The 57,671-nt window shown below is 36.0% G+C and carries 36 protein-coding genes and 1 tRNA gene (2 of these 37 cut by a window edge); 35 read left to right on the top strand and 2 right to left on the bottom strand.

Going from position 1 to position 57,671, the window contains the following annotated elements:
- Positions 1 to 659 carry the 5' portion of a sensor histidine kinase gene (locus QWY92_RS07160; protein ID WP_290269750.1) on the bottom strand. The gene continues 430 nt to the left of window position 1, outside the view, so 659 of the gene's 1,089 nt are visible here — the first part of the coding sequence; the start codon lies at positions 657 to 659; the stop codon falls past the left edge of the window.
- 126 nt (positions 660 to 785) lie between these two features.
- Between QWY92_RS07160 and QWY92_RS07155 the strand changes: the two genes are divergently transcribed.
- The 32 genes from QWY92_RS07155 (at position 786) to QWY92_RS07000 (ending at position 55,446) form a co-directional block, all read left to right on the top strand.
- Positions 786 to 3,041 carry a GH92 family glycosyl hydrolase gene (locus QWY92_RS07155; protein ID WP_290269748.1) on the top strand — a complete coding sequence of 752 codons (2,256 nt, stop codon included), beginning with the start codon at positions 786 to 788 and terminating at the stop codon, positions 3,039 to 3,041.
- Positions 3,041 to 4,939: a sodium:solute symporter family protein gene (locus tag QWY92_RS07150; protein ID WP_290269746.1), complete on the top strand. Its 1,899-nt coding sequence runs from the start codon at positions 3,041 to 3,043 to the stop codon at positions 4,937 to 4,939. Before QWY92_RS07155 ends, QWY92_RS07150 begins: the two co-directional genes overlap by 1 nt.
- Positions 4,940 to 4,963: 24 nt before the next feature.
- A complete protein-coding gene (locus QWY92_RS07145; RefSeq protein ID WP_042506104.1) occupies positions 4,964 to 5,929 on the top strand; it encodes a glycoside hydrolase family 130 protein in 966 nt (321 codons plus the stop codon).
- Positions 5,930 to 5,939: 10 nt separating this feature from the next.
- Positions 5,940 to 7,010, top strand: coding sequence for a carbohydrate-binding family 9-like protein (locus tag QWY92_RS07140; protein ID WP_290269740.1), 1,071 nt, complete (start codon positions 5,940 to 5,942; stop codon positions 7,008 to 7,010).
- Between the two features lie 6 nt (positions 7,011 to 7,016).
- Positions 7,017 to 8,126, top strand: a complete 1,110-nt coding sequence (locus tag QWY92_RS07135) for a family 10 glycosylhydrolase (protein WP_290269738.1) — start codon at positions 7,017 to 7,019, stop codon at positions 8,124 to 8,126.
- A 6-nt stretch (positions 8,127 to 8,132) separates the two neighbouring features.
- Positions 8,133 to 10,379, top strand: a complete 2,247-nt coding sequence (locus QWY92_RS07130) for a GH92 family glycosyl hydrolase (protein ID WP_290269736.1) — start codon at positions 8,133 to 8,135, stop codon at positions 10,377 to 10,379.
- A gap of 10 nt (positions 10,380 to 10,389) precedes the next feature.
- Entirely contained in the window at positions 10,390 to 11,412 is a 1,023-nt protein-coding gene (locus tag QWY92_RS07125; protein ID WP_290269734.1) for a glycosylasparaginase, read from the top strand.
- An 8-nt stretch (positions 11,413 to 11,420) separates the two neighbouring features.
- Positions 11,421 to 13,757, top strand: a complete 2,337-nt coding sequence (locus tag QWY92_RS07120) for a glycoside hydrolase family 20 protein (protein WP_290269733.1) — start codon at positions 11,421 to 11,423, stop codon at positions 13,755 to 13,757.
- An 83-nt stretch (positions 13,758 to 13,840) separates the two neighbouring features.
- Positions 13,841 to 16,060, top strand: coding sequence for a GH92 family glycosyl hydrolase (locus QWY92_RS07115; RefSeq protein ID WP_290269731.1), 2,220 nt, complete (start codon positions 13,841 to 13,843; stop codon positions 16,058 to 16,060).
- The gene (locus QWY92_RS07110; protein WP_290269729.1) at positions 16,057 to 17,238 is read left to right on the top strand and encodes a PNGase F N-terminal domain-containing protein; all 1,182 of its coding nucleotides are present in this window, start codon (positions 16,057 to 16,059) and stop codon (positions 17,236 to 17,238) included. The genes QWY92_RS07115 and QWY92_RS07110 overlap by 4 nt, the downstream gene beginning before the upstream one ends.
- A gap of 368 nt (positions 17,239 to 17,606) precedes the next feature.
- Entirely contained in the window at positions 17,607 to 18,917 is a 1,311-nt protein-coding gene (locus QWY92_RS07105) for a sugar MFS transporter (protein ID WP_290269727.1), read from the top strand.
- Positions 18,918 to 18,991: 74 nt separating this feature from the next.
- Positions 18,992 to 20,593, top strand: coding sequence for a sulfatase family protein (locus tag QWY92_RS07100; RefSeq protein WP_290269726.1), 1,602 nt, complete (start codon positions 18,992 to 18,994; stop codon positions 20,591 to 20,593).
- An 11-nt stretch (positions 20,594 to 20,604) separates the two neighbouring features.
- Positions 20,605 to 21,663 (top strand): alpha-L-fucosidase, encoded by a 1,059-nt coding sequence (locus tag QWY92_RS07095; protein WP_290269724.1) that lies wholly within the window; start codon positions 20,605 to 20,607, stop codon positions 21,661 to 21,663.
- A 22-nt stretch (positions 21,664 to 21,685) separates the two neighbouring features.
- Positions 21,686 to 23,212: a sulfatase family protein gene (locus QWY92_RS07090; protein WP_290269722.1), complete on the top strand. Its 1,527-nt coding sequence runs from the start codon at positions 21,686 to 21,688 to the stop codon at positions 23,210 to 23,212.
- The gene (locus QWY92_RS07085) at positions 23,213 to 24,874 is read left to right on the top strand and encodes an alpha-L-fucosidase (RefSeq protein WP_290269720.1); all 1,662 of its coding nucleotides are present in this window, start codon (positions 23,213 to 23,215) and stop codon (positions 24,872 to 24,874) included.
- Positions 24,875 to 24,925: 51 nt separating this feature from the next.
- A complete protein-coding gene (locus QWY92_RS07080; protein WP_290269718.1) occupies positions 24,926 to 26,521 on the top strand; it encodes a sulfatase family protein in 1,596 nt (531 codons plus the stop codon).
- Positions 26,522 to 26,565: 44 nt separating this feature from the next.
- Complete coding sequence (locus tag QWY92_RS07075) at positions 26,566 to 28,869, top strand: glycoside hydrolase family 95 protein (RefSeq protein WP_290269716.1); 2,304 nt, start codon at positions 26,566 to 26,568, stop codon at positions 28,867 to 28,869.
- An 8-nt stretch (positions 28,870 to 28,877) separates the two neighbouring features.
- Complete coding sequence (locus QWY92_RS07070; protein WP_290269714.1) at positions 28,878 to 30,248, top strand: sulfatase family protein; 1,371 nt, start codon at positions 28,878 to 28,880, stop codon at positions 30,246 to 30,248.
- 13 nt (positions 30,249 to 30,261) lie between these two features.
- Positions 30,262 to 32,943, top strand: a complete 2,682-nt coding sequence (locus tag QWY92_RS07065) for a glycoside hydrolase family 3 protein (RefSeq protein ID WP_290269712.1) — start codon at positions 30,262 to 30,264, stop codon at positions 32,941 to 32,943.
- A gap of 7 nt (positions 32,944 to 32,950) precedes the next feature.
- The gene (locus QWY92_RS07060; RefSeq protein WP_290269710.1) at positions 32,951 to 34,390 is read left to right on the top strand and encodes a glycoside hydrolase family 30 protein; all 1,440 of its coding nucleotides are present in this window, start codon (positions 32,951 to 32,953) and stop codon (positions 34,388 to 34,390) included.
- Positions 34,391 to 34,397: 7 nt separating this feature from the next.
- Entirely contained in the window at positions 34,398 to 36,290 is a 1,893-nt protein-coding gene (locus QWY92_RS07055; protein ID WP_290269709.1) for a beta-N-acetylhexosaminidase, read from the top strand.
- Positions 36,291 to 36,294: 4 nt separating this feature from the next.
- A complete protein-coding gene (locus tag QWY92_RS07050) occupies positions 36,295 to 37,782 on the top strand; it encodes a sulfatase family protein (protein WP_290269707.1) in 1,488 nt (495 codons plus the stop codon).
- Between the two features lie 22 nt (positions 37,783 to 37,804).
- Positions 37,805 to 40,138, top strand: a complete 2,334-nt coding sequence (locus tag QWY92_RS07045) for a GH92 family glycosyl hydrolase (RefSeq protein WP_290269705.1) — start codon at positions 37,805 to 37,807, stop codon at positions 40,136 to 40,138.
- A gap of 34 nt (positions 40,139 to 40,172) precedes the next feature.
- Positions 40,173 to 41,474 (top strand): alpha-L-fucosidase, encoded by a 1,302-nt coding sequence (locus QWY92_RS07040; RefSeq protein WP_290269703.1) that lies wholly within the window; start codon positions 40,173 to 40,175, stop codon positions 41,472 to 41,474.
- Positions 41,475 to 41,487: 13 nt separating this feature from the next.
- Complete coding sequence (locus QWY92_RS07035; RefSeq protein ID WP_290269701.1) at positions 41,488 to 43,596, top strand: right-handed parallel beta-helix repeat-containing protein; 2,109 nt, start codon at positions 41,488 to 41,490, stop codon at positions 43,594 to 43,596.
- Positions 43,597 to 44,022: 426 nt separating this feature from the next.
- On the top strand, positions 44,023 to 44,571 hold the full coding sequence (locus QWY92_RS07030) for an RNA polymerase sigma-70 factor (RefSeq protein WP_290269700.1): 549 nt from the start codon (positions 44,023 to 44,025) through the stop codon (positions 44,569 to 44,571).
- A 138-nt stretch (positions 44,572 to 44,709) separates the two neighbouring features.
- A complete protein-coding gene (locus QWY92_RS07025; RefSeq protein WP_290269698.1) occupies positions 44,710 to 45,885 on the top strand; it encodes a FecR family protein in 1,176 nt (391 codons plus the stop codon).
- Between the two features lie 246 nt (positions 45,886 to 46,131).
- Positions 46,132 to 49,476, top strand: coding sequence for a SusC/RagA family TonB-linked outer membrane protein (locus QWY92_RS07020; protein ID WP_290269696.1), 3,345 nt, complete (start codon positions 46,132 to 46,134; stop codon positions 49,474 to 49,476).
- A 27-nt stretch (positions 49,477 to 49,503) separates the two neighbouring features.
- The gene (locus QWY92_RS07015) at positions 49,504 to 51,414 is read left to right on the top strand and encodes a RagB/SusD family nutrient uptake outer membrane protein (protein ID WP_290269694.1); all 1,911 of its coding nucleotides are present in this window, start codon (positions 49,504 to 49,506) and stop codon (positions 51,412 to 51,414) included.
- A gap of 27 nt (positions 51,415 to 51,441) precedes the next feature.
- Positions 51,442 to 52,614: a DUF5000 domain-containing lipoprotein gene (locus QWY92_RS07010; RefSeq protein ID WP_290269693.1), complete on the top strand. Its 1,173-nt coding sequence runs from the start codon at positions 51,442 to 51,444 to the stop codon at positions 52,612 to 52,614.
- A 22-nt stretch (positions 52,615 to 52,636) separates the two neighbouring features.
- Positions 52,637 to 53,755 carry a DUF4998 domain-containing protein gene (locus tag QWY92_RS07005; protein ID WP_290269692.1) on the top strand — a complete coding sequence of 373 codons (1,119 nt, stop codon included), beginning with the start codon at positions 52,637 to 52,639 and terminating at the stop codon, positions 53,753 to 53,755.
- 227 nt (positions 53,756 to 53,982) lie between these two features.
- A complete protein-coding gene (locus tag QWY92_RS07000) occupies positions 53,983 to 55,446 on the top strand; it encodes a sulfatase family protein (RefSeq protein ID WP_290269690.1) in 1,464 nt (487 codons plus the stop codon).
- A gap of 65 nt (positions 55,447 to 55,511) precedes the next feature.
- On the opposite strand, the gene QWY92_RS06995 is transcribed toward QWY92_RS07000, so the two are convergent.
- Positions 55,512 to 55,594, bottom strand: a tRNA-Leu gene (locus QWY92_RS06995).
- A gap of 145 nt (positions 55,595 to 55,739) precedes the next feature.
- On the opposite strand from QWY92_RS06995, the gene QWY92_RS06990 reads away from it, so the two are divergent.
- The 3 genes from QWY92_RS06990 to pth all read left to right on the top strand — a co-directional run.
- Positions 55,740 to 56,681, top strand: a complete 942-nt coding sequence (locus QWY92_RS06990) for a ribose-phosphate pyrophosphokinase (RefSeq protein ID WP_290269689.1) — start codon at positions 55,740 to 55,742, stop codon at positions 56,679 to 56,681.
- 56 nt (positions 56,682 to 56,737) lie between these two features.
- Positions 56,738 to 57,352: a 50S ribosomal protein L25/general stress protein Ctc gene (locus tag QWY92_RS06985; RefSeq protein ID WP_290269687.1), complete on the top strand. Its 615-nt coding sequence runs from the start codon at positions 56,738 to 56,740 to the stop codon at positions 57,350 to 57,352.
- A 252-nt stretch (positions 57,353 to 57,604) separates the two neighbouring features.
- Positions 57,605 to 57,671 carry the 5' end (the start) of an aminoacyl-tRNA hydrolase gene (gene pth, locus QWY92_RS06980; RefSeq protein WP_290269686.1) on the top strand. 560 nt of this gene lie beyond the right edge of the window, so the window shows 67 of its 627 coding nt (coding positions 1–67); it begins with the start codon at positions 57,605 to 57,607; its stop codon lies beyond the right edge, outside the window.

Here is a 57,671-nt window from a genome sequence, read left to right as displayed (position 1 = left end):
TTTGTTTCATAAAGTAAATAACGCATCAACTCGGCCAACTTCAGAATAATTTTAGGCGTTTTTTTCGATTTCTCAACCGATAATGAGTAGATATTATTCAAAGTATTAAAGAAAAAATGCGGCGAAATTTGCGTTTTCAGAAACAATAATTCGGTTTCTAGTTGTGTTTTTTCTAAATCGGCAACACGTTTATGTTCTTCTAAAAAATCTAAGGTAACTTTAATAGCCGTTACAAAAGTAACCACGTACAATTCGCCAAACATCATATCAATAATATAATTTAACGACAACTCATTGATGGTCTCCGGGCCTTCTGGCCAAACACTTTGACTTACCAGAAAATAGGTTAAATTAAACTTTACAAACACCATGGTAAAAATGGCGGTTAGCATTAAAAATATATATAAAACATACTTCTTCTTAAAGGCAAACAGCGGCATTAATACATAAATATTGAGATAACACAATATCATATGAATTGGAAAACCTAAAGTATTTGTTTTTATTGAATACCAGTACGGAAATTCTAAAACGCCTTCAAAAGAGACATCGCTAAAGTAACTCCCCCATCTTAAAGTGTTTAACGAAAAATAAACCAGCCAAAAAAGAATATGATGTCTGAGAGATACTTTGTAGGGATGATTTGATATAAATTTCACGTGCGCGTTAGAGAATTAATGGTTTTTTTTTGATGTTTACCTGAGTTAATACGTTGTCCGTCTAAATTACTTTTAATATTCGCTAAATTTATGAAAATTTAATAATTAAACTGCTTAAATCGTTTTATGAAAAACTTTACCCTCCTTTTTTCAGCGCTACTTTTTATTACAAGTTGCAATCAAAATTTAGAAAAAAAGTCTCCTAAAAAAGATTCTATAATTAAACATGTAGACCCTTTTATTGGCACAGGCGGTCACGGTCACACTTACCCAGGCGCCACGGTACCTTTCGGCATGTTACAAGTGAGCCCCGTAAACGGAAAAAGCAGCTGGGACTGGTGTTCTGGTTATCATTACTCCGATTCTATCGCTGTTGGTTTTAGCCATTTAAGCTTAAGCGGTACAGGCATTGGCGATTTAGCCGATATTTTATTTATGCCCGTAAATAAAACCGTAGACATCACTAACACACCACAATCGCGCGATTCGTTAAGTTATAAGTCGACTTACAGCCATAACAACGAAAAAGCAACGCCAGGTTATTATCAAGTTTTTCTTGAAGACCACGATATTAATGTAGAATTAACAACATCGCTACGTACAGCGTACCACAAATACACCTTTAAACCTGACGATACACAAACCGTAGTTGTAAATCTAGGGTTTGCTATCAACTGGGACAAAGCCACAGAAACCTCTATAAACATTGAAGACAAATATACCATAAGCGGTTACCGTTACAGTACAGGTTGGGCTAGAAACCAAAAAGTGTTTTTTGTTGCTAAATTCTCTAAACCCATTACAAAACAGACTTTAGTTTCAGATAAAGAAACTATTGAAAACAACGTTGTCACAGGAACACAAACCGCAACACAACTATTCTTTAAAGCAGATGACAACAATGAATTACTTGCTAAAGTAGCTTTATCATCGGTAAGTATAGACAATGCAAAAGATAATTTAGAAGCTGATGGTTTTAATTTTGAAACCGTTAAAAAACAGGCAGAATCTACCTGGGAAACTGCACTTTCTAAAATAGAAGTAGATACCGAAATAGATTCTTTAAAAACTATTTTCTATACCGCGATGTATCATGCACAATTAGCGCCTGTTACCTTCAGCGATAAAAATGGTCAATTTAGAAAAGAGAACGATAGTGTTGAAACTGCCTCAAATTACACAGCGTATTCCACGCTCTCACTTTGGGATACGTTTAGGGCAGAACATCCTTTACTGACTTTAATTGCACCAGATAAAGTTTCAGATATCACAAACACCATGTTAGCGTATTACGAAACTAAACAGATTCTTCCGGTTTGGACGCTTTACGGCAACGAAACTAATACCATGACGGGCTACCACTCTATTCCTGTTATTGTTGAAGCATACTTAAAAGGCATTCGAGGTTTTGATGCTGAAAAAGCATACGACGCCATGAAAACCACCATGATGCAAGATGAACGTGGTTTGAAATTCTATAAAGAATATGGCTACATTCCTTATAACTTATTAGATGAATCGGTTACTATAACGCTTGAATATGCTTATGATGATTGGTGCGTGGCACAAATGGCAAAAGCTTTAGGAAAAACAGAAGATTACAATTATTTCTCAAAGCGCTCAGAAGCTTACAAATTTTTATTTGATAATGAATCGGGCTTTATGAGAGGAAAATCTGAAAATGGAAAATCTTGGAATACCCCTTTCGACCCTAAATATTCTAATCACAGAGAACATACCGATTATACCGAAGGTAATGCTTGGCAACACAGTTGGTTTGTACCACACAACGTAGAAAACTTTATCGAACTACACGGTAGTAATGATATATTCACCGATCGTTTAGAACAATTATTTACCGAAAGTTCTGAAATAACAGGAAGCAATACTTCTGCTGATATCTCTGGTTTAATTGGGCAATATGCTCATGGAAACGAACCAAGCCATCATATCGCTTACATGTTTAATCACGCCGATAAACCTTGGCGTACACAATATTGGTCGCGCTATATTTTAGACACCCAATACAACACCACACCTAACGGATTAAGTGGTAATGAAGATTGCGGACAAATGAGTGCTTGGTATGCTTTAAGTTCTATTGGCTTATACCCAATGAATCCAGCATCTACCGAATACGAAATTGGCAGTCCCATTTTTGACAAAGCATCCATTAATATTTCAGAAGGTAAAAGCTTCACTATTGAAGCGGAACACGTTTCATCAGAAAACATTTACATACAATCTGCCACACTTAATGGCAACCCTTTCAATCAGTCTTTTATTTCTCATAAAACCATTTTAGAAGGTGGAACACTTCATTTCATCATGGGAAATACACCAAATAAATCATGGGGAATTAACAAAAACAGCAAAAACTAATGCACAATATAGATGTAATTATAATTGTACTCTATATCCTATTAACCCTCGGTGTTGGTATTTGGATATCTAAACGTGCATCAAAAGGGTTAGACTCTTATTTTTTAGGAGGAAAAAGTATAAAATGGTACTATCTAGGACTTAGCAATGGCTCCGGAATGTTCGATGTTTCAGGTACCGCCTGGATGGTTGGCCTCCTCTTTTTATATGGCGCCAAAAGTTTTATGTTTATGTGGATGTGGCCGATATGGAATCAAATTTTCATCATGGTTTTCCTAGCTGTTTGGATTAGACGTTCAAACATCATGACAGGTTCCGAATGGATTTTAACACGTTTTGGAGATGATAGAGCTGGCCGAGCTTCACACCTAATTGTGGCTATATTTGCTATTGTAGCTTCCGTAGGTTTTATAGCTTACTTCTTTGAAGGTGTTGGTAAATTTATGTCGGTTATTTTACCATGGGATATTCCTTTAATCATAAATGATGCTGTACTCCTTACCTCAAGTCAGAGTTATGCATTAATCATTATATTTCTAACCACCATTTACACCATTAAAGGTGGTATGTTTTCCGTAGTTGCTACCGAAGTTTTACAATACGGCATCATGGTTTTATCAGGTATATTAATTGCTATTTATGCTTTCGTTTCAGTATCCGATGTGGAAATAAATAATATCATTTCTACAGAATGGAGTACTATTTTCTTCGGAAATTCTATTGAAGGTTCTTGGACCGGAAAACTCACCGCATTTAATAATTTGGTAGACACACAAGGTTACAAAATGTTCGGTGCTTTTATAGGCATGTGCTTGTTTAAAGGCTTTTTTGCAAGTATTGCAGGTCCAACACCAAGTTACGATATGCAACGTATTCTATCGACACGCTCGGTAAAAGAAGCCGCTTACATGAGTGGTTTTACAAACCTTATTTTATTTATTCCTCGCTATTTACTTATTGCAGGTATTGTTGTTTTAGCTTTAGTATACTTAGCGCCATCTTTGGCCGCTTCACCTACACTAAGCTTAGACGATTTAGAAATTATATTACCTACCGTAATTAATAACCACGTTCCTGTTGGAATTAAAGGTTTATTGCTTGCTGGGCTTTTAGCGGCGTTTATGTCAACTTTTTCAGCCTTTGTAAATTCCGGACCGGCTTATGTTGTTAACGATATTTACAAAAAATACGTGAAACCAGAAGCCGAACCATCACATTATATAAAAGCCAGTCATATCACCTCTTTTGCTATTGTTATTCTTGGTGTTACTATGGGCTTTTTCGCCGAATCTATTAACGCAATAACCTTATGGATTACTAGTGCGCTTTATGGCGGTTATGTGGCATCGAATTTCTTAAAATGGATTTGGTGGCGTTTTAATGGTTGGGGCTACTTTTGGGGTATGACTTCTGGCTTAATTATTGCGACTGTTCAGTTTTTATTAGACATGAATAAATCGAATTTCGAAGTTGGTTCTTGGCTATACCATTGCGCTCACATTGACGTGATTTACATATTTCCAATTATATTCGCCGTGTCGTTATTGGGGTCTTTTTTAGGTACTTATTTAACAGCGCCAACCAATATGGAAACCTTAAAAGCGTTCTACAACAACGTGCGTCCATGGGGCTGGTGGCATCCGGTTTATAAAGCATTAAAAATAGACGAACCTGAGGTGACTAAAAACACAGATTTTAAGGCAGATATGTTAAATTGTCTAGTGGGTATTATTTGGCAATCGAGTATGGTTTTACTGCCAATTTACTTTATGATTAGAGATTACCCTAAAAGTTTAATAGCATTGCTTATTTTTATAATCACATCGGTTATTTTAAAATTTACATGGTTAGATAAAGTCCGTCAAATTCCTGACACCGAAGATTTACCTAACGAATAACAATTAACTCAAAAGTTGAAAAGAATGAAACAAATCCCTTGGCAAGAAAAACCTAGTCATTGTAATGATGTTATGTGGCGTTATAGCGAAAACCCTATTATAGATAGGTATGCCATTCCATCATCTAATAGTATTTTTAATAGTGCCGTTGTGCCTTTTGAAGATGGTTTTGCTGGTGTTTTCCGTTGTGATAACAAAGCAGTACAAATGAATATTTTTGCTGGTTTCAGTAAAGACGGCATCAATTGGGATATCGAACACGAGCCTATTAAAATGCAAGCCGGAAATACCGAAATGATAGATTCTGATTATAAATACGACCCGCGTGTTGTTTTTATTGAAGATCGTTATTGGATTACTTGGTGTAATGGTTATAATGGCCCAACCATCGGTATTGGATATACTTTCGATTTTAAAGAGTTTTTTCAATGTGAAAACGCATTTTTACCTTTCAACAGAAATGGTGTTTTGTTTCCGAAGAAAATAAACGGGAAATTTGCGATGTTAAGCAGACCAAGTGATAATGGCCACACGCCTTTTGGTGATATTTATATCAGTTACAGTCCAGACATGAAATATTGGGGCGAACACCGTTGTGTTATGAAAGCCACAAACTTTGAAGATAGCGCATGGCAATGTACCAAAATTGGTGCTGGCCCAATCCCTATTTTAACCGATGAAGGTTGGCTTATGCTTTACCATGGTGTTATAAATACCTGTAACGGATTTAGATATGCTATGGGTTCTGCGCTTTTAGAAGAAGATGCTCCTGACCAAGTTAAATACAGAACACAACCTTATTTATTAGGTCCTGCGGAAATTTACGAGCAAGTGGGCGATGTACCAAATGTGGTATTCCCATGTGCGGCATTACATGATACTGAAGAAGATAAATTGGCCGTATATTATGGCGCTGCCGATACTGTGGTTGCTTTAGCTTTTGGAAAATTAAGCGAAGTGGTAGAATTCACAAAAAACAATAGTTTATAAAACGATACAGATGAAGTTGAAGGTCACATTTTTATGGTTATTAAGTTGTAGTATTTCGGTTTTAAGTTATGCTCAGGAAGCAACTACCATTATTCCCGAAACGTATACCGCTTATAAAACTTCGGAAGTTATAACTATTGACGGTGAATTTAACGAAGATGCTTGGAGCAAAGTCGCTTGGACCAACCCGTTTATTGATATTGAAGGCAAAAAACAACCGAAGTATAAAACAGAAGTTAAAATGCTTTGGGATGATACTTATTTTTATGTTTTAGCCAAAATGGACGAGCCACATGTTTGGGGCGATATCACGAAGCGCGATGCCATTATTTTTCATAATAATGACTTTGAAATTTTTGTAGATCCAACCGGAGATACGCATAATTACTACGAGCTTGAGATAAACGCACTAAACACCGCTTGGGATTTATTTGTAAGCAAACCTTACAGAAACAACAACGTGGTGCTAAACGACTGGAATATAACCGGATTAAAATCAGCTGTAAAAGTTAACGGTACCATCAATAACCCGAACGATATCGACAAAGGTTGGGTTCTAGAAGTCGCTATTCCTTGGGCAGCTTATAAAACAGGTTACTTTCATAAAAATGTACCTACCGATCAATTTTGGCGTGTTAATTTTTCTAGAGTCAATTGGGATCATCAAATTACCAATGGCAAATACGAAAGAAAAAAAGACGCTAACGGCAAATTGTTACACGAATACAACTGGGTTTGGTCGCCAATGGGTGTTATAAATATGCACGAACCCGAAAAATGGGCTTATGTTTTATTCTCTTCGGAAGCACCAAAATCAGAAAACATATTTATCATTCCTCAAGATGATAAATTAAAATGGGAATTGTATAAACTGTATCGTATACAAACGGCACATTTCAAAAAAAATCAAACCTATTTCACTTCCATAGAAGACTTAACAACTTCAGAAATAAAAATAGACAAAAAATTAATAACACCAACTCTGGAAATGCACAGTACCGGATGGAATATATCAGCTAAAAGTCCGTTCACTAATAAAGTACTCACCGTAACAGCAGATGGTAAATTCATATCAAATTAATAACTCATGAACGTATTAAAAATAGCATTTTTAAGCTTATTATTAAGTGTAGTATCTTGCGATAAAACAGTAAAAACTGAAACCGCAAGCGCAACTAAAACCGCAACTGTTGAAGCGCCAACAAAATTCAAATATTGGAACTGGATTACTGTAGGTCATAAAAAATCAGACTCCGCGTACACGGCACATTTCAACAAATTAAAAAGCAATGGTATCGATGCCGTTTTAATGAATACCAATGCCGATCCAAAATTATTAAAACGCCTTGCGCCACTTGCTAACAAAGCAGGCTTAGAGGTGCACGCATGGATGTTTACTACAAACAGACCAGGTGATTCTATTGCGCAACAACACCCAGAATGGTATATGGTAAGCCGTAGCGGAAAGTCTTGTTTCGACGAGCGCCCTTACGTAAACTACTACCAATGGTTATCGCCAAGTCATCCAGAAGCTAGAAAACACATTTTAAGTTTAGTTGAAGGTTTAGCTAAAGTTGAAGGTGTTGCTAGTATTCACCTAGATTATATCCGTTACCCAGATATTTATTTACCAATTGGTTTACTACCAAAATACGATTTAAAACAAGAAGAAGAATTACCAGATTTCGATTTCGATTATTCTGATGCTAGTGTAGAAAAATTCATGGCAATTCATCATAAAGACCCTCGTAAAATGGAAAACCCTGCTATAGATATTGAGTGGAAAAACTTCCGTTTAAACGAAATTAAATCTTTGGTTAACGAAGCTTATGATTTGGTACACAAACACAATAAAAAATTAAGTGCTGCTGTATTCCCTTATCCTGAAATGGCCGACCATATGGTGCGTCAACGTTGGGACAAATGGAATGTAGATATGGTTTTACCAATGATTTACTATAACTTCTACAACGAAGAATTGGATTGGATTGGTTATGCTACAAAACAAGGTGTTGACGATTTAGAAGGTCGTCCAACCGAATTACACACCGGTTTATACACACCAAAATTAAGTTTACCCGATTTAAAATCGGCTATACAATTAGCGAAAGATAATGGCGCCAATGGTGTTGCTTTTTTCGATGATTATAGCATGTCGGACGAACAGTTTGAAGTTATTAAAAATTCTAAAGAATAAATTATCATGAACAAAAGTGTTTACATCGTTTTATTAACCCTTTGTTTTTATGCCTGCAAAAAAGAAACGCAAGTTGAAACAAAACCAACAACGTTAACGGCTTTTGTTAATACATTTATCGGTACCGATGGCCCAGGGAATACTTACCCTGGAGCCACTGTTCCGTTTGGTATGGTGCAATTAAGCCCAGATCATGGCATACCAGGTTGGGACAGAATTGCGGGCTATTTTTATCAAGATTCTATTATTTCCGGGTTTTCGCACACACACCTTAGCGGTACAGGCGCTGGCGACATGTACGATATCTTGGTGATGCCCACCAACAGTCGTTTTTCAGAAAAAATTAAAATCAATAACTTCAAGCCATTTTCTAGTTTCTCTCACGATAACGAAACGGCTTCACCGGGTTATTACAGCGTAATGTTATCCGATTTCGGCATTAAAGCAGAAGTTACAGCAACGCAACGTACAGGTATTCATCAATATACTTTTCCGAAGGATAGTTTATCGCAAATTCATATTGATTTAGGGTATTCTCTAAACTGGGATAAACCCACAGACACTTACTTTAAAGTGGTCGATAACGAAACTATAGAAGGCTACAGAATGTCTAAAGGTTGGGCTAGAGACCAACGTTTATTCTTCGTTATAAAATTGTCAAAACCTTTTAAATCTTATTCACTTTTAGAAGATAATAAACCTGCAACGTCTCCATTAAAAGGGATTAACACCAAATTAATTCTTGATTTTGATACTGACGAAAACGAACAGATTGTTTTAAAAGCAGGCTTATCTACAGGTAGTATTGATGGTGCATATAAATCTATTACTACGGAAGCGCCTAGTTTCAATTTTGAAGCTTACAAAAAACAAGCCGATAGCATTTGGAACCAACAACTACAAAAAATTACGATTGAAACTGATGATGTTGAACAGAAAACTATTTTCTACACCATGCTATATCAATCGATGTTAGCACCAACTTTATTAAGCGATTTAAATGGCGATTATAAAGGTGCAAACGACACCATAATGAACGCCAAAAACTACGATAGATACGATACCTTTTCGTTGTGGGACACCTATCGCGCGGCACATCCTTTACATACAATTCTGCACCCAAAACGAGTATCTAGTATGGTAAACTCTTTATTAGCACATTACAACGAAACTGGTTTACTGCCCGTTTGGTCTATGCAAGGTAACGAAACCAACATGATGATTGGTTACCACGCTGTGCCTGTAATTGTGGATGCCTATTTTAAAGGTATTGAAGATTTTGATGCCGAATTAGCTTTTGAAGCTTGTAAAGCCAGCGCCATGGATCAGTCAAGACAAATTGATGATTACATGACTTACGGTTATGTCCCTATTGATGAAAGTCACGAAAATTGGTCGGTTTCAAAAACATTAGAATATGCTTATGATGATTGGTGTATTGCGCAATTCGCCAAAGCTTTAGGTAAAACGGAAGACTATACAACATTTTCAAAACGTGCTAATTACTGGAAAAACATATACGACGATTCTAGCACTTTTATGAGACCGAAATATAAAAACGGTACCTTTATAGAAGATTTTATTCCGAAGGATTACACACCTTATTTTTGTGAAAGTAATGCTTGGCAGTATGTTTGGTCGGTACCTCACGATATCGAAGGTCTTATATCTACCATAGGAAAAGAAACAGCATTCGAGAAAAAGTTAGATTCCATGTTTTCTTATTATCCTTTAAAAGAAGATAAACTTCCTATTTTTAGTACCGGAATGATTGGCCAATACGCCCACGGTAACGAGCCGAGCCACCATGTTGCTTACTTATACAACTACATTGGCAAACCATGGAAAACACAAGAAAAAGTTAGAGAAATTCTAAAAACTCAATATAAAAATGCGCCTAACGGACACTGCGGAAATGAAGATTGCGGACAAATGTCGTCTTGGTATATTTTTAGTAGTTTAGGGTTTTATCCGGTAAATCCGGCACAAGGTATTTATAGTTTTGGTGCGCCGTTGCACGATAAAGCAACCATTCATTTAGAAAACGGACATAGCTTTACGGTTTCCGCAGAAAATAATAGCGACACCAATAAGTATATTCAATCTATTACCCTTAACGGAAAAAAAATCAATCAAAGTTATATTTCTCATAAAACCATTATGCAAGGTGGCGAGTTGGTTTTTGTTATGGGGGACACACCAAACAAGGATGATAAATTCCTAATGGCACCATCATCAGAAGTCTTTAATTAACAATTAAGTTATGTCGAGTAGAAGAAAATTTATAAAAAAAGCAGCATTAGGCTCTGTGGCATTAAGCACATTTAGTGCTTATGATGCTCAAGCCTCCAACGCGACAACAGCTCCGAAAGAAGCGCCAATAAAAACCGCAAAAAAACCATTAATTATTTCTACTTGGAATCATGGTTTAGCGGCAAACCAAGCCACTTGGGAGGCGTTAAATGCAGGTAAATCTGGACTTACCGCCATAGAAAAAGGCTTAAATATTTCTGAAGCCGATCCAAAAGTTCGAAGTGTTGGGTATGGCGGACTTCCCGATAGAGAAGGTAAAATAACGCTAGATGCCTGTATTATGGACCAAAATAGCGATTGTGGTTCAGTATCTTTTTTACAAGGTATTAAACACCCTATTTCGGTTGCAAAAAAGGTTTTAGAAGAAACACCACACGTGATGTTATCTGGACAAGGTGCTTTAAATTTCGCTTTATCTCAAGGTTTTAAAGAAGAAAACTTACTGACACCAGAATCTGAACAAGCCTGGAAAAACTGGTTAGAAAAATCGAAATACCAACCCGTAATAAACATTGAAAACCACGATACCATAAGTATGCTCGTTATTGATAAAGACGGAAACTTAACTGGTGGTTGTACTACAAGTGGCGCTGCATGGAAAATGCATGGCCGCGTTGGAGACTCCCCTATTATTGGTGCTGGTTTATTTTTAGATAACGAAGTGGGTGCCGCTGCCGCAACAGGTTTAGGCGAAGCCGTAATTAGAACGGCCGGAAGCGCTATGGTTGTAGAACTTATGCGCCAAGGATTATCGCCAAACGAAGCTTGTAAAACCATTGTAGAACGTATCTATAACAAACATAAAAACCATAAAGACATGCCTTATTTACAGGTTGGTTTCATTGCTGTAAACAAGCAAGGTGAATATGGCGGCTACAGCTTACGTGCTGGTTTCAATTTTGCGGTTTGCGATGCCGACAACGGAAACAGAATGGAGAAACCTGATTTTAAAATGACTTGGAAAGATAAATAATGACCCTAATGAAAAATAAATTATACAGACCCTTTTTAGCAACTGCTATTTGCCTTTTAACGCTAACGGCTTGCCAAGAAAAACCACCTAAAGTTTACACGGAAGCTGATATTAATATCATTCCTAAAATTGAAAAGGTTCAAATAAATCCTGGCGTTTTTGAATTTAATAAAAACACCACGTTTGTTGTTTCTAATGATGAACAAAAAAATGCTGCTACATTATTACAAGATAAATTTAAACTAGCAGCAAATTGGGATTTAGCAATCACCGATGCTTCAGAAAAAAGTAATATTATTAACTTTAAAGAAGACAAAAACTTAGCAGAAGAAACTTATAAACTAACCGTTACAGATGCACAAATAACTATTGAAGCTTCAGGTAACTCAGGGTACTTATATGCTGTACAATCTTTACGTCAATTACTACCAACAGCTATAGAAAGTAAAAACGTGGTGAGTGATATTTCATGGGAAATTCCTAATATTGAAATTGAAGATAGCCCACGTTTTCAATATCGCGGCTTAATGCTCGATTTATCACGTCATTTTTTCGACGCAGCTTATATCAAAGAAACAATCGATGCCATATCCATGTTAAAAATGAATGTATTGCACCTTCATTTAGTAGACGATCAAGGTTGGAGAATCGAAATAAAAAAATATCCAAAACTAACCGAAGTTGGTGCATGGCGTGTAGACCAAGAAGATATTCCTTGGAATTCTAGAACTAAAAATAGCCCTAATGATAAAGCAACTTACGGTGGTTTTTTAACTCAAGAAGAACTTAAAGATATTGTAGCTTACGCACAATTAAAAGGTATAGATGTAATACCTGAAATAGAAATGCCTGCCCATGTTTCTAGTGCTATTGCAGCCTACCCAGAATTATCATGTTTAGCAGAACCTATTGCCGTACCATCGGGCGCTTTATGGCCAATTACAGATATTTATTGTGCAGGTAAAGAGCATACTTTTGAGTTTTTAGAAGATGTTTTAATCGAAGTTATGGATATATTTCCATCAAAATACATTCATATTGGTGGTGATGAAGCCACAAAAACCAACTGGAAAACTTGTCCGCACTGTCAAAAAAGAATTAAAGATGAAGATTTAGAAGGTGTTGAAGAACTTCAAAGTTATTTCATTAAACGCATAGAAAAATTCATCAATTCCAAAGGAAAAAAACTTGTAGGTTGGGATGAGATTTTAGAAGGAGGTCTTGCGCCTGACGCTACAGTAATGAGCTGGCGCGGGTTTAAAGGCGGACTGGAAGCTGCTGCTCAAGGTCACGATGTAATTATGACACCAGTTTCGCATTCTTATTTCGATTATTACCAAGGCCCACCAGAACAAGAACCTGCTGGAGGCGGTGGTTTTACACCTTTAAATAAAGTCTATGAATTTGATCCGGTTGTAGAAACGATGACCGAAGCCGAAGCGAAACACGTTTTAGGCGGACAAGCCAACTTATGGGCTGAGTTTGTGCCAACAACATCGCATTCTCAATACATGATTTTCCCAAGATTAACGGCTTTAGCCGAAACCGTTTGGAGTGCAAAAGACTTAAGAGATTGGGACGATTTCTCTAGACGATTACCAGCTGCTTTTGAGCGTTATGAATATTTAGGCATAAACTATTCAAAAAGTTCATTTATTGTAACCTCTAAAATGGAAACGAGTGTTGAAAACAAAACGGTATCGCTAGTTTTAAAAAATGAATATACAGTATCTGATATTCGTTATGCTTTAAATGATGAACCCTTAAATAGCGATTCAAAACATTATACAGAACCTATTATTTTATCTAAAACGACTGCTGTAAAAGCTGGCTTATTTAAAGATGATGTTTTAGTTGGAAACGTTTTTAAAGACACGGTTAAATTCCATACTGCTGTGGCTCATAAAACTACTTACCAAACAGAATACCATAAAAGATACCAAGGTGTTGGCGCATATAATTTAGTAAATACACTAAGAGGTACTAAAAACTTTAGAGATGGTAGATGGCAAGGTTGGTTAAACAGCGCTGCCGAAATCACTATCGATTTAGAAAAAGAAACACCAATCAACAAGGTTACTATTGGTAGTATGGAAAATCAAAAAAATGGCATCTACTACCCGACTTTAATTCAGGTTTTCACCTCTAAAGATGGTGAAACCTTTAAAGAGACCGCCTCTTTTAAAAGACCATACGCCGACAGCTCTGAACCCGAACTAAAAGATTTTGTTTTAGAATGCCGAGCAGTATCTGCACGATTTGTGAAAGTAAAAGTAAGCACTTCTAAAAATGAAAAGAATACCAACGAAGGTTGGTTATTTATAGACGAAATACTAATCGATTAAAATTCGATTAGTATTTCTGTTTTACTAAGTAAATACCGCTTAATTTAGATGCTGTAATAACCATCTATAAACATCCCTATCCGATGATAAAAAAGCTTTTTATTGTATCTATCCTAATAAACACCTTGGCTGTAAATGCGCAAGAATTCACTAAATATGTAAATCCGTTTATAGGAACTTCAAACTTTGGAGCCACCAATCCTGGAGCCATTGCACCACGAGGTATGGTGAGTGTATCCCCTTTCAACGTGGCGGGAACTCAAAATACATTAGAAAAAGATAGTCGATGGTTATCCAACCCTTATGTGAACGAAAACACCTTTTTAACAGGCTATTCTCACATCAATTTAAGTGGTGTTGGTTGTCCGGATTTAGGAGTTATCCTTTTAATGCCAACCACAGGCGATGTTGAAACCAATCATTTAAAATACGGAAGTACCTACACCAACGAAACGGCCAAAGCGGGTTATTACTCCAATGTTTTAACAAAATATAATATTAAGGTTGAAACCACAACAACTACCAGAACGGGTATTTCTAGATATACATTTCCGAAAGGACAATCGAACATCTTATTAAATTTAGGCTTAGGTTTAACCAATGAGGAAGGTGCTGCTATAAAAATAGTATCGCCAACAGAAATTGAAGGTATGCGCACTGTGGGCTCATTTTGCTATTACAAACCCGAAGAAGCATATCCGGTTTATTTCGTTGCAAAATTTAGTAAACCTGCAACAAATTATGGCGTTTGGAAAACTCCTAAAAAATATAAGGGCGCTGAAGCTGCTTGGATGCCATACAATGGAAAACCAAGGCTTATGGAAGGTTATCGTAAAGAAGTTTTAGGCGATAGTATTGGTAGTTATTTTTCTTATCAATTTGAAAAACCAACCCAAGTAGAAGTTAAAATTGGAGTTTCATACGTGAGTATTGAAAATGCACGCGAAAATTTAGAGCAAGAAACACAAGATTTCAGTTTTGAAGCCATACACCAACAAGCTGAAGCACATTGGGAACAGCAACTTTCCAAAATCAAGGTTGAAGGTGGTACTGAAGATGATAAAACCATTTTTTACACAGCCCTTTATCACACCTTAATTCACCCCAATATTTTAAATGATTTTAATGGTGAATACCCGAAAATGGCAACCCGAGAAACTTTAAAAACAGAAAACACCCGATTTACCGTCTTTTCATTTTGGGATACCTACAGAAATCTTCACGCGTTGATGTCTTTGGTTTACCCAAAGCAACAATCGGATATGGTTAAAAGCATGCTCGATATTTATGATGAAAGTGGCTGGCTACCAAAATGGGAACTCAACGCTACCGAAACCACAACTATGGTAGGCGATCCCGCAGGTATTATTTTAACGGATACCTATTTAAAAGGCATCACCGATTTCGATATTGAAAAAGCCTATGAAGCTATGGTAAAAAGTGCCGATGCTTTAGAAAATAATCCGTTGCGACCTGGTATTGAACCGTATATTGAAAATGGCTATTTAAATACCGATCAAAATGGTTCGGTTTCTACCACTCAAGAATATAACGCTACCGATTATTCCATTTCATTATTAGCTAAAGCGCTAAATAAAAAAGACGATTACAAACGTTTTTCTAAGCGTTCCATTTCATATAGAAAACTATTCGATAAAGATTTAAAACTTTTACGTCCGCGTAATGCAGACGGCACTTGGCACGAACCTTTCGATCCGTTAGCCGGGGCAAATTTCACTAAAAACATTGGTTTTATTGAAGGTAACGCTTGGCAATATGCTTTTATGGTATCCCATGATATTAAAGGCTTAATGAAACTTATGGGTGGTAAAAAAGGTTTTAGCGAACAACTTCAAAAGGTATTTAGCACCAAACAATTCGATATGGCAAACGAGCCCGATATTGCTTATCCTTATTTATTCAATTATGTAAAAGGTGAAGAATGGCGCACGCAACAATTAGTGCATGAGCTAATGGATGAGTATTTTCAAAACAAACCCGCAGGTTTACCAGGTAATGATGATACTGGCACCATGTCGGCTTGGTTAATTTACAGCATGATGGGTATTTATCCTATATCTCCTGGAGACCCTATTTACACGATATCAACGCCTGTTTTCGATAAAATCACCATCGATTTAGACCCGAATTATTATAAAGGTAAAATGCTTGTTATTGAAAAATCGGGTACCGAAAAAGGCATTATAAACACAATTCAACTTGACGGAAAAACGCATAATAGTTATTTCATCAACCATTCAGATTTAATAAAAGGTTCAAAATTAAAAATCAATTTAAAATGAAAATCAGATTCATCACCCTATGCATTCTTTTAATTAGCAGTTTATATTCTTTTTCTCAAGAGCAACTAGAAAAAATAATCTTCCAAGATCAACAAGTTAATTACGGAAAACCAACGGTTGATAATCCTGATATTATTAGATTGCAAGGTGGTCGCGTGATTTTAAAGAAAGTCACTGTTCCGAAGTTTAAAAAAGGTACTGATGTTCATATTAAATTATCGCTACGTTCTAATGGTGATAAATGGGATAAATCGGGATCTTGTTTTGTAATTACCAATCCAGATGATATTTCATTCTTAAATTTAGCAGAAGGAAAAACTAAATTTCCGAAGGGATCTTATACGAATGAAAAACACGGCGGTGTAAAAGCAACTGAAGACTACAAACCCGTAGTTGAATTATTACGCTTTATGACGCCATTTGGAGTGGGCCATTACAGTACCGATGAAGTAAAACATAGAAAACCGGTTTATGTACCACACTGGGAAAAAGAAGTGGTTTGGAATCAAGATATATCCGAGCTTGAAAGCATTGTTAGCGATACTTTTTATGTAGGTGTTTGGATTGATGCATGGAGTAAAGTTGGATATAAAGTGGATTTAAGTCTAATCTATTCTGGCCGACCAAAACAACAACGTGAAGTACTACCGTTAGTGAATGCGGTAAACTATGTAAAAGGACAAGCTTTGCCGGATTTCTTTGCAAACCGATCTTTAGAGCACACTTTTGTTTTAGATAAAAGTATTAAAAACGCTAAACTGCATTACATTACCACAGGACACGGTGGGCATAGCGGTGGTGATGAATTTATTAAAATAAAAAATACGGTATTAGTAAATGGTAAAACCGTAATAGACACCATCCCTTGGCGTGACGATTGTGCTTCTTTTAGACGTTTTAACCCAACTTCTGGGGTTTGGTTACGTAAAGACTCTACTTACTACAGAGATAGAAAAACAAAAACATATAAGCTTAAACAAATTGAAGAACGCTTAGCTTCCTCAGACCTTTCTCGTTCAAATTGGTGCCCAGGTTCTATGGTAGAACCATATACAGCAGAACTTGGCGACTTAAAACCTGGCGAGCAATCTTTAACCATTACAATACCTGCTACAGCAGCCGGAAAAGATAAATCTAACCATTGGTTAGTATCTGCATATATCACTTACGACAAATAGTTTTGTTAAATTAAATTCTTTTCAACCAACACCTTTTCAAACCTGCTATTCGTCGAACTAATTTTCTAATAATCTTTTATGTCACTTCCTTTAGGGTAAGTTTATTTGAAGTTTAGTTTTGTTTTATTTTAAGTCTAAGGGAGGATCCTCATAACGTCCTCCCTTTATTTTAAAGAATAAAGTAGTTTTCTATTAAAATATTATTTGTTACAATACAATATAACATCTAATTTAGTGTCCATAATTAGAACTATCTGTAGAATTCAAAAAACAATTAATCGGCTAAGGATTTTAGTTGACTATTAGCCGCTATAGGTTTGTTGTGTTTTTTTATTTATTCAGATTTAACAATAAAAATCAAAAAAAATATGCAATCATCAAAAAAAAGTAATCTAGTTCCAATCGTTATTATAGCGAGTTTATTTTTCATATTTGGATTCGTTACCTGGATCAACGGGGCGTTAATTCCTTTTATGAAAACCATAAACGAATTAACAGATGCGCAATCTTATTTAGTCGCTTCTGCATCGTATATTTCTTTTGTTGTAATGGCCTTACCGGCATCTTATATCTTGAATAAGATAGGTTATAAAAAAGGGATGTCTTTAGGTTTAATCATTATGGGAATTGGCGCTTTACTTTTTATCCCGGCAGCCGAAGCTAGAACCTATTGGGTGTTTTTAACAGGTATTTTTATTCAAGGTGTTGGTATGACGCTTTTACAAACAGCAGCAAACCCATACATTACCATTTTAGGCCCTATGGAAAGTGGTGCTAAACGTATCGCTATTATGGGAATCGCAAACAAAATTGCAGGAGCATTAGGCTCTTTAATTTTTGGAGCATTATTATTATCGGGAATTGATGAAGTTAAAGAAAAACTAGGAAGTGCTTCTATAGATGAAAAAAATGTGCTTTTAGATACCATGGCCGATAGTGTTTTTATGCCTTACGTTATTATGGCTGTTGTACTATTTGTTTTGGGTGTTTTAATCAGAATGGCACCATTACCAGATATTGAAGCAGAAGATTCAGAAGATACAGTAGAAGGAGAAAATACTAAAACGAGCATCTTTCAATTTCCACACTTATGGTTAGGCGTTTTAGCTCTATTTGTGTATGTAGGCGCTGAAGTCATTGCAGGAGACACCATTATATCTTACGGAATCTCATTAGGGTTTACCGGAGAAGAAGCTAAATTTTTCACAACCTACACCCTTATGGCTATGGTAGCCACTTATGCATTAGGTGTGTTTTTAATTCCAAAATATGTTAAGCAAAAAACAGCTTTAATCGCAAGTGCCGTACTTGGTATTGTATTCAGTTTATGTATTTTAAATACTACTGGTTTCACATCTGTTTTATTTGTAGCAGCTTTAGGTATAGCAAATGCTTTAGTGTGGCCGGCTATTTGGCCTTTAACATTACAAGGTTTAGGAAAGTTTACCAAAACCGCTTCTGCATTATTAGTTATGGCTATTTCTGGGGGAGCTATTATTCCACCATTATACGGTAGAATTGTAGACGCTAATAAAAACGAACTTATAGCAAGTGGTATAGACCAAGTACAAGCAACTTCTAGTGCTGCAACAAGTAGTTACTGGATACTAATTCCTTGTTATGCGCTTATTTTGTTCTTTGCTATTTGGGGACATAAAATTGGAAAAAAGCAAAAATAGACTTTTCATAGTGTAACACATTTTAATAATTCAATTAATAAATAATGGTCAAACAAATATTAAACACAAAAAAATTGAATAATTCCTACTTGGTGGTTTTATCAGCTTTCATGTTATGCTTTAGTTGCAAACAAGAAACTAAAACCAAAGTTGAAGATGAAACTCCGCAACGACCAAACATTGTTTTTATTATGAGTGACGACCATGCTTACCAAGCCATTAGTGCTTATGGTCATGGATTAAACAACACGCCTAATATTGATAGAATAGCCAACGAAGGTGCGCTTTTCAACAGAGGTTTTGTAACCAATTCTATTTGTGCGCCAAGTAGAGCCGTAATGCTTACTGGTAAACACAGTTTTATAAACGGAAAAGTGGATAATATCAGTGCGTTTGACTGGGATCAAGATAATTTTGCCAAGAGCCTCCAAAAATCAGGATATCAAACCGCATTAATTGGTAAAATCCATATGGACGGTTTGCCACAAGGTTTCGATTACTCGAACGTGCTTCCTGGTCAAGGTCAATACTATTCTCCTGAATTTATTGAAAACGGTGTAAAGAAAACAATCCCTGGCTATGTAACCAACGTAACTACCGATATTGCTCTAAACTGGTTAGAAAATAAACGCGAAAAAGACAAGCCTTTTTTATTACTATATCACCAAAAAGCGCCACACAGAACTTGGATGCCAGAGGAAAAATACTTAACCCTTTTTGAAGACATAACATTCGATCCGCCAGCAAACTTTTTCGATGATTACGAAGGAAGACCAGCAGCAGCAGCGCACGAAATGGGTATCTATAAAGATATGGATTTAGTGTACGACTTAAAAATGCTTGATAAAGAAGGGGATATTAAAACCAAGTATAGAAACGTTTTTCAAAGCCGCTACGACAGAATGGATGCTGAACAAAAAGCAGCTTGGGATGCCTATTACGATCCTATTATAGCCGATTTCAAAGCCAAAAACTTAAAAGGAAAAGAACTTGCCCTTTGGAAATATAACCGTTACATGCACGATTATTTAAGAACAATTCAGTCCGTAGATGATGGTGTTGGTGAGGTTTTAGATTATTTAAAAGAAAACGGTTTAGAAGAAAACACGATTGTGGTTTACACATCCGATCAAGGTTTTTATTTAGGTGAACACGGTTGGTTCGACAAACGCTTCATGTACGAAGAGTCTTTTAGAACACCACTTTTAATGAAATACCCAAAAGAAATCAAAGCAGGTACAGTTGTTGATGGCATGGTACAGAACTTAGATTTTGCGCCAACATTTTTAGATTATGCAGGTGTTGCTATTCCTAAAGACATTCAAGGTGAATCGTTCAGAAAACTAGTAAACGGTGAAGCTAGCGAATGGCGTGATGCTATTTACTATACTTATTACGAATTCCCTGGAGAACATCATGTAAAACGTCATTACGGCGTGAGAACAGAACGTTACAAATTGATTCATTTCTATTATGATATTGAACAATGGGAATTATACGATTTAGAAAAAGATCCTTCAGAAATGAATAACCTTTACAACGATCCTGCTTATACCGATGTACAAGCAGATATGCATAAACAATTAGAAAACATGCGTACCAAATACGGAGATAGTGACGCGCTGAATGCTTCTAACCTAGAAAATTATTTAAGCGCAAAAAACATAAACCACTAACAAACCATACTGTGCAAAAAAAACACGCCATTTTATTGATGCTTCTATTATTAACAACCTCTGGATTTGCTCAGGAAAATGTTAATTATTTAGAAGAATCTGAAGCCGATTTCACTAAAAGAATGCAATGGTTTACAGATGCTAAATATGGCATGTTTATTCATTTTGGTTTGTACAGTCAGTTAGGCGGTATTTACAAAGGTAATGATGAAGGGCGCTACGCCGAATGGATTCAAGGAAATCAAAATATTTCTTCGGAAGAATATGCAACGTTAATAAACACTTGGAATCCTAAAGATTTTGATGCCGATAACATTGTAAAGCTGGCTAAAAAAGCTGGCATGAAATATTTGGTGATTACTACTAAACACCACGAAGGTTTTTGCCTATGGGATTCCGAATACACCGATTTCGATATTGCTGAAAGCCCAATGAAAGGTCGCGATTTGGTAAAAGAACTTGCGGATGCTTGCAAAAAAGGCGGTTTACATTTTGGCACCTATTACAGCATCATAGATTGGCATCATCCATCTCAAACGGTGGAATATAACGAAGAAGAAAAGCGTAAAAACTGGGGCTTAACCACCATGAAGGATGGCAGAAAAGAAGAGTATGTCACCTACATGAAAAACCAAATTAAGGAGCTTGTCGAAAATTACGATAGCGAAATTATTTGGTTCGATGCCGATTGGACACATTGGTGGACCGAAGAAGATGGTAACGATTTATATCAATACATCAGAACCTTAAAACCAAGCGTTATCATTAACAACCGGGTTTCAAAACGTGATAAATTCAAAAAAGATTTTGGTACGCCAGAACAATTTCATCCCGATTCTACTTTAAAACATTATTGGGAAGCTTGCTACACCATGAACGATTCTTGGGGTTTCAAAATAAAAGACACCGCATGGAAAAGTCCAGAAGTGGTTTATGAGAAACTTAAAGATATCAACAGAAAAGGCGGGAATTTCTTGCTAAACATTGGCCCAGATGGAGATGGAAATGTACCAAAAGAATCTGCTAAAATTTTAAAACAAGTTGGCAAAATGCTAGCTAAAGAAGAGTAAAATTATTTCACAACACATAACCATGCCTAACAAAACCATATTTTACAACCTTATTCTTTTTGCATTAATAGCAACAGGTTGTAAAGAAAATCCAAAAACTAAAGAAACTGTAGCCCAAAAACCAAACATACTTTTCTTATTTACAGACGATCAGCGCGCTGGTACAATAGAAGCCATGCACAAATACGGTGTAAAAACACCTAACATGGATAAGTTAGTAGAAAATGGAACATCGTTTACCAATTCATATATTCTAGGAGCTACAACAGCAGCTGTTTGCTCTCCAAGTAGAGCGATGTTAATGACGGGGCGTCACTATTTTAATATTGAACCGAATGTTTACGCACAATTCGCTTTTCCGAAGGAAGAAAAAGGAAAAAGTGATTTATTAACCTTTCCAGAATATTTTAAAGCTAATGGCTACGAAACCTTTGCTACCGGAAAACAACACAACGGTGAAATTTGGCTAGAGCGTGGTTTCAATCAAATAAAATCAGCCTTTTTAGGAGGTATGACTACACATTTTGGAACTAAAGTAAAAGATTATACGCCAGAAACAGGATGGTCTGCAGCTTATCAGGATAAAGAAAAATTCAGTAGTGAAGTTTTTGCAGATGCCGCTGTTGGTTTCTTAGATAGTTATAAAGAAAAGGATCCGTTTTTAATGTATGTGGCTTTTACTGCGCCTCACGATCCAAGAACAGCCCCTCAGGAATTTCATGATATGTACTCTCCAGAAGACATGAAAGTGCCCGCAAACTTTATGCCTAAGCATCCCTTTGAAATTGCTGATGATAAAATTAGAGATGAAGTTTTAGCGCCTTTTCCAAGAACAGAAGCTATTATTCAAAAAGAAATATCAGATTATTACGCCATGATTACCGCTACCGATGCTCAAATTGGTCGCGTTTTAAAAGCGCTAGAAGCTTCTGGACAAGCAGAAAATACTATTATCGTGTTTGCAGGAGATAACGGCTTAGCTTTAGGACAACATGGTTTATTAGGAAAACAAAATGTGTATGAACATAGTGTTGGTGTACCTTTAATTTTTTGCGGACCAAACATTCCTAAAAATCAAAAAACCGACGCCCTAGCCTATTTGCACGATGTGTTTCCTACCTTATGTGGTTTAACTGGACTCGAAATTCCTGAGTCTATCGAAACTGAAGATTTAACACCAGTTATAACAGGAGAAAAGAAAGAAGTAAGAAACAGTATGCTTTATGCCTATAATTCTTGGCCTGGTGATTTACTAAATAAAAACAGAAAACATAATCCTGGTGGAGGTCACCGCGCGGTTCGTAAAGGCGATTACAAATTAATTGTAAGTGCAAAACACGAGGTGTTTACCTATCAATTATTCAATGTAAAAGAAGACGCTTGGGAGTTAAATAATTTAATAGACGATGAAAAATTCGCTACTGTTAAAGATGATTTAATGACGGAATTACAAATTCTTATTGATGAAACAGGCGATCCTGCTCGATTAAATAAAAATGAATTCGGACTGTTTGATGATATTGAAGCTTATAACTTTAAAAAGAAATAAATGATTTTAAGCCATTCAAATATATTAGCATTAAACCTTAAAAAGCCTGTTTTTATAAACGCGCTTTTCATGGTTATGTTTGTTCTGTGTACAACGCAATATACACAAGCTCAAGATAAAAATTTGTCTTGGGATGAACTTGCTAATCAATATGAATGTCCAGAATGGTTTCGTGATGCTAAATTCGGAATCTGGTTTCATTGGGGACCACAAGCTGTACCTGAACAAGGTGGCGGTTGGTATGCACGCCATATGTACATGAAAGATGTTGGTCGCCAAAAGTTTGGAAAAATGGCCAATCCGTATCATTTACAAACCTATGGTCATCCTTCAGAATTCGGTTTTAAAGACGTTATTAATACTTGGAAAGCTGAAAAATTTGATGCTGAATATTTAATAAATTTTTCAAAAGAAAATGGCGCAAAATATATTGTAGCCTTGGCAAATCATCATGATCATTTTGATTTATTCGACTCTTCTTTTCATCCATGGAATTCGGTAAATGTTGGTCCTAAAAAAGATATTATTGGCGCTTTTGAAAAAGCAACACGTAACGCAGGCCTAAAGTTTGGCGTTACCAGCCATGACGATCGTTTTTTAAATTGGTGGCAACCTGCCTTTGGAGCAGATAAAACGGGTAAATACGCAGGCGTTCATTATGACGGCCGATTAACAAAAGCCGATGGCAAAGGAAAATGGTGGGAAGGTTTAGATCCTGCAGATCTATACGGTCCCGTACCAGAAGATCGTACACCAGAAGTTATTGAAAACATAAAGAAAAACTGGTTAAAACGCCACTTAGAACTAGTTAACAAATACAACCCAGATTTACTGTATAACGACGGATTCAGTTTTACTTATGGTGAATATGGCAAAGAAGTAGCACGTACATTATATCAAAATAATTACAATAAAAACGGTTCTGTACAAGCGGTAATGCTTTTAAAAAGACAAGAAAAAGGCACGGTAAACGAAGTTGAATCTGGAGGAAGCAACACCCTTAGAACCGAACCTTGGCAATCGGAAATTACTTTTACCGATTGGTTTTACAAAACCGACAGACACTTAACGCACAACGCACGTACCATTTTAGAAATGCTTATTGAAGCGGTTAGCAAGAATGGTAATTTATTATTAAATATTGAATTAAAACCAGACGGCACAATTCCTCCGGAACTAAAAGTAATTATTGAAACCGTTGGCGATTGGTTAAAAATAAACGGCGAAGCTATTTACAATACCCGCCCGTGGAAAGTCTATGGCGATGGTAAAAGTATTCGAGGCGAAATTGTTTTAGGGTCCAACGGCGAAATTAGAAACGCCGGTGATGATATTGCCGAAAAAACAAAAAAAGGCGAACATTACAACCAACGCACTACCGCAAGCGCATCTTTTTCTAGTGATGAAGTTCGATTTACAACAAAAGATGATGTTTTTTATATCACCATTATGAATCCTAAAAAAGGAGAACTTATCATTCCTACATTGGGTTTACAAAACACAATGAATCCAGGAAAATTAAAAAGCCTTCACCGCCTAGATTCTAATGAAAAGATCAAGTTTTCGCAAAATAAAACACATACAAGTATAACTATTCCTGCGATAAATGGAAAAAGCTACCCGATAGTATTAAAAGGTAAGTTTAAGGGTACAAAATTTTAATAGAATAGAATATCTTAGTTGTCGAATAAATCAATTAAACTTTTTAAAACGATGAACACATTATCACGATTAGGTCTTTTGGCTGTTTTTGGCTGTCTTACCATAACAGGATGTAAGGACAAAGTCGCCGAAAAAACGGCAGAAAAACAACAAGAACGACCAAACATTCTTTTCATCATGGCCGATGACCATACGTCTCAAGCCTGGGGAATTTATGATGGTATTTTAAAAGACTATGTACACACGCCAAACATACAGCGTTTAGCTAAAGAAGGTATGGTTTTAGACAACTGTTTAGTATCTAATTCTATTTGTACACCAAGCCGCGCAACCATTTTAACGGGGCAATACAGCCACATTAACGGCGTAACTACTTTGGGCGCTGGTTTATCACCAAATCATCCAACAATTGCAGGTGTTATGCAACGTGGTGGCTATCAAACTTCGGTTATTGGTAAATGGCACATGAAACAAGAACCAACATCAGAATTCGATTATTACTGCGTTTTACCTGGTCAAGGTCGCTATTGGGATCCGGTTTTAAAAACTAAAGAAAACTGGCAAGATTATACTGAAGGAGGAAAAGAATATAAAGGTTTTAGTACCGATGTTATTTCGGATATGGCAATTGATTGGATCGAAAACCGTGACGAGTCTAAACCATTTATGGCTATGTGTCACTTTAAAGCGACGCACGAACCTTTTGATTATCCTGAGCGTTTTAATGATTTATACCGTGATCAAGATATTCCAGTGCCTGCTACATTTTACGATGAAGGTCCATCTACAACCGGGCGTTCTTTCAACGGACAATCTATTGATAGTTTAAAAAATAGATATTTAGTTGCTTCCAAAGACCCTGATAATGTTCCGGGTTACATGCAATATCCAGAATTACCTTTTGATGTAGACGGTTTAGATAACATGCAAGCGCGTTACAAAACTTACCAAAAATACGTTAAAGATTTTATGCGTTGCGGTGCAGCTATAGATGATAATATTGGTAAAATATTAGATTATTTAGACAAATCGGGTTTAGCTGAAAACACTATCGTAATCTACACTGCCGATCAAGGTTATTTCCTTGGAGAGCACGGTTTCTTTGACAAACGTTTAATTTTCGAAGAGTCTATCCACATGCCATTTGTAATTAGATATCCAAAAGAAATTGCTCCTGGAACTAGAAATGATGACCTTATTGAAAATGCCGATTTCTCAGCTTTATTTGCAGATTACGCAGGCTTAGAATATCCTGAAACCATGCAAGGGCATTCCTTCCGTGAAAACTTAAAAGGCAACACACCTGCCGATTGGCGTAAGTTTGGATACTACCGTTACTGGGATCATTCCAAAGACAGACCAGGACATTTTGGTATCCGTGGCGAGCGTTACAAATTGGCTTTCTTTTATGGAAATGGACTTAAATCGAACAACTATTCTGCAGATGAACAACCAACAAAATACTGGGATTTTTACGATTTAGAAAAAGACCCGAACGAAGTTCATAATGCTTATAACGACCCAGAATATCAAGACATTATTAAAGAATTTAAAGCTGAAATCTTAAACCAAAGAAAAGCTTTAGGCGACGTTGATGCTGATAACCCTGAAATACACCAAATCATTGCGCAACATTGGAATGATTAATTGATAACACTAAACATTTATAGAATAGACTAAATAAAACAAATATGAAATTGAATAAAAACACAATTATTGGCTGTATATCTATTCTATTATGTGTAGCCACAATTCATGCACAAGAGACTCATAAATTAACTTATGAGTCTCCTGCTGCTGAGTGGACAGAAGCTTTACCTATTGGAAATGGTAGCCTTGGCGCTATGGTTTTTGGAGGTGTACCAGAAGAACATATTCAGTTTAACGAAGAAACACTTTGGGCCGGAAAACCGCATGATTATGCGCATAAAGGAGCTTACAAATATTTAGACACTATCCGCCAACTATTAACTAATGGCAAACAAGTAGATGCTCAAAACTTAGCCATGCAAGAGTTTATGAGTACGCCTTTAAAGCAACAGCCTTACCAACCTTTTGGTGATATTTACATTGCTTTTAAAGGTCATGAAAACTACACAAATTACACCAGAGAATTAAACATAGAAGAAGCCATTACCAAAGTCGCATATTCTGTAAATGGTGTGGATTTTAAAAGAGAAGTATTCTCTAGTTACCCATCACAAATTATTGCTATTAATTTAACCTCTAGTAAATCTAAAGCACTTAATTTCGATTTATGGTTAGATGCCCTTCACGAAGATAAAACGGTAGAAACCGTTGGAAACACACAAACCTTAAAGGTTCAAGTTAAAGATGGCGCACTAAGAGGCGTTGCCACTTTAAACATTCAAACTAATGGTACTATTGAAACCGTAAACGGAAAACTTCAAATTTCCAACGCATCAAAAGCAACCATATTTTTAACAGCAGCAACCAACTATATTAAATACAATGATGTTTCGGGAAATCCTGAAAACATCACAAAAAATACTTTAGCACGTGTTGCTTCAGAAAATTATAAAAAAGTAAAAAAACTACACCTAAAAGATTATCAATCGCTATACAATCGTTTTGATATTGATTTTGGTGATAATGGAAAATCGGCAAACACCACCGACAAGCGTATTTTCGACTTCTGGAAAAACCCAAGCGATCCGCAATTAATTGCTCTTTACGTACAATATGCCCGTTATTTAATGATAGCGAGTAGCCGTCCAGGAACCAAGCCACCAACGTTACAAGGTATTTGGAATCATAAATTAACGCCACCTTGGTTTAGTAGTTACACCACCAATATTAATTTAGAAATGAATTATTGGCCAGTTGAAATTGCTAACCTTAGTGAATGTCACGAACCACTTTTCGATTTTATAAAAGATGTTTCTGAAACCGGAAAAAACGTGGCTAAAGAACATTACGGCGCTAAGGGTTGGAATGTACACCACAACGTAGATATTTGGAGAGGTGCTGCTCCAGTAAACCACTCTAATCACGGACTTTGGTTATCTGGTAGTGCGTGGCTTTGTTCGCATATTTGGGAACATTACTTATTTACAAAAGATGAAACTTTTTTAAAGAACAATTATGCTTCAATGAAAGAGTCGGCGCTTTTCTATACCGATTTTTTAGTTGAAGATCCAAAAACAGGTTACCTGATAAGTACGCCATCTACATCCCCAGAAATTGGTGGTTTAGTGGCTGGTCCAACGATGGATCACCAAATCATAAGAGCCCTTTTCAAAAGTGTTGTTGAAGCATCTTCAATCTTGAAAACAGATGAAGCTTTCGCTGATAAACTAACGACTATGATTCCTAAAATTGCACCAAACCAAATAGGTAAACACGGGCAATTGCAAGAATGGTTAGAAGATAAAGATAATCCAGAAAATCATCACAGACACGTATCTCACTTATGGTCGGTATACCCTGGAAGCGAAATTAATTACGAAGACACTCCTGAATTAATGAAAGCTGCAAAACAATCTTTAGAATTTAGAGGTGATAACGGCACAGGTTGGAGTTTAGCATGGAAAGTTAATTTCTGGTCTCGTTTTAAAGATGGAAATCGCGCTTATAAATTATTGAATGTATTATTAAGTCCGGCAGAAATTCCGGAACGCAAAATTAGAGGAGGCTCCTACCCTAACCTTTTTGATGCGCATCCACCATTTCAAATTGATGGAAACTTTGGTGGTGCTTCAGGTATTTTAGAAATGTTAATACAAAGTCATTTAGATAAAATAGAATTACTACCTGCCTTACCAAATGCTTTAGCCGATGGAGAAGTAAAAGGTATTGTTGCTAGAGGTGGTTTTGAGTTGGCTTTCTCTTGGAAAAATTCAAAATTAGAATACGTTGAAATTACATCTAAAAAAGGAACACCTTGTGTTTTAGAATACAACGGAAATACGATAGAATTTGACACAAAAGCTGGAAAAACGTATAAGTTCGACGGTTCATTAAATAAAAAATAATTCAGAATATGAAATTCGTAATCAGCATACTCACGGTTTTTTTAAGTTATACAGGAGCGCTTTCAGCACAAAAAACAACTGCGAAACCTAACGTCATTATCTTCTTTACAGACGATCAAGGTTATCAAGATGTTGGTGTTTTTGGTTCTCCATTAATAAAAACACCCAACTTAGATAATATGGCGGCAAATGGTATAAAATTTACCGATTTTTATGCCGCATCATCTATTTGTTCTCCATCGCGAGCAGCTTTACTTACAGGTTCTTACCCACCCCGAGTTGGTGTACCTAAAGTACTTTGGCCAAATTTACCGGGAGGTTTAAACAATCAAGAATTAACTATTGCTGATATGCTTAAAACAAAAGGTTACAATACAGCATGTATTGGTAAATGGCACCTTGGCGACGAGGCTCAATATTTACCAACCAAACAAGGTTTCGATTCGTATTACGGTATTCCTTTCAGTAATGATATGTCTGTTAACCCAAAATCAAAGGTTTCAGAAGATATTCTTTTTAGAGAAGGTATGACGATTGATAGTTTACGTGAAGAAAAATGGAGAGGACGACGTGTGCCTTTAATGAGACAAGACGAAGTGATAGAATATCCTGTAGATCAATCAACATTAACAAAACGATATACCGAGGAAGCCGTAAGCTTTATTAAAGAAAATAAAGACGAACCTTTCTTTTTATACGTTGCTCAAACCATGCCACACGTGCCGCTTTATGCTTCACCAGATTTTAAAGGAAAAAGTGCAAGAGGTTTATATGGCGATGTTATTGAGGAATTAGACTGGAGTATGGGCGAGATTTTAAAAACATTAGAATCTTTAAATTTAGATGAAAACACTTTGGTGGTTTTCACTTCAGATAATGGTCCTTGGACTAAAAAAGGAGAAGAAGGCGGAAGTGCTTTACCATTAAGAGGTCATAAATTTGAAACCTTAGAAGGTGGCATGCGTGTACCAATGATTGCACAATGGAAAGGTAAAATCAAACCCGGAAGCGTTACCGATAAAGTCGCTTCAACTATGGATTTATTGCCAACTATAGCCTACTTAACTGATGCTGAAGTATCAGATAAACCTATGGATGGTAAAAATATTTGGCCTTTACTTTCTGGAAACGAAAAAGCAAATTCACCTTACGAAAAAGAAGGTTTCTATTATTATAAAGAATCAACACTAGAAGCCGTTAGAAAAGGCGATTGGAAATTACGTATTACCAAAGATTGTGTTGCCCTTTATAACCTTAAAGAAGACATTTCTGAAAATACTAATGTAGCAGCGGCAAACCCTAAAATCGTAAAGAAGTTACAAAAAATGATGACTGAATTCGATGCCGATTTAAAAGCAAACCAACATCAATATAATTAAAAATAATAGCAGTTTGAAAAAGATTCTCCATACCCTAAAAATAGCCAGTGTTCTTGCACTGATTATAAGTGCTTTTGCATTTTCCGACAAGAAAGATCCGCCTTATAAAAACCCAAAATTACCCGTTGAAGAACGTGTAAGCGACTTATTAGGCAGAATGACTTTAGAAGAAAAATTCTGGCAAATGTTTATGATTCCAGGCGATTTAAAGATTGGAAAAGACAAACTGAAGCATGGTATTTTTGGTTTTCAAATTTCTTCAAAAGGATTAAATGATAATGCAGCCGAACAAATTATGGACTATGGTTCTACGGGAACTGCAGCCAATATGGCTAACGAAATTAACGAACTTCAAAAGTTTTTCTTAGAAGAAACCCGTTTAGGGATTCCTATCATTCCGTTTAACGAAGCCCTTCATGGATTAGCCCGAGATGGTGCCACCATGTATCCGCAAGCCATTGCATTAGCAGCAACTTGGGACACAGACTTAGTTGGCGAAGTAGCCGGTGCCATTACAAAGGAAACCAAAACAAGAGGAATTCGTCAAATATTATCGCCAGTATTAAACATAGCACGCGATGTACGTTGGGGACGTACCGAAGAAACTTATGGTGAAGATCCATATTTAACAACACAAATGGCACTTTCTTATCTTGGAGAATTCGAGAAAGAAGGTGTAATCACAACGCCAAAACACTTTGTTGCTAACGTAGGCGCAGGCGGCCGTGATAGTTACCCAATTAGTTATAACGAACGTATTTTAGAGGAAATTTACTTCCCTGCTTTTAAAGCTGTTTTTCAAAAAGTAGGTGCGCGTTCAGTAATGACGTCTTACAACTCATTAAACGGTACGCCATGTACGTCTAACGAGTGGTTATTGCGTACTAAACTGAAAGAAGAATGGGGTTTTGATGGCTTTGTAATTTCCGATGCTGGCGCTACAGGTGGTGCTAATGTATTGCATTTTACAGCAGCAAATTATGCCGAAGCCACCGAAGACGCTGTAGAAGCTGGTTTAGATGTTATGTTTCAAACTAACTACAACCACTACCCTTTATTTTGGGAAGCTTACAAAAATGGTATGGTAGATATTAAAGCCATTGACGAAGCAGTAAGCCGTATTTTAAAAGCTAAATTCGAATTAGGTTTATTTGAAAACCCATACGTAGATGCTAAAGAAGCAGCAATTTGGAACGGACATAAAACACACCGTGAGTTGGCTAGAAAAGCAGCCTCTAAAGCGATGGTTTTATTAAAAAATGAAAATGAAGCTTTACCAATTGATAAAGCTGTTAAAAAAATGGCCCTTATTGGTCACGATGTAAAAACCGTACGATTAGGTGGTTATAGTGGTCCTGGAAATAATCTTATTTCTATGTATCAAGGCGTCGCAGACAAAATAGGTAAAGACAATATCAACTATGCTCCTGGCGTAGCTTTAGCTGAAGAAAATTATAACGCCATAGCCGCTTCTTATTTATCAACCACTAAAGATGGTAAACAAGTTGAAGGTTTAAAAGGTGATTATTTTGATAATATTAAATTAACCGGCCAACCTAAAGTAGAGCGTATTGATAAGCAAATTAAGTTTGGATGGACCTTATTTTCACCACATGAAGATTTAGCTTACGATTGGTTTTCAGTACGATGGACAGGAAAATTAAAAGCACCAAAAACAGGTGTTTTCAATATTGGTATTGAAGGTAACGATGGGTACCGCATGTATTTAGATGGCAAATTAATTATTGACAACTGGCAAAAACAATCATACAACAGTATTTTAAAACCTTTCTCTTTTGAAGAAGGAAAAACATACGACATTAAAATTGAGTTTTTTGAAGCTGCAGGAAATGCAAAATTCAAATTAATTTGGGATGCCGAAATTCAAAACGAATGGGAACAACAAATTGCCGATGCTGTTGCAGTTGCAGAACAAAGTGATGTTGCTGTAGTGTTTGCTGGTATTCACGAAGGTGAATTTCAAGATCGTGCGTTATTAGCTTTACCCGGTCATCAAGAAGCTTTAATTAAAGCCGTTGCTAAAACAGGAAAACCAATAGTTGTTGTTTTAGTTGGTGGTAGCGCTATAACGATGTCTAACTGGATTAACGATGTCGATGGTGTTTTAATGGCATGGTATTCTGGTGAAAATGGCGGAAACGGTTTTGCCGATATTCTTTTTGGTGATGAAAATCCTGCTGGACGTTTACCAATTACTTTTCCGGTAGACGAAGCGCAATGTCCTTTATATTACAACAACAAACCAACCGGTCGTGGCGATAATTATCACAACTTAACTGGGCAACCTTTATTCCCTTTTGGTTACGGATTAAGTTATACGGCTTTTGAATATTCAGATATTGAATTCAGTAAAAATAATATTTCACCTAACGAGAGCGTAGAAGTTTCATGCACTATTAAAAACTCAGGAACGGTTGCAGGAGACGAAGTAGTTCAACTTTATATCCGTGATGAATTAGCTTCAGTATCTCGCCCTATTAAAGAATTAAAAGGCTTTAAACGTATCACTTTAAATCCTGGCGAATCTCAAAATGTAACCTTTCAATTAGATCCTGAAGCCTTATCTATGCTAGACAAAGACATGAAAAGATTAGTTGAAGCAGGCGATTTTAGAATCATGGTTGGTGCGTCATCAAAAGATATCCGTTTAAGAAAAATTTTAACCGTAAAATAAGTTAATAATGAACATATTTAAAGGTTTACTCGCATTAGGTTTAATTGCCTTTTCGGCTTGTAAAGAAAGTCAAAACAGCTTAGATGTATCATGGGTAAGTAGTACTGAAAACACTGTTTGGTTAGAAAAAAAATATGAATCAGTTCTAAATGAAAAAGCTGCTGATATTTCAATTTCTATTGATACAAATAAACAAGAACAAGAAATAACTGGTTTTGGTGGCTGTTTTAACGAATTAGGTTGGGATGCCTTGGCAATGGTAACCCCTCAAGAAAAGCAACAAATTTTAAACGACTTGTTCAGCCAGACTGAAGGCTGTAAATTTAGTTTATGCAGAATGCCAATTGGTGCTAACGATTACGCTGTAGATTGGTATAGCCATAATGAAACCGAAGGCGATTTTGCTATGGAAAACTTTTCTATAGAACGAGATAAAAAGCGTTTAATTCCATACATTAAAGAAGCACAAAAAATAAATCCAGAAATAGAAGTTTGGGCTTCACCTTGGTGTCCGCCATCTTGGATGAAACACAGCAAACATTACGCTTGTAAATCGAATCCTGAATTTAACGATTTACCTGAAGAATGGAGTTCTACGGAAGAATTGGAGTCTCGTTTTATAACAGAACCAGAATATTTTGAAGCTTACGCCTTATACTTTGCGAAGTTTGTAGAAGCCTATGAAAAAGAAGGCATCCCTATAAGTGCCGTTCACGTTCAAAATGAATATAACTCGGCGCAAAATTTCCCTTCATGTGTGTGGAAACCTGAAGATTTAGGTGTTTTTATTGCAGATTATTTAGGTCCGAAATTTAAAGCCGATCAATTAGACACAGAAATTTGGCTAGGAACTGTTGAACGCCCTCAAATAGAACGGGTTTCAAATATTTTAGAATACAAAAATGCCGAAGATTATGTAAAAGGCGTTGGTTTTCAATGGGCTGGAAAAGGTGCTATTGAAGCCGTACATGCGAAATATCCAGAGATGGAATTAATGCAAACCGAAACAGAATGTGGGGATGGCTCTAACGATTGGAAAGCGGCAGAATACACCTTCAATTTAATGAAACATTACTTTGAAAACGGTGCCAACTCATATATGTATTGGAATATGGTTTTAGATGAAACAGGAAAAAGCCAATGGGGATGGAAACAAAATTCTATGATTTCTATTGATAGTAACACCAAAGCTATAAAATACAACCCTGAGTTTTATTTAATGAAACATTTAAGTGCTTTTGTAGCACCAGGTTCGGTAAAACTAGCAGCCTCTGGAAATACTAATAATGCACTAGCTTTTTATAATAAAGCCAATAATGAGGTGACTATTTTGGCTTATAATAATACTTCGGAAGCGCAAGAATTAGCCTTAAACATCAATAACGAGATTGTAAAAGTAGCCCTAGACGGAAAATCTTTTAATACGCTTGCTGTAAGTTTAAATTAAAAAACAAATGATAAACACATCACATAAAACGAATATTTACGGTGCAAAAATAACGGCATTACTTTTAGTATGGCTCATGTTTTCGACAAGTAGTTACGCTCAAGATATTCAGAATACTTTTATTCCGCAACCAGCATCTGTTGTATACGCTTCAGGCGGATTTAAATTAGATGAGAACACGCAAGTTTTTATTCCGAAGAAATTCAGCAAATCTTTAGCGCCTATGGTGTCATCAACACTTACAAATGATACCGGTTTATCGCTAACCGTAAACGCAGGCAGAACCTCAGCATCTAAAAATGTTATTGTTTTTGAAAAAGTAAAAAACGCATCTATTGAAGCTGAAGGTTATATTTTAGAAATAAATGCTTCTAAAATTACTGTAAAAGCAACCGATTATGCTGGATTATTTAATGGTTTTCAAACTTTGAGACAGGCTATTCCTGCCGGTTCTAATGGAACTACAGCCATACCAAGTTTAACTATTACCGACAATCCAAGATTTCATTGGCGTGGTGTTTTATTCGATGTTTCTCGACATTTTCAAACCAAAGCTTTTATTTTAAAGCAGCTTGACGTATTAGCTTCATATAAAATAAATAAATTTCATTGGCATCTAACCGACGATCAAGGCTGGAGAATTGAAATTAAAAAATATCCAAACCTCACTCAAAAAGGCGCTTGGCGCGCAGACAGAACAGGTATTGCTTGGTGGTCTCGTGAGCCTTCTACGGCAGACGAACCTAAAACCGTCGGTGGTTTTTATACCCAAGAAGATATTAAAGAAGTGATTGCTTATGCAGCTGCTAGAAATATTGAAGTAATACCAGAAATTGATGTTCCCGGACACAGTAAAGCTTTAGTGGCATCGTACCCAGAATTGTTTTGTTTTGACGGTGAAACTGATGCTAATTTTGAATTAGCCACTGGTGGAAAAGCGCCAGATAATGCGGTTTGCGCAGGAAAAGAAACCACCTATGCTTTTTTAGAAGATGTGATTAAAGAAGTAGCCGAGTTATTTCCGTCGAAATACATCCATATTGGTGGAGATGAGTGCAACAAAAACAATTGGAAAAAATGTCCGCATTGCCAAAAAGTAATGACAGATCACAATCTTGCTGATGAGGAAGAATTACAAAGTCATTTTATTCAAAAAGTAAACAAAATAGTAACTGCTCAAAATAAACTTATGATTGGGTGGGATGAAATTTTAAGCGGTAAAGGTGCCAAAGGCGCTACCATTATGGCTTGGAGAAGAGGACGACACACCCCAGAATTACAGGCACCTCGTGAAGGTTACCCAACCATTATGACGTCGTATTTACACTCGTATATCAGTCGTGTTCAAGGCCCGACATTTATGGAACCAGAAGGACCAAATTCGGTATTACCTTTATCTGTAGTTTATAATCATGAGCCTATTCCAGCTGAATTAACGGCAAAAGAGGCAAGCCTTGTATTAGGAAACCAAACCTGTTTATGGGCCGAGTTTACACCAACCGAAGAACATTTTGAATATATGCTATACCCAAGAACTTTAGCAAGTGCCGAGGTGTCTTGGAGTGATCCAAAAGTAAAAAACTGGGAACGTTTTCAAAATGCATTAAAAAGTGATCATTTTAAACGTTTAGAAAGAGATAACGTCAATTATGCAAATAGCATGTTTACTGTATATCCTGCCTTTGCTATTGATCAATTAAATACAGAAGCTATTGTGTTTTTGAAAACAGAAACTGTTGGCTTTTCTATTTATTACACGCTTGATGGTAGCGATCCAACAATAAACGCCATTAAGTACGAAGGCGATTTTAAAACAAAACCTAAAACCCTTTTAAAAGCAGGTTTATTTAACGAAGCTGGTGAATTACTAGGTGAAATAACAGAAATACGATTAAAATAAAATCATGAAAATATCAAAATTAGTAGCTCTTTTTATGCTCGTTGTTGCTTCAGCTTCAGCTCAAAAAAAACCGAATATTGTTTACATCATTTGTGACGATTTAGGCTATGGCGATGTACAAATTTTAAATCCTGAAAAAGGAAAAATACTAACTCCAAAAATAGATGCCTTTTCGAAAGAATCGATGACGTTTACCGATGCGCATTCTGCTTCTGCTGTATGTACACCATCGCGTTACGCTATTTTAACAGGACGTTATTCTTGGCGTTCTAGATTACAACAAGGTGTTCTTGGTACTGGTGATGAGTTAGAACCACTTATTGCCGAAAATTTAACCACGGTTCCTAAAATGTTAAAAACCGCGGGTTATAAAACCGCTGCTATTGGCAAATGGCATCTTGGATTTAAGTTTGTTGATGATGAAGGAAATCCGGTTGCAGTTTACGATGGTAAAAAAGTAATTGGCCCAGCTATTGGTTCTACGGTACCAAACGGACCAGTTTCTCGTGGTTTTGACTCTTATATTGGCTTTCACCACTCTCGGGTTATGAAAACGGTTATAAAAAACGATAAGGTTGTTGATAAAATGGAACCTGTAAAGATGCTACAATTTTTAGCTGATCAGGCAGAAGATTATATCGTTAAAGAATCTAAAAACGACACGCCATTTTTCATGTACTTGGCATTAAACTCGCCGCATAGTCCTGTAGTACCATCTAAAGCTTGGCAAGGTAAAAGTGGCATGGGAGATTATGCCGATTTTGTTATGGAAACCGATGATGTTGTTGGTCGTGTACTTGAAGCTTTAAAAGCAAATGGTATTGAAGATAATACTTTGGTATTCTTCACAAGTGATAACGGTTGCTCCTACCCTGTTGCAAAAGTTGGTAAGTTAGAAAATGAATTTGGACATTACCCAAGTGCTGATTTTAGAGGTTATAAATCTGATATTTGGGAAGGCGGACACCGTATTCCTTTTATGGTGAGATGGCCAGAACATATTGAGGCTAACTCTATAAACGATAAGCTCATTTGCCAAACCAGTTTAATGGCAACTTGTGCTGAAATTGTAGGTTTAAACATGGATGATAATGCTGGCGTAGATTCGTATAGTATTCTTCCAATGTTGAAAAACAAAAAGGCTAAAACCGATTATAACTTAGTGGTTCATCATTCTATACATGGTAAATTTTCTATCAGAAATAAAAAATGGAAATTAGAATTAACGCCAGGTTCTGGTGGTTGGTCTAACCCAACGGATAACAAAGCTAGAAAAGAAAACTTGCCAGAAATTCAATTATACAATATGAAAAAGGATGCTGAAGAAACAACTAACGTTTACAAGAAACATCCTAGAGTTGTTGCAAAATTGACCAAAAAATTGAAATATATTGTAGAAAATGGGAGAACAACCACAGGAAAATCGCAAGAGAATGATGTGCCTGTAGATATTTACAAAACAGAAACTGTACAAAATAAAGCAGCACACTAATAGATTAAAAGCATCCCATTACATGAGTAATACAAAAAGAAACATATCATTTTATTTCTGTCTGGCATTAACAGTTCTAGTAGCGGGTTCTTGTAAATCTTCAAAATCTGAAAAAGAAACCACAACAACCGAAAAGCAGCCCGTAGATTATATAGACCCTATAATTGGTGCTATTACTTATGGTAAAAAATCGAAGGATGCACATGGTTTTGGTAAAACATTTCCGGGTGCCGCAACCCCTTTTGGGTTGGTGCAGTTAAGTCCTGATACGGTTTCAGATGGCGATAATGGTTCTGGATATTCTTATGAGCATACAACCATGGAAGGTTTCAGTTTTACACACATGAGTGGCGTGGGCTGGTTTGGCGACTTAGGAAACTTTTTAGTGACGCCTACCATAGGTAAACTACAAACTAATCGTGGTGTTGCAGAAAACCCAGAAAGTGGTTACCGTTCTCGATATTCTCATGATACGGAAATTACAGAAGCGGGATATTATGCCGTTACTATGGACGATTATAATGTAAAAGCAGAATTAACTTCAGCACCAAGAGCTGGTATTATTCGATTTACATATCCTGAAACTGATAGTTCGCGCGTTCAAATTGATTTAGCGCGTCGTGTTGGTGGAACTTCAACAGAACAATACATAAAAGTGGTAAACGAAAACGCGATTGAAGGTTGGATGAAATGTCCTCCGGAAGGTGGTGGATGGGGCGCTGGAGCAGGAAATGCCGATTATGTTGTGTATTTCTATTGCCAGTTTAGCAAGCCTTTAAAAGACTATGGTATTTGGAGTGCCGATTTACCAGATGTGAAACGAAAAATGCGTTGGATAAGAAAAGATAATTATCAAGACGCTATTAAAAACGCGAAAATTTACACAGATAAAACTGAAATGCAAGGTGAACACCTTGGTTTTTACACCAATTTTAGTACCAAAGCAGACGAAGAAGTTTTAGTAAAAAGTGGTATTTCATTTGTTAGTATTGCTGGAGCTAAAGAAAATTTAGAACACGATATTAACCATTGGGATTTCGATAAAACAAAACAAGAAGCTCGTGATAGCTGGAGCAAAGCTATTGACAACATATCTGTTGAAGGCGCTACCGATAGAGAAAAAACTATTTTTTACACATCATTATATCATACATTGATTGACCCACGTGCTTTTTCGGATGTGAATGGAAATTACATAGGCGCTGATAAAAAAGTACATCAAACTAACGATTTCACCTATCGTACTATTTTTAGTGGTTGGGATGTTTTTAGATCGCAATTTCCTTTGCAAACCATTATCAATCCAACGTTGGTAAACGACGAAATCAATTCGTTACTACAAATGGCAGAATTGAGTGGTAAGGAATATTTGCCACGTTGGGAAATGTTGAATTCCTATTCTGGCGTTATGTTAGGAAATCCAGCCGTGTCTGTTATTAACGATGCATATCAAAAAGGCATTCGGAATTACGATGTAGAAAAGGCATTTCAATACTCATTGAATACAGTCAATAATACAGGAAACGGTGAGTTAGGCTATTCAAACAAACATATTTCTAAAACATTAGAATATGCCTATTCCGATTGGGCTTTGAGTGTTATGGCCAAATCTTTAGGAAAAGATGATATTGCAAAAACCTATTTGAAGAAAAGCAAAAATTACAAGAATATTTGGAACGATGAGGTGAATTGGTTTAGAGCTAAAGACAGCAGCGGAACGTGGTTAGAATGGAAAGGAAAAACAGTACACGGACAAGGTTGTATTGAAAGTAATCCTTATCAACAAGGCTGGTTTGTACCTCACGATATCGATGGGCTAAAAACATTAATGGGTGGCGAAGAAGCTTTTAGAAGTGAATTAATTTCTTTCTTTGAAAACACACCAGACGATTTTCTGTGGAACAATTATTACAACCATCCTAACGAACCTGTACACCACGTACCTTTTATGTTGAATGAAGCCGGTGTACCACATTTAACCCAAAAATACACCCGTCAAATTTGTAATGATGCTTACGGCACCGATGCTTACGGCTTGTGTGGCAATGAAGATGTTGGCCAACTGTCGGCTTGGTATGTATTGGCATCCATCGGCATTCACCCTATTGCCCCTGGTGATAATAAGTACCAAATCACGAGTCCAGTTTTTAATGCTATTGAAATTAAGTTAGATAGTGATTATTACACCGGAAAGATGTTTAAAATTACAGCCCAAAACAATTCCGAAGAAAATATTTATATTCAATCCATGACATTGAATGGAAAACCACTTAATCGTTTCTGGATTACACATCAAGAAATTACACAAGGTGGAATATTAGAAATGCAAATGGGCTCAGAGCCCGTAATACAATAAACAACAATTAACCAACAATAAAAAAACAAAGAAAATGAAAAAAACAGGACTAATAGCTTTAATGTGTATAATACTATTTAGTGCAAATGCACAAAAAAAGTATGCGTACGATATGCCAGAATACACGCCAACTGCTGGTAACTTAGAAGCTCGTGAGGAATTTCAAGACATGAAATTTGGAATGTTTATCCACTGGGGCGTTTACAGTATTTTGGCCGACGGAGAATGGGTGATGTTATTAAAAAAGATTCAAAAAGATAACTACAGTCGTTTAGCCGATTTTTTTAATCCACAAGAATTTAATGCTGAAGAATGGGTTAAAATAGCTAAAGATGCCGGTATGAAATACATCACCATTACATCGCGTCACCACGATAGTTTTAGCATGTTTGATACCGATGCGAGTGATTTTAATATTGTTGATGCCACACCTTACGGAAAAGATCCTTTAAAAGAATTGGCTGAAGCTTGTAAAAAAGAAGGTATTAAATTAAACTTCTATTATTCTTTATTAGACTGGAGACGTGACGACTACAAAGATGGTAAAAAAGGTGATACTGAAGCTTGGAATAAATATGTAGCTTTTATGAAAGCACAACTTACTGAACTGCTTACAAATTATGGCGAAGTAGGATGTATTTGGTTCGATGGTCACTGGGATCAAAAAGAAGCAAACTGGCATTATGATGAAATTTACTCTTTAATTCACGAACTTAGCCCGAACACTTTAATAGCAAACAATCACCATATTCAACCTATTCCTGGAGACGATGTTCAAACTTTTGAACGTGATTTACCAGGTGAAAACCACGGTGGTTTTAGTCACGGTGTAGAAGTGAGTCAATTACCACTAGAATCTTGTGCTACAATGGCAGGAAAATGGGGTTATAGTATTTATGATAAAAAGTTTAAGACGACTAAGCAACTTATTCACTTTTTAGTAAAAGCAGCAGGCAAAAATGGTAACCTTTTACTAAACGTAGGTCCAATGCCGAATGGTAAAATTCAACCAGAATTTGTTGATACTTTAGGTGAAATAGGCGATTGGACTAGCAAATACGGTGAAAGTATTTATGGAACACGTGGAAACGTTACGGGTTCTCAAGATTGGGGAACCATCACTAAAAAGGATAAAACACTTTACGTACACGTTTTAGAAGCACCTTCTGAACCTTATATTTTCATTTCTGAATTTACTGAAAAAATTACTTCAGCAACTTCTTTTGATGGAAAAACAAAAGTTAAATTCAAGCAAATGAAAGAAGGAACTTTTCTTTATCCTGGAAAAGATTTCGATGCTAGTATCGATGGTATTATCAAATTAAAATTGAAATAAAATTCTGAGTTTTATGTTAAAAAAAGAATTGTTTTTTTTCATTTTAATAGTTCTTTTAACCTTTAAACTTCAGGCGCAGGTTACATTTTATGTTTCTACCGCCGGAAACGATTTAAATATAGGCAGCCAATCGCAACCTCTTGCTACATTGCAAGGGGCTCGCGATGCCATTAGGAACTACAAAAATGAAAATGGTATAAACCATAGTTTTGAAGTGCTTATTGAAACTGGAAATTACCTCATGAAATCACCTTTGGAACTCAACTCTTCGGACAGTGGTTCACCTAACTTTCCAATAATCTACAAAGCAGCAAAAGGAGCAAAACCGGTTTTTAGCGGTGGAAAAAAAATAACAGGATTCAAAGTTAATTCAAATGGGGTTTGGGAAGCAAAAATTCCAGAAAGCAGCTACTACAAATGGTCCTTCGATCAGCTTTATGTTAACAATAAACGCGCTACTTTGGCAAGAACGCCTAATAAAGGCTTTATAAAAATTGACACGGTAACACAAACTATTTGGAAGCAAGGCGCATCGAAAGTAGCCGAAAAAGCAGAGCAAAGCATTTTCTTTAATGCTAAAGACGCCAAAATACTTTCAAAAATTAAACAGGAAGAAATTCACAATGTACGTTTTAAAGCATTCCATAAATGGGATTATACCTTACGACATATTGATGCCATAGATGCCGATAGTTTAAAAATTATAACTTCTGGTAAAGGCATGAAGCCATGGAATCCGTTAAAAAAGGATAGACGCCTTATTTTTGAAAACTATGAAGCGGCTCTAGATTCTGTGGGGGAATGGTATTTAAAAGATAACGGCACTTTATTATACAAGCCGTTAGAAAGCCAAACTATAGCAAACACCGAAGTTATTGCTCCCGTTTTAGAAAACCTGATATCTATTTCTGGTACGCCCAACGATAATGCAAAACACATTACTTTTGAAGGGTTAACTTTCAAACACGCGCATTACAAAATTCCGATTACAGGTTCAGAACCTAATCAAGCTGCAGCAAAACTTAATGCTGCCATTATGGTTGAATACGCAAACCATATTGAGTTTTTAAAATGTGAAGTTTCACAAATTGGTCAGCATGCCATCTGGCTTGGAAAAGGTACCACACATTCCAAAGTAGAACACTGTTATTTGCATCATCTTGGTGGTGGCGGTATCTATTTAGGCGATTTTAAACCTCTAGATGGTAAAGCACATACTAACCATATTTCCGTAGAGAATAATATTATCCAAACTGGTGGCCAAGAATTTCCTGCTTCGGTTGGTGTATGGGTTGGCCATAGTGCCGACAATACCATTTCTCATAACGACATTGGGGATTTCTATTATACAGGAATTTCGGTAGGTTGGGTTTGGGGCTATAAGCCTAGTTTAGCAAAGCGTAACACTATTACTTATAATCATATTCATCATATTGGTTGGGATTTACTTAGTGATATGGCAGGTATTTACACCTTAGGCGCTTCCGAAGGTACACAAGTTACCCATAATGTTATTAATAATGTTCACGCCTATTCTTATGGTGGTTGGGGTATGTATGCCGATGAAGGTTCTTCAGGTATTACCTTTAAAAACAACTTAGTTTACAATACTAAAACAGGCGGATTTCAGCAGAATTATGGAAAAAATAATACAGTTGAAAATAACATTTTAGCCTTTGCAAAAAAATATCAATTGCAATGTACTATTTCTGAAGATCATAAATCTTTCTCCTTTACAAATAACATTATCATTTTTAAAGAAGGCCTTGTTGCCAAAGGCGCTTGGGACGATGTTAATGCCAGCATGGATAATAACATCTATTGGAATATTAATGGTGGCGATTACAACTTCAATAATCATACTTTTAAAGGATGGAAAAAATTAGGCTTCGATAAAAACAGCCACATTTCTAATCCGTTTTTTAAAGATGCTGAAAGTTTTAATTTCAACTTCAAAAGAAATACAACTTATAAAAAAATCAACTTTAAGCCATTCAATTATTCCGAGGCTGGCGTTTATGGTAATAATGACTGGATTGAAACATCCAAATTACCTCAATCTATTACTAAAGCCTTTGATACCGCTGTTGAAAAGAATATGAAAATGAAGATTAAAAGATAATCTTAACAACATTAATTATAGTCTAAAACAAGACCTAATTATTACCCAAGAACCTCAACTATTTTTAATTAAATAGCTGAGGTTTTTTTGTGAGTTTTTAATTTAAATTTTCATAGTTTAGGAACCCCTTAATTATCAATATATTAAAACCTACTCGCCTTTTCAGGACAGTACAGGATGCGAATTCTATAAAAACTAATTAATTTTATAAAACATCTTAACTAACCAACTAACTAAGAAGCTCACTTTGCTTCTATAAACTACAACTAATAAAAATGAAAAAAACTTAAGATATTAATCAAAACCCAGCCAAAACTCTCATAAAACACACAAAAATCAATTGTTTTGTACTTTTATTTATTCAAAATAAATATCCTTTGTTGTATTTATTTTTAGATTTACGAACAACTATACCGCTATTAGTCATTGAAAAAATTAGGTTCATATCAGCTCTCGCTAAAAGAATATAAGAATATTTTTCAGATTCTTTATAAGCCCCTTTGCTTGTTTTCTAACACGTATGTAGAAAGCTTAGAAGCATCAAAAGATATTGTTCAAGATGTATTTATTAAAATTTGGGAAGATAAAGTTGAATTCCAAAGTGAAGCTTGTATTAAATCTTATTTATATACCGCCGTTAAAAACAAATCGCTCGACTATTTAAAAAGTAAGCGTTATAAATCTACAGATTATTTTTCCTCAAAAAAAATGGAAGATCTAAAAACAGATGCTTTTTTCATGAGAGAAGTTGTTGTTTTAGAAACATCGGTTATTATTGAAAAAGCAATAAATACCTTACCTAATAAATGTGCACAAATTATTAGACTTAGTGCAAAAAACTTTACCAATCCTGAAATAGCAGACCGATTAAACATTTCAATAAATACGGTTAAGGCTCAAAAAAAGATAGCTTACAAAAGGTTGAAACCGCTATTAAAAGAACATTTTATTTTGATCGCTGTTTTCTTTACATAATACACCAACGGTTTACGCATTTACAATAAAAATTTATTGACGAAAAGAATATACTTAAAAAAATAAAAATATTTTTTAACCCTACTTGTAATTTTTATCGTCTTAGAGTTAAATAAGAACACATTCAAGTTAATATTGATGATAAAAAACTATTTTCATAGGCTTATTGAACTGTCTAAAAAAACCTCTTCTTCCCTACTCAAGGATGAAACTCCTATTGATTTAGAGCAATCTGACCTTTTCAATAATGAGGATAAAGAATACATTCATAAAAACCTCACAGATAAAACACTAATAAAAGAGCGAAGAAACCTTTCTAATCAAATTAATATTCAAGACGATTGGAATATCATAAAAAACAAAACTCAAACACCTGTTAAAAAGATAGTGTTTTGGAGATATGCCGCTGCTTTAATTGTAATAGGCACTTTTATATCTATTGGTTTTTTCTATGAAAAAAGCCCTACTCACCCCATTATAGAAGCTCCTTCGGTTACAGAAAGCATAGGGGTTGGCACAGATAAAGCAACCCTAACATTAGAAAACGGGACTAACATTCAACTAGAAAAAGGAAAAACAATCCATTCGAATTCCATTAGTTGCGATGGCCAGAAATTAATCTACCAAAATACGAGCAAACATAAAACAGAAATACAATACAACTACCTAACTATTCCTAGAGGCGGCCAATATTTTATCAAACTTGCCGACGGAACAGAAGTTTGGTTAAACTCAGAATCTCAATTAAAATATCCCGTAGCCTTTATCCAAGGAGAAACCAGACAAGTAGAATTAATTTACGGAGAAGCTTATTTTTCGGTTTCGCCAAGCACGAAGCATAATGGCGATAAATTTAAAGTAATTAATCAAGCTCAAGACATCGAGGTAATAGGAACCGAATTTAACGTTAAAGCTTATAAAGACGAAGCCTACATATACACCACTTTAGTTGAAGGCAAAGTGGACGTTTGGAATACATTGGCTAACAAGCAAACCTTAGCGCCAAACCAACAATCTATTGTAGATGTTAAAAACAATACCACTATTGAAGTTAACGAAGTAGATGTTAAAATAGAAACCTCATGGAAAAATGGACTTTTTAGTTTTAAAGGAAAAAAGCTAAAACACATTATGAAAGTGATTTCTAGATGGTATGATGTAGATGTTGTTTTTGAAAATAAAACACTTGAAGACGTCACCTTTAAAGGTGTACTAGGAAAAGATCAAAAAATTGAAAATATACTCTTATCCATTAAAGCCTTAAGCGTTATTGACAATTATGAAATCACCGGTAAAACCATAGTATTACATTAAATCAAAACTTTTTTAAACCTAACTAAATTTAAATATGAAATAAAACCAACAATCTTTCAACTGAAGAAATTTAAGCATTACAAAAAAAGAGGAAAGCGTTTAGACCGTCCAAAGTATAAAGCGCCATTCCCCTCCGTGTAATTATCAATTAATTAAATGTTTAACCAACTAATAACTAACAAATTTATGAAATTTAAATCAGAGAAACCTTTTTTGTTTCTAAGAAAAAGGCTATTACTTACCATTATGAGAACTTTCATTTTTCTATGCATTACAACGGCTTTCAGTTTTACGCCTAGTAATGTTTTATCTCAAAATTCGAAAATTAAAATTGAAGCAAACATCACATTAACTGTAGATCAAGTTTTCGACCTTATAATGCAACAAACTGATTATAAGTTTATTTATCAAGAAAGCATATTCGAAAACTTTCCAAAAATTGATATAAAAAAAGGAACTATTTCTACCAATAAATTGCTGAATAAAAGTTTATCCAAAGGCAATTATAACGTAACTATTACAGATGATAATACTGTAATTGTAAAGGAAATTAAAAAACCTGTACAACTATTGGTTACTGGGACAGTTTCGGATGAAAATGGGCAACCACTCGCAGGTGCTACTATTATTGAAAAAGGCACTGCAAATGGTGCTTATTCAGACTTTGATGGTAATTTTTCATTAAAAATAAGTAATGAAAATGCTGTAATCGTTTTTACTAGTATTGGGTTTACAAAAAAAGAAGTTCCTCTTAATGGGCTTAACAAAATTAATGTCACCTTAAAAGAAAACACCGAAGAACTCGATGATGTTACCGTTGTTGCTTTTGGAAAACAAAAAAAAGGATCTGTAATTGGTTCTATCACTACCATAAACCCTTCTGAACTAAAAGTTGCCAGTAGTAACCTAACCACATCGCTTGCTGGTAGAGTGGCAGGTATTATTGCATACCAGCGTAGTGGTGAACCAGGAGAAGATAATGCCGATTTCTTTATTCGTGGGGTAACTACTTTTGGTTATAAAAAAGATCCGTTAATATTAATTGACGGTATTGAACTTACCTCTACCGATTTGGCACGTCTTCAAACAGATGATATCGCGAGTTTCAGTATTATGAAAGATGCTACAGCTACGGCACTTTACGGAGCCAGAGGTGCTAATGGTGTTATTTTAGTTACAACCAAAGAAGGTAAGGAAGGTAAAGCCAAACTATCTTTCAGGGTTGAAAACTCCTTTTCTATGCCAACCCGTAACATCGACCTTGCCGACCCTGTTACGTATATGCAATTATCAAATGAAGCCATTCGTACACGTGATCCGCTAGGGGAAACTTATTTTTCTGATGAAAAAATTGATAGAACGGCAGCAGGAGAAAACCCACTACTTTTTCCGGCCAACGATTGGCACGATATGTTATTTAAAAACTTTACTCAAAATCAACGATACAATCTAAATTTGAGTGGTGGTGGTAAAGTTGCTCGTTATTACGTTGCAGGTTCTTATTCAAAAGATAGTGGTATTCTAAAAGTAGACGAAAGAAACAATTTTAATAGTAATATTAATCTTCAAAAATACACGCTACGTAGTAATGTAAATATAGATGTTACCCCTACAACAGAATTAATTGTAAGGTTGAATGGTAATTTTGACGATTATTCCGGACCAATAGATGGTGGTACAGGCATGTACAATAAAGTAATGCATTCTAATCCTGCACTTTTTCCGGCCTATTATCCCATTGATGAAGATCATAAATATGTATCTCATATTATGTTTGGAAATGCTGGAGAAGGTGAATATATTAATCCTTATGCCGACATGGTAAAGGGATACAAAGAATATTCTAGATCACAGATGATTGCGCAGTTGGAGTTTAAAGAAGATTTATCTTGGATTACCGAAGGACTGAGATTTCGTACCATGGCGAATACCATTAGAAATTCTTATTTCTCAGTAAACAGAGCTTACAATCCATTTTATTATGGTCTTGACTGGTACAATGCCAACACACAAGAATATGGTGTAAGTAACATCAACGAAAGTACAGGAACCGAATATTTAGATTATAACGAAGGTGATAAATTAGTCTCTTCTAATTTTTACGTGGAATCTGCCATAAACTATTCTCGTAAATTTAATAAACATGATGTTAGCGGACTTTTAATTACGATAATGAAACATAGTCTTGAGGCCAATGCCGGAGATTTACAGCTTTCACTTCCATACCGAAACTTAGGTTTATCAGGCCGTTTTACTTATGCCTATGATGATCGATACCACGCTGAATTAAATTTTGGTTATAATGGATCGGAACGATTTCATAAGAAAAACAGATTTGGTTTTTTCCCTTCCGCAGGTGTTGCCTGGAACGTATCTAATGAACCATTTTGGGAAAACAATAAAGACCTGTTTTCAAAACTCCGTATTAGAGCAACCTACGGTCTTGTAGGAAATGATGCTATCGGAAGTGCTCAAGATCGCTTTTATTATCTATCTAATGTCAACATGAATTCAGGAGACAGAAGCGCAACATTTGGCCGCGACTGGGGCTATAGTCGTAATGGCGTAGCACTTAGCCGTTACGGAAATGAAGACATTACTTGGGAAGTATCAAAAAAAGCCAACCTAGCATTTGAAATAGGTATGTTTAATAATAAATTAGACATTCAGGCCGAATTCTTTAAAGAGCGTCGTAGTAATATCTTTATGCCACGTGCAGATATCCCAGTAACTATGGGACTAGCAACAGAAGTAAGTGCCAACGTTGGAGAAGCATCTGGACAAGGCACCGATATTTCTTTAGAATATAATGAATCTTGGGGTAATGGTATGTGGCTAAGTCTACGAGGAAATTTCACCTATGCAACAAGTAAATTTGAAGTTTACGAAGAACCTGATTACGATGAAGCTTGGCGTTCTCGTGTTGGTACGTCGTTAGGACAACAATATGGCTATATTGCCGAAAGATTATTTATAGATGATGCCGAAGTTGCTAATGCGCCAACGCAAAGTTTTGGAGAATATATGGCAGGCGATATAAAATATCTTGACGTCAATGGTGATGGTAAGATTACTCAGGCAGATCAAGTGCCTATCGGGTATCCAACAACTCCAGAAATTGTTTATGGATTTGGTTTCTCTTTCGGTTATAAAAGTTGGGATTTCTCTTCTTTCTTCCAAGGACTTGCTAATGAATCTTTTTGGATAGACCCATCTACAACGTCTCCTTTCCAGGGTGAAACTCAAATATTGAAAGCTTATGCTGACAGTCACTGGTCTGAAGATTACCGTGATGAATATGCCTTATGGCCGCGTTTAAGTCCAACAACAATTTCAAACAACACGCAAAACAGTACTTGGTTTATGCGCGATGGTTCCTTTCTTCGCCTAAAAGAGGTCGAGATCGGATACACCCTACCAGAAAAGTATCAGAAAAAAATTGGTACTTCTAATTTCCGTGTCTACATGAGTGCAACTAATTTCTTTACACTGAGCAAATTTAAATTGTGGGATGTAGAAATGGGAGGAAATGGACTAGGCTATCCAATTCAGAAAATACTGAATATTGGATTGAACGTTTCCATAAACTAATTTTAACTTTAAATAATATAAAATATTATGAAAAATATTATTATCACAATAAAGTCAATATTTATCGTGCTACTACTTTCAGTGTATTCTTGTAGTGATTATTTAGATGTTGTACCAGATAATGTAGCAACAGTTGATATCGCTTTTAATCAGCGATACAGTGCCGAGCAATACCTATTCACCTGTTATTCATACATGCCTTCACATGGTGGCATTAATGATAACCCAGCCTTAGTGGGCGGCGATGAAATGTTGGGACGTATAAATAATAGATATGAATCTTATACTTTTTTAAACATTTCACGTGGGTTTCAAAACGTGGTCGATCCTTATGGCGACCAATGGTCAAACCTATACAAAGGATTACGTGACTGCAATATTTTCCTTGAGAATGTTGAAAGCGTTCCAGATTTGGAATATATTGAGAAAATCCAATGGATTGCAGAAGTAAAGTTTTTAAAGGCTTACTATCACTATTATCTCATGAAAATGTATGGCCCTATTCCATTAGTTAAAACCAATATCGCCATTGATGCAGGAACAGAAGAGGTTAAAGTAACACGTAATACTATTGACGAATGTTTTAACTATGTAGTTCAATTGCTAGATGAAGCAGAAACCGATCTACCATTGGTTATTACAGATCCGGCAGCAGAACTAGGACGAATTACTAAACCTATCGCTCTAGCATTAAAAGCCAAAGTACTTGTAACCGCGGCAAGCCCTTTATTTAATGGGGATAATGATTTTGCTCAGTTAGAGAATAAAGACGGAACGCCATTATTTAACGCAACTTATGATGAAACCAAATGGGATACTGCAGTTGCAGCCTGTAAAGCCGCCATTGATGCTTGTGCAGCAGCAGGATTCGAGCTCTACACCTATACACCATCATTAACACAGGTCGATCTTAGCAGTACGATTATCACACAACTGTCTATCCGAAACGCACTAACAGAACGTTGGAACAGTGAAATTATTTGGGCGAATACACAAAGTAGTTCTAGTAGGCTGCAGCAATTAGCGCAACCCACTAATTTAGACCCACAAAACCCAGATACTCAAGCTGTTTATGGAACCCTTGGAGCTCCTCTAAAAATGGCCGAACTGTTCTATTCGGATAATGGTGTTCCCATTAATGAAGATAAAACATGGAGTTACAATAACAAATATGATTTACAAAATGGTAGAGAAGAAGACCATCTTCTTATCAAATCAGGCTATAAAACGGCTAAACTTAATTTTAATCGAGAACCTCGCTTTTATGCAGATATGGCTTTTGATGGTGGTATATGGTATGGCCAGGGTTATTATGATGATAAAAAGGTAGATGAACTTTTATGTGTACAGAGCAAAAATGGCCAACTAAACTCTGTAAATCTAAGTAGAGGGTCTTCAACTGGGTATTTTATAAAGAAATTAATTCATTATCAAAACACCTTAAATGGCGGCGGTGGATCAGCGAGTTACTCTTTAAGAAATTATCCGTGGCCAGTAATCCGTTTAGCAGACTTGTATCTTACTTATGCCGAAGCGATTAACGAATCTACCGGTCCATCCGAAGAAGCCTATCATTATCTTAATTTAGTTCGTGAGCGCGCTGGACTAGGAACCGTACAATCTGCTTGGACGCAATACTCAACAAACCCAAGTAAATTTGAATCTCAAACCGGACTTCGTGACATCATACATCAAGAGCGTTTAATTGAAATGGCTTTCGAAGGTCAGCGTTTTTGGGATTTAAGACGATGGAAAAAAGCAGCCGAAGAAATGAATGAGCCTGTTACCGGTTGGAACGTATGGCAACAATCTGCAGAAAACTATTATGTTCCCACTATTGTCTGGGATCAGAAATTTGGATTGAAGGACTATTTTTGGCCTATTAAAGATTCATATATAGAGCAGAATCCTAATCTGGTTCAAAATTTAGGTTGGTAAATGTTAAATAATTAAAATATTCAAAAGATGAAAAATATATATCAAATTGTCCTAATAATAGGTACACTGTTTTTATGCAGTTGTAACGAGACAGACCGGATTGACTTTTTAGATGAATCGTCGGATGTTCCCATGCAAGTTACAGACTTGGTAATCACACCTACCCCAGGTGGAGCCATTTTAACTTACAATATTCCCGAAGACCCTATTATTTCATATGCGAAAGCTATTTATGAAATACAGCCCAATGTATTTAGAGAAGCAAAAGCATCCCGTTATCTGGATACTTTAAAACTGGTGGGATACGGAAATTCAGACGAACATGAATTAAAGGTAATTACCGTAGGAAAAAACAATGTAGAATCAGTGCCTTTAGTAGCTACTTTTCAACCTTTACCTCCTCCAGTGAAAACAGTGTTTGAATCACTTGAAATAAGATCTACTTTCGGCGGTGCGAACGTAAAATTTAAAAATGATACGCAGGCTAACCTTACTATGGTTATGTTAGTAGACTCAACAGGTACGGGCGAATGGGAGCCGGCTACTACGTTTTACACCGCTGCAGAAGAAGGGGATTTTTCTGCTAGGGGCTTTCCTGTAAAAGAAATGGAATTTGCTTGTTACATTAAAGATCGATGGAACAATAAATCGGATACGTTAATAAAAACATTAACGCCTCTGTATGAAGAAGAAATATTAAAAGATAAATGGGAATGGACACCACTTCCAGGAGATGCTCAGTACAATGCGACCTATACACCCGTTTATCTTTATGACAACAAAGTTGCAAAAGGCAATCTTTTAGCAGCCGAAGATCAACCCATACCTCACGCGTATACATTTGATTTTGGTGAAAGTATAATTCTTAGCCGAATGAAATTGTGGCATCGTCCAGGTTATGAATATGTTGAAGCACCAAGATATATAGAAATTTGGGGAACTAATGATCCTTCTCTAGATGGCAGTTGGGACAACTGGGAATTGCTAGGCGCCTTTGAGTCTTTTAAACCTTCAGGACTTCCTCTTGGAACCAAAAGCCCAGAAGATATTACCTATGCAAGTAGCTTGGGGGAAGATTTTGAATTTGAAGTTGGATTACCAGCAATACGATATTTCCGTCTCAAAACAATTGAAGCCTGGGTGCCCGGTAGTGGAAAAGTTCAGATTAGTGAAATTTCTTTCTGGGGACAAGTCAATTAACTACTAACTTTAAAAAATAAATATGAAAAATATTTCGTTTATAATAATCATTTTTAGTCTTGCCCTTTTATGTTGCACTAGTTGCTCTAAAATGGAAGATTCGTATGAAGAGTTTGTTGTACCCGGTGGTATTGTTTACCCTGGAATTGCCGTACAACCAACAGCTTATCCAGGAAAAAACAGAGTAAAAGTGTCTTGGTTAAAAAATGTTGATCCTAGTGTGACACATGCTCAAATTTTTTGGAATAATTATCAAGATTCGCTTCATGTTCCTATGCCAACTGGAACAGATTCAATATCTGTTATTATTGATAATTTACTAGAAAACACCTATACCTTTTTCATTCGTAACTACGACAGCGAAGGAAACATTTCTGTTCCAGTAGAAGCTTTTGGCGTTGCTTATGGAGAAAATTACGCCTCCTCTTTAAGGAACAGACCTATCATAAAAAACGTGATGGATGCTAATGGGCAAGTTTTTATCAATTGGGGAGAACCTGATTTATCAAAAGGTTTTATTGCTACAGAAGTCAAGTTTACAGATATGGATGGTCAGGAAAGTATTCTATCCTTTGATGAAACTGAAGAAAATTCACTTCTTGAAAATTACGACGCTAGCATGCCCTATCAATATCGATCACTTTATACGCCCGACCCGTTAAGTATTGATACTTTCGCCACGGAATATGTGGACAACCCTGAAGCGTATTTCCTTTTGGATAAGACGACCTTCAGCGTTACTGATTTTTCAACGCAACACAATTCTAGTGAAGCCAATAGAGTCACTAATGTTATTGACGGCAATCCGGGTTCAAGATGGCACACTCACGCTAGTAATTCAAGCTACCCACATTTTGTTACCGTTGATATGGGATATGAAGCAACCATTAGTGGGTTTGAAATTTTCAGAATGACAGATGATGATAGAGCTTGCGACACCTTCCAATTATTAGTTAGCGCTGATAATGAAACCTGGGAAGATTTAGGCGAATTTAATTTTAACAGGCTGACCAATGAAGGTCAGTTTTATGAAATTGCGTCTATGCCAAAAGCCAATTATTTTAAATTCGTGGCATTAACGGGGCCAGAAGATTATTTCGTTATCGGAGAGATTAATGTTTATGGTAAAGTGGAGTTGTAAAAACATTCAAGCATCTTCCAAAATTTTAGCTCATTTGATTATAAGGGTAAAACCCTTATAATCTTATAAAGATCATAAAAAAAATCTCTTTTTGCATAAAGCAGAAAGGGATTTTTTTTGCACCTCTAGCAAAGCACTTGTAAGTTAATTTTTACTCCAAAATGCTTACTTTTAAGCTCTATTTTATTTTTATATAAATAAAACCGATAGAATAAACACATTATTTTATGAAAAAATCACAGCACTCCTATATGTTTAAAACCGCATACATTCTGTTCCTTTTAGTTTTAGTCTCCTGTAAATCAACCACTAAAAAGCACCATATTACTTCGGATGAAAAACAACCTAATGTCCTCATTATTTTAACCGACCAACTTAGAGCGCAATCTACAAGCTATGCCGGCGACCCCAATGTAAACACACCACACCTCGATAATTTAGAAGCCATAAGCGTCAACTTCAAAAATGCTGTATCGGGCATGCCGGTTTGTACACCATTTAAAGCTTCGTTAATTACAGGGCAGCGTCCGCTAACAAACGGCGTTTTTATGAACGATGTTCAACTCGATACTAATGCTGTTTCCATGGCAAAAATTTATAATAAAGCAGGCTATGACACTGGGTTTATTGGCAAGTGGCATATCGATGGGCATGGAAGAGAAAGTTTTATTCCACCTGGAAACAGAAGACAAGGCTTTCAGTTTTGGATGGCTAATGAATGCACGCATAACTACAACAGTTCAATCTATTATGATAATAATGATCCAACGCCTAAAACCTGGAATGGTTATGATACCTTCGAACAAACAGACGCAGCGATTGATTATATCAATTCAAAAAAAAATGTAAACAATCCCTTTTTATTAATGCTTTCTTGGGGAACGCCACACAACCCTTATGATTCTGCTCCAAAAAAATATAGAGATATGTTTAATCCGGACGACATGGAATTAAGGCCGAATGTACCAGAAAATATAGCAACCAAAGTAAGAAAAGATATTGCAGGTTATTATGCACATATAGTTGCTTTAGACGATATGGTTGGGGAATTAATTCAGGATCTAAAAAGTAATAACCAATTAGATAATACCATAATTGTATTTACTTCCGATCATGGCGATTTACTAGGTTCACAAGGAGCTTATAGAAAACAACAACCTTTTGATGAATCGGTTCGAGTGCCTATGCTTGTTCATATTCCTAAATATTTAGGTATAAAACCCGGTAAGCGAGAAGCCATTTTAAATTCCGAAGATATTTTACCAACCTTATTAAGTTTATGCCAAATCAATATACCAGAACCGATTGAAGGCATTAATTACAAACCTTATATGGAAGGTAAAGATGATACCGTTGGTAAAGAAACTATAATAACATGTGTGCAACCGTTTGGCGAATGGAACAAGCCAAAACGCCAAGGTAGAGAATACCGAGGTTTGGTTACCGAAAAGTACACCTACGTAAAAGATTTAAATGGTCCTTGGTTACTATTCAATAACGAGGAAGATCCACACCAAATGAATAATTTAGTAAACAAAACTGATTATGCCGTACTACAATCCGATTTAGATAGCCGTTTAACACAACGATTAAAAGCTAATGGGGATCAATTTCTTCCAGGCACACATTATTTAGATAAATGGGGCATTAAGGTTGATCACTTAGGAACAGTACCTTATAAGAAGCATTAAAAAACTAAATTTAATAGAAAATAAAATTAAAAAGCCCTTTAAAAACGTTGTTTTTAAAGGGTTTTTGGTACTCAAGGCGGGAATCGAACCCGCACTCCGAAGAATCGGATTTTGAATCCGACGTGTCTACCAATTCCACCACTTGAGCATTTGGAGCAGCAAAAATATAGATTTTTTCGATATATCACCCAAAAAATACGCACCAATATACATTTTAGGTAAAAATAAATCCATAAATTTGCACCTTGTTTAAAATAAGCGGTGCTTAAGCACTATAAAACAGCACAACAACCATGCCCATAGTAGTAACAGAAGCTAAAATTTTTGCGTGTACTCAAAGTAAAGTCCTTGGTGAGAAAATCGCTAAAGCATACGGAGCAGAACTAGGTAAAGTAATTACCTCAACCTATAGCGATGGAGAATTCCAACCGTCTTACGAGGAGTCTATACGTGGAGCTCGTATTTTTATCATAGGTTCAACAAACCCTGGTCCAGAAAACTTAATGGAAATGTTGTTAATGATTGATGCAGCAAAACGCGCATCAGCAAGACACATTACAGCGGTTTTACCATATTTTGGTTGGGCAAGACAAGATAGAAAAGACAAACCAAGAGTGCCAATTGCAGCAAAATTGGTGGCAAAAATGTTAGAAGCAGCAGGTGCAACACGTATCATCACCATGGATTTACATGCTGACCAGATACAAGGTTTTTTCGAAAAACCAGTAGATCACCTTTTTGCATCCACTATATTTTTACCGTACTTACGCAGTTTAAACTTACCAAATTTAACTATTGCATCGCCAGATATGGGAGGCTCTAAAAGAGCTTATGCCTATTCTAAAGCATTAAAAAGTGATGTAGTAATTTGTTATAAACAACGCGCAAAAGCCAATGTAATTTCACACATGGAGCTTATTGGTGATGTAACAGGAAAAAACGTTGTATTGGTAGATGATATGGTTGATACAGCCGGAACATTAGCAAAAGCAGCCGATTTAATGATGGAACGTGGAGCATTAAGCGTTAGAGCTATTTGTACACACCCTATTTTATCAGGTGATGCCTATAAAAAATTAGAAAACTCAAAATTAGAAGAACTTATTGTAACCGATTCTATTCCGGTAAAACCATTAAGCGATAAAATTCGTGTATTAAGTTGCGCAGATTTATTTGCTCAAGTTATGGATAAGGTACACAACAATACGTCTATTAGTTCAAGTTTTGTAATGTAACATTTCCCCGCAAGGGAAACCAAATTAGAATATTAATTTAATATATATAAACAAGAATGAAATCAATTACAATCAACGGATCTCAAAGAGAAAGCGTAGGCAAAAAAGCAACAAAAGCCTTACGTAATGCTGGTCAGGTTCCTTGCGTATTATACGGAGGAGACAAGCCAGTGCATTTTTCAGCACAAGAATTAGCTTTCTCAAAACTAGTATACACGCCTAATGCGCATACAGTTGTGATTAAATTAGATAGCGGCGAAACTTTAAACGCTGTATTACAAGACATTCAATTTCACCCAGTAACAGACGGAATTTTACACGTAGATTTCTATCAGTTATTTGAAGACAAAGAAATTGCATTAGATATTCCTGTAAACTTAGTAGGAAACTCTAAAGGTGTTAAAAATGGTGGTATCTTACGTAGAAACAACCGTAAATTACGTGTTAAAGCACTTCCAGCAAACCTTCCAGATTTTATTGAAGTAGATATTACTCCATTAAAAATTGGTGATAAAGTTGCCGTTAGCGAATTAGCAAACGAAAAATACACTTTCTTACATACTGATAACACAGTTGTATGTCAAATTAAAACATCTAGAACAGCAGTTGTTGAAGATGACGACGAAGAAGAAGGTGCAGAAGCTCCAGCAGCAGAAGCAGCTCAAGAATAGAACATATTCTTATCATAATACAAAAAGCATTCTGTTAATTCAGGATGCTTTTTTATTTTTACCAATAATAATTATAATAATTTGGGCGTTCCCCGAAAAGGGTCGGGCTTTCCGCTACAAGTCCGCGCTCTTCCTGCGTCAGGCTGTGGGCTTTTCACTACAATCCCTAACGCAAAGGCCACTTTATTAAAAAAAGGAAAGCACCAAAAATTAGTACCATATTTATTATGTTTGTTAAACAAAAACACCAAAATGTGGTCATTTTTATTAAAACTATTCAGAAAAGAACATAACATAGAAGCGCAAAATCCTATGAAAA

Origin of the sequence: Algibacter miyuki, assembly GCF_030409805.1 — a bacterium.
GTDB lineage: Bacteria > Bacteroidota > Bacteroidia > Flavobacteriales > Flavobacteriaceae > Algibacter > Algibacter miyuki.
This window is presented reverse-complemented; position numbering and strand designations above follow the sequence as displayed.

Bases quoted from the DNA above. Each gene is read 5' to 3' on its own strand.
- QWY92_RS07025 (WP_290269698.1), top strand. From the start codon at position 44,710: ATGATAAAAAACTATTTTCATAGGCTTATTGAACTGTCTAAAAAAACC.
- QWY92_RS07020 (WP_290269696.1), top strand. From the start codon at position 46,132: ATGAGAACTTTCATTTTTCTATGCATTACAACGGCTTTCAGTTTTACG.
- QWY92_RS07140 (WP_290269740.1), top strand. From the start codon at position 5,940: ATGAAGTTGAAGGTCACATTTTTATGGTTATTAAGTTGTAGTATTTCG.
- QWY92_RS07105 (WP_290269727.1), top strand. From the start codon at position 17,607: ATGCAATCATCAAAAAAAAGTAATCTAGTTCCAATCGTTATTATAGCG.
- QWY92_RS07075 (WP_290269716.1), top strand. From the start codon at position 26,566: ATGAAATTGAATAAAAACACAATTATTGGCTGTATATCTATTCTATTA.
- QWY92_RS07145 (WP_042506104.1), top strand. From the start codon at position 4,964: ATGAAACAAATCCCTTGGCAAGAAAAACCTAGTCATTGTAATGATGTT.
- QWY92_RS07010 (WP_290269693.1), top strand. From the start codon at position 51,442: ATGAAAAATATATATCAAATTGTCCTAATAATAGGTACACTGTTTTTA.
- QWY92_RS07125 (WP_290269734.1), top strand. From the start codon at position 10,390: ATGTCGAGTAGAAGAAAATTTATAAAAAAAGCAGCATTAGGCTCTGTG.
- QWY92_RS06990 (WP_290269689.1), top strand. From the start codon at position 55,740: ATGCCCATAGTAGTAACAGAAGCTAAAATTTTTGCGTGTACTCAAAGT.
- QWY92_RS07150 (WP_290269746.1), top strand. From the start codon at position 3,041: ATGCACAATATAGATGTAATTATAATTGTACTCTATATCCTATTAACC.
- QWY92_RS07060 (WP_290269710.1), top strand. From the start codon at position 32,951: ATGAACATATTTAAAGGTTTACTCGCATTAGGTTTAATTGCCTTTTCG.
- QWY92_RS07005 (WP_290269692.1), top strand. From the start codon at position 52,637: ATGAAAAATATTTCGTTTATAATAATCATTTTTAGTCTTGCCCTTTTA.
- QWY92_RS07055 (WP_290269709.1), top strand. From the start codon at position 34,398: ATGATAAACACATCACATAAAACGAATATTTACGGTGCAAAAATAACG.
- QWY92_RS07035 (WP_290269701.1), top strand. From the start codon at position 41,488: ATGTTAAAAAAAGAATTGTTTTTTTTCATTTTAATAGTTCTTTTAACC.
- QWY92_RS07015 (WP_290269694.1), top strand. From the start codon at position 49,504: ATGAAAAATATTATTATCACAATAAAGTCAATATTTATCGTGCTACTA.
- QWY92_RS07135 (WP_290269738.1), top strand. From the start codon at position 7,017: ATGAACGTATTAAAAATAGCATTTTTAAGCTTATTATTAAGTGTAGTA.
- QWY92_RS07000 (WP_290269690.1), top strand. From the start codon at position 53,983: ATGAAAAAATCACAGCACTCCTATATGTTTAAAACCGCATACATTCTG.
- QWY92_RS07070 (WP_290269714.1), top strand. From the start codon at position 28,878: ATGAAATTCGTAATCAGCATACTCACGGTTTTTTTAAGTTATACAGGA.
- QWY92_RS07115 (WP_290269731.1), top strand. From the start codon at position 13,841: ATGATAAAAAAGCTTTTTATTGTATCTATCCTAATAAACACCTTGGCT.
- QWY92_RS06985 (WP_290269687.1), top strand. From the start codon at position 56,738: ATGAAATCAATTACAATCAACGGATCTCAAAGAGAAAGCGTAGGCAAA.
- QWY92_RS07155 (WP_290269748.1), top strand. From the start codon at position 786: ATGAAAAACTTTACCCTCCTTTTTTCAGCGCTACTTTTTATTACAAGT.
- QWY92_RS07120 (WP_290269733.1), top strand. From the start codon at position 11,421: ATGAAAAATAAATTATACAGACCCTTTTTAGCAACTGCTATTTGCCTT.
- QWY92_RS07110 (WP_290269729.1), top strand. From the start codon at position 16,057: ATGAAAATCAGATTCATCACCCTATGCATTCTTTTAATTAGCAGTTTA.
- QWY92_RS07045 (WP_290269705.1), top strand. From the start codon at position 37,805: ATGAGTAATACAAAAAGAAACATATCATTTTATTTCTGTCTGGCATTA.
- QWY92_RS07085 (WP_290269720.1), top strand. From the start codon at position 23,213: ATGATTTTAAGCCATTCAAATATATTAGCATTAAACCTTAAAAAGCCT.
- QWY92_RS07130 (WP_290269736.1), top strand. From the start codon at position 8,133: ATGAACAAAAGTGTTTACATCGTTTTATTAACCCTTTGTTTTTATGCC.
- QWY92_RS07050 (WP_290269707.1), top strand. From the start codon at position 36,295: ATGAAAATATCAAAATTAGTAGCTCTTTTTATGCTCGTTGTTGCTTCA.
- QWY92_RS07040 (WP_290269703.1), top strand. From the start codon at position 40,173: ATGAAAAAAACAGGACTAATAGCTTTAATGTGTATAATACTATTTAGT.
- QWY92_RS07080 (WP_290269718.1), top strand. From the start codon at position 24,926: ATGAACACATTATCACGATTAGGTCTTTTGGCTGTTTTTGGCTGTCTT.
- QWY92_RS07090 (WP_290269722.1), top strand. From the start codon at position 21,686: ATGCCTAACAAAACCATATTTTACAACCTTATTCTTTTTGCATTAATA.